42 protein-coding genes, 5 tRNA genes and 1 pseudogene (1 of these 48 running past the window's edge) are annotated in these 57,671 nt (G+C 49.8%); 18 read left to right on the top strand and 30 right to left on the bottom strand.

Annotation, left to right across the window (positions count from 1 at the left end; genetic code table 11):
* From hisS to NG346_RS05090, 4 genes are all read left to right on the top strand, one after another.
* Positions 1 to 1,276, top strand: the 3' portion of a protein-coding gene (gene hisS, locus NG346_RS05105) for a histidine--tRNA ligase (protein WP_262288411.1). 92 nt of this gene lie to the left of the window's left edge; the window shows 1,276 of its 1,368 coding nt (coding positions 93–1,368); the start codon falls outside the window, past its left edge; the stop codon is at positions 1,274 to 1,276.
* Positions 1,277 to 1,450: 174 nt separating this feature from the next.
* Positions 1,451 to 3,208: an aspartate--tRNA ligase gene (gene aspS, locus NG346_RS05100; protein WP_262279623.1), complete on the top strand. Its 1,758-nt coding sequence runs from the start codon at positions 1,451 to 1,453 to the stop codon at positions 3,206 to 3,208.
* Positions 3,209 to 3,395: 187 nt separating this feature from the next.
* The gene (locus NG346_RS05095) at positions 3,396 to 3,680 is read left to right on the top strand and encodes a winged helix-turn-helix domain-containing protein (RefSeq protein WP_262279624.1); all 285 of its coding nucleotides are present in this window, start codon (positions 3,396 to 3,398) and stop codon (positions 3,678 to 3,680) included.
* A gap of 64 nt (positions 3,681 to 3,744) precedes the next feature.
* Positions 3,745 to 4,077, top strand: coding sequence for a hypothetical protein (locus NG346_RS05090; RefSeq protein WP_262279625.1), 333 nt, complete (start codon positions 3,745 to 3,747; stop codon positions 4,075 to 4,077).
* 454 nt (positions 4,078 to 4,531) lie between these two features.
* Here NG346_RS05090 and NG346_RS05085 read toward each other — a convergent pair whose 3' ends face one another.
* From NG346_RS05085 to NG346_RS05065, 5 genes are all read right to left on the bottom strand, one after another.
* Complete coding sequence (locus NG346_RS05085; protein WP_262279626.1) at positions 4,532 to 5,311, bottom strand: prephenate dehydrogenase; 780 nt, start codon at positions 5,309 to 5,311, stop codon at positions 4,532 to 4,534.
* Positions 5,312 to 5,388: 77 nt separating this feature from the next.
* Positions 5,389 to 6,453 (bottom strand): bifunctional 3-deoxy-7-phosphoheptulonate synthase/chorismate mutase type II, encoded by a 1,065-nt coding sequence (locus NG346_RS05080; protein ID WP_262279627.1) that lies wholly within the window; start codon positions 6,451 to 6,453, stop codon positions 5,389 to 5,391.
* Between the two features lie 88 nt (positions 6,454 to 6,541).
* Positions 6,542 to 7,711: a pyridoxal phosphate-dependent aminotransferase gene (locus NG346_RS05075; RefSeq protein ID WP_262279628.1), complete on the bottom strand. Its 1,170-nt coding sequence runs from the start codon at positions 7,709 to 7,711 to the stop codon at positions 6,542 to 6,544.
* A gap of 20 nt (positions 7,712 to 7,731) precedes the next feature.
* On the bottom strand, positions 7,732 to 8,562 hold the full coding sequence (locus tag NG346_RS05070; protein WP_262279629.1) for a prephenate dehydratase: 831 nt from the start codon (positions 8,560 to 8,562) through the stop codon (positions 7,732 to 7,734).
* Between the two features lie 300 nt (positions 8,563 to 8,862).
* A complete protein-coding gene (locus NG346_RS05065) occupies positions 8,863 to 9,132 on the bottom strand; it encodes a hypothetical protein (protein WP_262279630.1) in 270 nt (89 codons plus the stop codon).
* A 273-nt stretch (positions 9,133 to 9,405) separates the two neighbouring features.
* On the opposite strand from NG346_RS05065, the gene NG346_RS05060 reads away from it, so the two are divergent.
* The gene (locus NG346_RS05060; protein WP_262288410.1) at positions 9,406 to 10,170 is read left to right on the top strand and encodes a hypothetical protein; all 765 of its coding nucleotides are present in this window, start codon (positions 9,406 to 9,408) and stop codon (positions 10,168 to 10,170) included.
* A gap of 118 nt (positions 10,171 to 10,288) precedes the next feature.
* Here NG346_RS05060 and NG346_RS05055 read toward each other — a convergent pair whose 3' ends face one another.
* From NG346_RS05055 to NG346_RS05040, 4 genes are all read right to left on the bottom strand, one after another.
* Positions 10,289 to 12,436, bottom strand: coding sequence for a peptidylprolyl isomerase (locus NG346_RS05055; RefSeq protein ID WP_262279632.1), 2,148 nt, complete (start codon positions 12,434 to 12,436; stop codon positions 10,289 to 10,291).
* Positions 12,437 to 12,567: 131 nt separating this feature from the next.
* On the bottom strand, positions 12,568 to 13,794 hold the full coding sequence (locus tag NG346_RS05050; RefSeq protein ID WP_262279667.1) for a hemolysin family protein: 1,227 nt from the start codon (positions 13,792 to 13,794) through the stop codon (positions 12,568 to 12,570).
* 86 nt (positions 13,795 to 13,880) lie between these two features.
* On the bottom strand, positions 13,881 to 14,534 hold the full coding sequence (gene lptC, locus NG346_RS05045; RefSeq protein ID WP_262279633.1) for an LPS export ABC transporter periplasmic protein LptC: 654 nt from the start codon (positions 14,532 to 14,534) through the stop codon (positions 13,881 to 13,883).
* A gap of 21 nt (positions 14,535 to 14,555) precedes the next feature.
* Positions 14,556 to 15,863, bottom strand: coding sequence for an autotransporter outer membrane beta-barrel domain-containing protein (locus tag NG346_RS05040; protein ID WP_262279634.1), 1,308 nt, complete (start codon positions 15,861 to 15,863; stop codon positions 14,556 to 14,558).
* Positions 15,864 to 16,060: 197 nt separating this feature from the next.
* On the opposite strand from NG346_RS05040, the gene NG346_RS05035 reads away from it, so the two are divergent.
* From NG346_RS05035 to NG346_RS05020, 5 genes and pseudogenes are all read left to right on the top strand, one after another.
* The gene (locus tag NG346_RS05035; protein WP_262279635.1) at positions 16,061 to 17,257 is read left to right on the top strand and encodes an Lnb N-terminal periplasmic domain-containing protein; all 1,197 of its coding nucleotides are present in this window, start codon (positions 16,061 to 16,063) and stop codon (positions 17,255 to 17,257) included.
* Positions 17,258 to 17,264: 7 nt separating this feature from the next.
* Positions 17,265 to 18,668, top strand: coding sequence for an alkaline phosphatase family protein (locus NG346_RS05030; RefSeq protein ID WP_262279636.1), 1,404 nt, complete (start codon positions 17,265 to 17,267; stop codon positions 18,666 to 18,668).
* A 148-nt stretch (positions 18,669 to 18,816) separates the two neighbouring features.
* Positions 18,817 to 20,886: pseudogene (locus NG346_RS14690) on the top strand (preprotein translocase subunit SecA); the annotation flags it as partial.
* The gene (locus tag NG346_RS14685) at positions 20,884 to 22,317 is read left to right on the top strand and encodes a preprotein translocase subunit SecA (RefSeq protein WP_449727796.1); all 1,434 of its coding nucleotides are present in this window, start codon (positions 20,884 to 20,886) and stop codon (positions 22,315 to 22,317) included. The pseudogene NG346_RS14690 and the gene NG346_RS14685, both read left to right, overlap by 3 nt.
* A 320-nt stretch (positions 22,318 to 22,637) precedes the next feature.
* On the top strand, positions 22,638 to 23,489 hold the full coding sequence (locus NG346_RS05020) for an ATP-binding cassette domain-containing protein (protein WP_262279638.1): 852 nt from the start codon (positions 22,638 to 22,640) through the stop codon (positions 23,487 to 23,489).
* A gap of 929 nt (positions 23,490 to 24,418) precedes the next feature.
* On the opposite strand, the gene NG346_RS05015 is transcribed toward NG346_RS05020, so the two are convergent.
* The 7 genes from NG346_RS05015 to NG346_RS04985 all read right to left on the bottom strand — a co-directional run bounded on the left by NG346_RS05015 (position 24,419) and on the right by NG346_RS04985 (position 31,915).
* Positions 24,419 to 26,548 carry a fimbrillin family protein gene (locus tag NG346_RS05015; RefSeq protein ID WP_262279639.1) on the bottom strand — a complete coding sequence of 710 codons (2,130 nt, stop codon included), beginning with the start codon at positions 26,546 to 26,548 and terminating at the stop codon, positions 24,419 to 24,421.
* A gap of 65 nt (positions 26,549 to 26,613) precedes the next feature.
* Positions 26,614 to 28,329, bottom strand: a complete 1,716-nt coding sequence (locus NG346_RS05010) for a DUF4906 domain-containing protein (protein WP_262279640.1) — start codon at positions 28,327 to 28,329, stop codon at positions 26,614 to 26,616.
* A gap of 5 nt (positions 28,330 to 28,334) precedes the next feature.
* Positions 28,335 to 29,222, bottom strand: a complete 888-nt coding sequence (locus tag NG346_RS05005; protein ID WP_262288409.1) for a FimB/Mfa2 family fimbrial subunit — start codon at positions 29,220 to 29,222, stop codon at positions 28,335 to 28,337.
* Positions 29,223 to 29,233: 11 nt separating this feature from the next.
* Positions 29,234 to 30,511, bottom strand: a complete 1,278-nt coding sequence (locus tag NG346_RS05000; protein ID WP_262279643.1) for a hypothetical protein — start codon at positions 30,509 to 30,511, stop codon at positions 29,234 to 29,236.
* Positions 30,512 to 31,128: 617 nt separating this feature from the next.
* Positions 31,129 to 31,199 (bottom strand) — tRNA-Gly (locus tag NG346_RS04995).
* An 18-nt stretch (positions 31,200 to 31,217) separates the two neighbouring features.
* A tRNA-Thr gene (locus tag NG346_RS04990) sits at positions 31,218 to 31,290 on the bottom strand.
* A 169-nt stretch (positions 31,291 to 31,459) separates the two neighbouring features.
* Entirely contained in the window at positions 31,460 to 31,915 is a 456-nt protein-coding gene (locus tag NG346_RS04985; RefSeq protein ID WP_262279644.1) for a hypothetical protein, read from the bottom strand.
* Between the two features lie 161 nt (positions 31,916 to 32,076).
* Here NG346_RS04985 and NG346_RS04980 point away from each other — a divergent pair, with 161 nt between their 5' ends.
* Genes NG346_RS04980 through NG346_RS04955 form a run of 6 tightly spaced genes read left to right on the top strand, consistent with a single transcriptional unit; the run spans position 32,077 to position 38,436 of the window.
* Complete coding sequence (locus tag NG346_RS04980; RefSeq protein WP_262279645.1) at positions 32,077 to 32,583, top strand: DMP19 family protein; 507 nt, start codon at positions 32,077 to 32,079, stop codon at positions 32,581 to 32,583.
* Between the two features lie 25 nt (positions 32,584 to 32,608).
* Positions 32,609 to 33,088 (top strand): SsrA-binding protein SmpB, encoded by a 480-nt coding sequence (smpB, locus tag NG346_RS04975; RefSeq protein ID WP_262279646.1) that lies wholly within the window; start codon positions 32,609 to 32,611, stop codon positions 33,086 to 33,088.
* An 18-nt stretch (positions 33,089 to 33,106) separates the two neighbouring features.
* Positions 33,107 to 35,866: a methionine synthase gene (gene metH / locus NG346_RS04970; RefSeq protein WP_262279647.1), complete on the top strand. Its 2,760-nt coding sequence runs from the start codon at positions 33,107 to 33,109 to the stop codon at positions 35,864 to 35,866.
* A 42-nt stretch (positions 35,867 to 35,908) separates the two neighbouring features.
* Positions 35,909 to 36,772: a type I methionyl aminopeptidase gene (map, locus tag NG346_RS04965; protein WP_154533190.1), complete on the top strand. Its 864-nt coding sequence runs from the start codon at positions 35,909 to 35,911 to the stop codon at positions 36,770 to 36,772.
* Between the two features lie 50 nt (positions 36,773 to 36,822).
* Positions 36,823 to 37,860: a tRNA (adenosine(37)-N6)-threonylcarbamoyltransferase complex transferase subunit TsaD gene (gene tsaD / locus NG346_RS04960; protein ID WP_262279648.1), complete on the top strand. Its 1,038-nt coding sequence runs from the start codon at positions 36,823 to 36,825 to the stop codon at positions 37,858 to 37,860.
* A 54-nt stretch (positions 37,861 to 37,914) separates the two neighbouring features.
* Positions 37,915 to 38,436, top strand: a complete 522-nt coding sequence (locus NG346_RS04955) for a CinA family protein (RefSeq protein WP_262279649.1) — start codon at positions 37,915 to 37,917, stop codon at positions 38,434 to 38,436.
* A gap of 203 nt (positions 38,437 to 38,639) precedes the next feature.
* On the opposite strand, the gene NG346_RS04950 is transcribed toward NG346_RS04955, so the two are convergent.
* The 5 genes from NG346_RS04950 to dnaN all read right to left on the bottom strand — a co-directional run bounded on the left by NG346_RS04950 (position 38,640) and on the right by dnaN (position 45,084).
* Entirely contained in the window at positions 38,640 to 40,313 is a 1,674-nt protein-coding gene (locus NG346_RS04950) for a tetratricopeptide repeat protein (RefSeq protein ID WP_262279650.1), read from the bottom strand.
* 69 nt (positions 40,314 to 40,382) lie between these two features.
* Positions 40,383 to 42,047, bottom strand: a complete 1,665-nt coding sequence (recN, locus tag NG346_RS04945; RefSeq protein ID WP_262279651.1) for a DNA repair protein RecN — start codon at positions 42,045 to 42,047, stop codon at positions 40,383 to 40,385.
* Between the two features lie 4 nt (positions 42,048 to 42,051).
* Entirely contained in the window at positions 42,052 to 42,930 is an 879-nt protein-coding gene (gene porD / locus NG346_RS04940) for a type IX secretion system protein PorD (protein ID WP_396266729.1), read from the bottom strand.
* A gap of 41 nt (positions 42,931 to 42,971) precedes the next feature.
* Entirely contained in the window at positions 42,972 to 43,850 is an 879-nt protein-coding gene (locus tag NG346_RS04935; RefSeq protein ID WP_262279652.1) for an exonuclease domain-containing protein, read from the bottom strand.
* Between the two features lie 109 nt (positions 43,851 to 43,959).
* A complete protein-coding gene (gene dnaN, locus NG346_RS04930; protein WP_262279653.1) occupies positions 43,960 to 45,084 on the bottom strand; it encodes a DNA polymerase III subunit beta in 1,125 nt (374 codons plus the stop codon).
* A gap of 181 nt (positions 45,085 to 45,265) precedes the next feature.
* Here dnaN and NG346_RS04925 point away from each other — a divergent pair, with 181 nt between their 5' ends.
* Positions 45,266 to 45,706 (top strand): DUF3127 domain-containing protein, encoded by a 441-nt coding sequence (locus NG346_RS04925; RefSeq protein ID WP_262279654.1) that lies wholly within the window; start codon positions 45,266 to 45,268, stop codon positions 45,704 to 45,706.
* Positions 45,707 to 45,833: 127 nt separating this feature from the next.
* Here the strand turns inward: NG346_RS04925 and NG346_RS04920 are convergent, their stop codons facing one another.
* From NG346_RS04920 to rpsA, 9 genes are all read right to left on the bottom strand, one after another.
* Positions 45,834 to 47,495, bottom strand: coding sequence for an HU family DNA-binding protein (locus NG346_RS04920; RefSeq protein WP_262279655.1), 1,662 nt, complete (start codon positions 47,493 to 47,495; stop codon positions 45,834 to 45,836).
* A complete protein-coding gene (locus NG346_RS04915; protein ID WP_262279656.1) occupies positions 47,492 to 47,773 on the bottom strand; it encodes an HU family DNA-binding protein in 282 nt (93 codons plus the stop codon). Before NG346_RS04915 ends, NG346_RS04920 begins: the two co-directional genes overlap by 4 nt.
* Complete coding sequence (gene rimO / locus NG346_RS04910) at positions 47,770 to 49,137, bottom strand: 30S ribosomal protein S12 methylthiotransferase RimO (RefSeq protein ID WP_262279657.1); 1,368 nt, start codon at positions 49,135 to 49,137, stop codon at positions 47,770 to 47,772. Before rimO ends, NG346_RS04915 begins: the two co-directional genes overlap by 4 nt.
* A gap of 50 nt (positions 49,138 to 49,187) precedes the next feature.
* Positions 49,188 to 50,135 carry a signal recognition particle-docking protein FtsY gene (ftsY, locus tag NG346_RS04905; protein WP_262279658.1) on the bottom strand — a complete coding sequence of 316 codons (948 nt, stop codon included), beginning with the start codon at positions 50,133 to 50,135 and terminating at the stop codon, positions 49,188 to 49,190.
* A 131-nt stretch (positions 50,136 to 50,266) separates the two neighbouring features.
* Positions 50,267 to 50,339 (bottom strand) — tRNA-Lys (locus NG346_RS04900).
* Positions 50,340 to 50,357: 18 nt separating this feature from the next.
* A tRNA-Lys gene (locus tag NG346_RS04895) sits at positions 50,358 to 50,430 on the bottom strand.
* A gap of 18 nt (positions 50,431 to 50,448) precedes the next feature.
* Positions 50,449 to 50,521 (bottom strand) — tRNA-Lys (locus tag NG346_RS04890).
* Positions 50,522 to 50,632: 111 nt separating this feature from the next.
* Positions 50,633 to 52,696 carry a transcription termination factor Rho gene (gene rho, locus NG346_RS04885; RefSeq protein ID WP_262279659.1) on the bottom strand — a complete coding sequence of 688 codons (2,064 nt, stop codon included), beginning with the start codon at positions 52,694 to 52,696 and terminating at the stop codon, positions 50,633 to 50,635.
* Between the two features lie 544 nt (positions 52,697 to 53,240).
* Entirely contained in the window at positions 53,241 to 55,028 is a 1,788-nt protein-coding gene (gene rpsA / locus NG346_RS04880) for a 30S ribosomal protein S1 (protein ID WP_262279660.1), read from the bottom strand.
* A 1,112-nt stretch (positions 55,029 to 56,140) separates the two neighbouring features.
* On the opposite strand from rpsA, the gene NG346_RS04875 reads away from it, so the two are divergent.
* Positions 56,141 to 57,532: a fimbrillin family protein gene (locus NG346_RS04875; RefSeq protein WP_262279661.1), complete on the top strand. Its 1,392-nt coding sequence runs from the start codon at positions 56,141 to 56,143 to the stop codon at positions 57,530 to 57,532.
* The last annotated feature ends 139 nt before the right edge of the window (positions 57,533 to 57,671 follow it).

The following is a 57,671-nucleotide window of genomic DNA, read 5'->3' as shown; positions in this document are numbered from 1 at the left end:
GGAAGTTTACGCATTGTATGGCTTCCAACAGATAGAGACCCCAGCTATGGAGACCCTCCACACGCTGATGGGCAAATACGGTGACGAAGGTGACAAGCTCTTGTTCAAGGTCTTGAACTCAGGCGATTATCTCAAGGACGTCTCTGATGAGGAACTGCGTGAGCGCAATGTCCTTCATTTGCAGTCAAAACTGTGTGAGAAGGGCTTGCGCTATGACCTTACCGTGCCTTTCGCGCGCTATGTGGTGATGCATCGCAACGAGTTGCAGTTGCCATTTAAGCGTTATCAGATTCAGCCGGTGTGGCGTGCTGACCGTCCTCAGAAGGGCAGATACCGCGAGTTCTATCAGTGTGATGCTGATGTCGTCGGCTCCGACTCTTTGCTCAACGAGGTGGAGCTCATGCAGATCGTCGACACGGTGTTCCAGCGCTTCGGCATCAGAGTGCAGATCAAAATCAACAACCGTAAAATCCTCTCTGGTTTGGCAGAGGTCATCGGCGAGGCTGACAAGATTGTGGACATCACAGTGGCCATTGATAAGTTGGATAAGATTGGACTTGAAAAGGTCAACGACGAGCTGCGCGAGAATGGTATCTCGGAAGAGGCTATTCAGAAGTTGCAGCCGGTGATCGCTTTGACAGGCTCCAATGAGGATAAGTTGAAAGTGATCGCTGACGTCTTGAAGGATTCAGAGACAGGATTGAAAGGTGTGGAAGAGACATCGTTCATCCTTAACGCCCTCAAGAATGTAGGACTGAAGAATGAGGTACAACTTGATCTGACACTTGCCCGTGGCCTCAACTACTATACCGGTGCTATCTTTGAGGTGAAAGCTCTGGACACGCCGATGGGCTCGATCACCGGTGGCGGCCGTTATGACAACCTTACGGGAATCTTCGGTATGCCCGGTCTCTCCGGCGTAGGCATCTCGTTCGGTGCTGACCGTATCTATGATGTCCTGAATGCACTCGATCTGTATCCCAAGGATGCTGTCCGTTCCACTCAGTTGCTCTTCATCAACTTTGGAGAGAAAGAAACCGAGTATTGCCTGCCGATCATTTCCAAGGCTCGCGCTGCCGGCATCCGTACAGAGATCTATCCTGATGTTGTCAAGATGAAGAAGCAGATGTCCTATGCCAATGCAAAGCATATCGACTTCGTGGCTTTGGCCGGTGACAACGAGATTGAAGCAGGCAAGGTGACACTGAAGAATATGGTTACAGGCGAGCAGAATCTGGTTGATGTCGATGAGATGATCAAACAGGTGCAGGGATAATAGAATCATTTCGCAACTCTTTATAATGAAGGTAGCCTCAACCGGCTACCTTTTTTCTTCTTATTTTTAGAAAGTTATGGGTAAAAGTCCCATGAAAAAAGAGGGGGATGCGTTTTGTAGTTATAGAATAAATTACTAACTTTGCATTCATATAATATTCAATCTATAATAGCAATGTATAGAACAAATACATGTGGTGAGTTGCGCATCTCTGATGTCGGCAAGAAGGTTACGCTTGCCGGATGGGTGCAACGCACTCGTAAGATGGGAGGTATGACTTTTGTCGACTTGCGTGACCGTTACGGCATCACACAGTTGGTGTTCAACGAGGCCGCAGATAAAGAGCTGTGCGAGCAGGCAAACAAGCTCGGACGTGAGTATTGCATCCAGGCTAAGGGCTTGGTACAGGAGCGCCAGAGCAAGAACGACAAGATGGAAACGGGTGATATAGAGATCATTGTCGATGAGCTCAATATTCTCAGTCCTTCTCTCACTCCGCCTTTCACTATTGAGGACAATACGGATGGTGGCGATGAGCTGAGAATGAAGTATCGCTATTTGGATCTTCGCCGCTCCGTGGTCAGACGCAATCTGGAGTTGCGTCACCGTATGACTATTCTTATCCGTAATTTCCTCGACAATCAGAAGTTTATCGAGGTGGAGACACCAGTGCTGATCGGTTCTACTCCTGAGGGAGCGCGCGACTTCGTTGTTCCTTCCCGTATGAATCCCGGTCAGTTCTACGCATTGCCTCAGAGTCCTCAGACCTTGAAACAGTTGCTTATGGTGGCAGGCTTTGACAGATATTTCCAGATTGCCAAGTGTTTCCGTGACGAGGATCTTCGTGCTGACCGCCAGCCGGAGTTCACTCAGGTAGACTGCGAGATGAGCTTTGTCGACCAGGACGATGTCATCAACTTGTTTGAGGAGATGTGTCGTATGCTCTTCAAGGAGATTCGTGGTGTGGATCTTCCCAAGCCTTTGCAGCAAATGACATGGCATGAGGCTATGCGCCGTTTCGGTTCTGATAAGCCGGATCTGCGCTTCGGTATGGAGTTCGTTGAGCTGATGGATGAGTTCAAAGGAAAGGGTGAATTCTCAGTTTTCAATGAGGCTAACTATATCGGTGGTATCTGTGTGCCCGGCTGCGCAGACTATAGCAGAAAGCAACTCAATGAGTTGACCGACTTTGTCAAGCGTCCTCAGGTAGGTGCTCAGGGTCTGGTGTATATCAAATATAATGCCGACGGAACCATCAAGAGTTCTGTCGATAAGTTCTACTCTCAGGAAGTGCTTCAGGGCGTCTTGAATAAGATGGAAGCAAAGCCAGGTGACCTGGCACTGATTCTTTCCGGCAGCAATGCCAACAAGACACGTGTCCAACTCTGCAGCCTGCGTCTGTTGATGGGCGACCGTCTTGGCCTTCGTGACAAGAACGTGTTCAAATGTCTTTGGATAATTGACTTCCCACTCTTTGAGTGGAGCGATGAGGAGCAGCGCCTGATGGCAACCCACCATCCTTTCACTATGCCAAATCCCGATGACATCCCATTGCTCGACGCTCATCCTGAGCAGGTGCGTGCCAAGGCATATGACTTTGTCTGCAACGGCATCGAAGTGGGCGGTGGTAGTCTGCGTATCCATGATACGAAGCTCCAGGAGAAGATGTTCGAGGTGTTGGGCTTCACTCCCGAGCGTGCTGAAGCTCAGTTCGGCTTCTTGATGAATGCCTTCAAGTATGGTGCGCCACCTCACGCAGGTCTTGCTTTTGGCTTGGATCGTTTTGTCAGTATTCTTGCGGGCTTGGACAGCATCCGTGACTGTATCGCATTCCCGAAGAATAACAGTGGACGCGACGTGATGTTGGATGCTCCTTCAGCTCTTGAGCCTAAGCAACTTGAAGAGTTGAAGATCAAGATTGACAAAGAATAATCGCTATTATAATTTGATATGCATCAAGCGGGCGTGAAGTCTGCTTGATGTATGTCAATAAATAATATAGCGGTCGTCACTTTTGTAAGTAATGGGACAACGTGTTACTAAAAAATATCTTATATTTGCAATAAGAAAGTAATAAATTAGTTGTATATTAACTATAAAATTTATTTTTTACTAAATTATGGCAGAAAAGAAAGCAACAACAAAAAGAGCAGTTTGCAAGACTGCTACAGCAAAGAAAGCTGCAGCCCCAAAGAAAGCAACAGAGATTTTAGTAGACGCTGAGAATGCTGGATTCCGTGCAGGTGATGTGTATCAGGCATTGTTTGCAGCGGGTACTGCTCTGTCTGTCTCAGAGCTTTGTAAGGCAACCAATAAGACGGAGACTGAGATTCTCCTCGGTATTGGTTGGTTGCTGAAGGAAGGTAAGGTCAAGGGAGAACAAGGTAAAGTTGTGCTCGCTTAATACTGGAATACATATACCGCAGCTTAGTAGTAACCGATGCTATTGAGGTGCGGTTTTTTTATCTATGAAAGAGACCGTTATTCGCATTATGTTGGAAGCTGGTAACAAGGGTATCAGCTTAAGATATTTAGTGCTCCATGTTTATAATGCCTATAACAGCTTGTTCCACCCTGTCAGCAAGGAAGAGGTTCGGGCGTATGTTTATAACTTAGTGAGAAATCACAGCTCGTTGCCGACAGATCCTTTTGAAAGAGTTGGTTGGGGAAAATACAGATTCAATCTCCGGTCGCAAAAGGTTGTTCAAACTTATATTGATTTTAGTGACGAACAGAAAGGATGCAAGGTAGGGGAAGAAAGTCCTAAACAAACGGATGTCGATAGTCCTACTCTTTTCTAAAAGCTGTTGAATTTTGAGAGAATACACAAAACTGAAACTGTACGAATGTTAGTGTGTAAGTCTTGAAATTCAATGTTTTAAGTTGAACAATGATGGTCAAACGATCGTCGGACAATTGTCAAACGGACGTCGCACAATTGTCAAACGGACGTCGCACAATTGTCAAACGAACGTCGGACAATTGTCAAACGAACGTCGGACAATTGTCAAACGAACGTCAGATGATTGACTGACATTCGTTTGACCAATAAGTGAGAAGGCTTTTTATTATTACGTAACGATTGCAATCCATATTGATAATTGTTAATTTTTTGTTCTGTATAGTCTGTCAGTTAACAAAGAAGCAGTTGTGGAGCGATGAGAACATATTAAAATTGGCTGTTTTTCTTTCGTTTTGGCTCTAAAAAACTCCGCAACACTGTTAAGCGTTGCGGAGTTTTTCACTTTCGGAACTTTATTTCTCAAAAACGTTACGTCGGATCTTTGTGAGGTAAGCTTTCATGCCCTTGGTGTCTTTCTCGTCAATGATATGAAGCAGTTCCTTCATCTCTTTACAGATGTTTTCTACTTGATCATGGGTATAGGGGTTGAAGAGTATTTCCTGCAGCAGGTAGTCATCTTCTGACAGGACTCCTCTCGCTATATTCATGTGCCGCTTGAATGTTGTTCCTGGTGCATCTTGATGCTTCATGACAGCTGCGAACACGAAGGTTGACACAAAGGGAATGCTGAGTGAATAAGCGACCGTCTTGTCATGCTCCTCAAAGGTGTACTCATAGATGTGCAAGCCCAGTCCCCGATAGAGATCTTTGAAGAAGATGCGTCCCATGTAATCGCCCTCGGAGATGATGATAGCGTTTTCCTCAGACAGCTGATTGAGATTGGCAAACGTTGGGCCAAACATTGGGTGTGTAGAGACATAAGGGTGGCCGGCTTGCTCATAGAACTCTTTAAGGTGAGTCTTGACGGAAGCGATGTCAGAGATGATACAATCGGCGGGCAGATAGGGGAGGATCTCCTCAAAGGCAGGGATTGTGTATTTAACGGTCACTGCATTGATGACCAGTTGAGGTGCAAAGTCCTTCACCTCGTCCAGTGTGGTAAAGCGCTGGCAATTATATGTGAAGCGCAGTCTTCTCGGGTCTTTCTCGAAGACACCCACTTCATGGTCGAAGCTGAGCAGATCGATGAAGAAAGATCCCATCTTTCCTGCACCCATGATAAGAATCTTCATTTTTTGTCTGTGTAAGAATATCTATTGATTGATGACAGGCAATGACTCCAAGGTTCATTGCCCGTCATATAAAGAGTTTACTGGTTGATAATCTCCATTTGCTGGCGGACACTCTCTTGGTGGATGAGTTCAAAGACATGTGCAGCGCACTCTGGATCTATGCCGCACAAGCTGGCCTGTGCACCACGCTTCTCAAGGATCTCGTTGTAGCGGTTGGCCTGGAACACGGTCATATTATGCTCCTTCTTGTACTGACCGATTTCACGGCACACGCGCATACGCTTTGAGATGAGTTCCATGAGTTGGTTGTCAAGATCATCAATCTGACGACGGAGCTGGCTGATGCCTTCTGTGGTCACTGTCTCATCACGTACAACCAAAAGGCTGAGGATGTAGTCCAAGACATCTGGAGTCACCTGCTGACGGGCATCACTCCATGCGTCATCCGGACTGCAATGGCTTTCAACGATGAGGCCGTCGAAGCCTAAGTCCATGGCTTGCTGACACAGAGGAGCGATCAGTTCGCGTCGTCCACCAATGTGACTGGGGTCGCAGATGATCGGCAAGTTGGGGATGCGTCGATGTAGCTCCATAGGAATCTGCCACATGGGGAGGTTGCGATAGATCTTTTTGTCGTAGCTTGAGAAACCACGATGGATAGCCGCCATACGCTTTACGCCAGCCTGATTGATACGCTCCATGGCTCCAATCCACAGTTCAAGGTCGGGGTTGACAGGATTCTTAACGAAGACAGGGATGTCTACACCTTTGAGAGAATCTGCCAAGTCCTGCATGGCAAAGGGATTGGCGGTGGTACGGGCACCGACCCAAAGGATGTCAATGCCATATTTCAGACAGAGCTCCACGTGCTCGGGCTTGGCTACCTCGGTAGCAACCAGCATACCTGTCTCGTCTTTGACTTGCTTGAGCCAGGGTAGAGCCTTCTCTCCACAACCTTCAAAACCTCCTGGCTTGGTGCGTGGCTTCCATACGCCAGCACGAAACATGTGACAGCCCTTGCTTCTCAGTTGACGGGCTGTGTTCATCACCTGCTCCTCGGTTTCAGCACTGCAGGGACCTGCAATCACTATCGGTCGCTCGTTGTCACTCGGTAAGTTCAGAGCTTCAAGTTCAAGTTCCATATCCTTAAGTTTTAAATTATTAATTTCTATTTAAGTCTCAATATTGTTTGTGTATCAAATCCGGCATGAACAACTGTTCAGACGAGTGCTACTTGCCGGCTTTCCATTGCTTGATGCGTTTCAGCGCCTCTTCGATCTTCTCGTCTTTGGCGCAGAGCGAGATGCGGATGTAGCGCTTGCCGTTAGAGCCAAAGATAAAGCCTGGGGTGATAAAGACTTTCGCCTCATGGAGCACTTGTTCTGTCAGGTCTTCGACGTCGGCATAGCAGTCGGGGATTCTTCCCCAAACAAACATTCCTACCTGGCTCTTGTCGTAGGTACATCCCAGTGTGTCAAGGATTTGCTCGGCAATGACGCGGCGGCGGCGATAGTTCTCTATGTTGTTCTCGCGGTGCCAATCTTCAGAATTGGTGTTGTAAGCCTCGGCAGCAGCAAGCTGGATGCCGCGGAAAGTACCATTCTCGATATTACTCTGAATCTTGAAGATCCATGAGATATAGTCTTTGTTGCTCAGCATCATGGCCACGCGCCATCCCGGCATGTTGTGGCTCTTCGACATAGAGTTGAGTTCGATGCAATAGTCTTTGGCACCCGTCACCTGCATGATGCTCATCGGATGCTCGTTGAGGATGAGAGAGTAGGGATTGTCGTTGACTACAACAATGTCATGGCGACGGGCAAAGTCCACCAGCTTCTCATAAGTTTCCATCCGCGCATTGCCACCCGTCGGCATGTTGGGGTAGTTGGTCCACATCAGCTTCACACCCTCAAGATCCATCTTCTCAAGCGCGTCAAAGTCAGGTTGCCACCCGTTGTTCTCTTGCAGGTCGTAGTATATGATCTGGGTGCCGAAGATCTTGTTCACTGCTGTGTAGGTCGGGTATCCGGGATTAGGTATCAGCACCTTGTCGCCAGGATTGCAGAAGGCGAGTGTAGCGTACATGATACCTTCCTTTGAGCCAATGATGGGCTGGACTTCCGTAGCCCAGTCAACATCTACTCCATAGGTCCGCTTATAGAATCCAGCCATAGCCTTGCGCAGCTCCGGCAGTCCACAAGTGGGCTGATAGCCGTGTGCCGTCGGATCGTGAGCAACTTCACAAAGTTTCTCAATGGTCTGTGGCGATGGCGGCATATCCGGTGAACCTATAGCAAGCGAGATGATATCTTGCCCTTCTGCATTGAGTTTTGCCACTTCTTTCAGTTTGCGGCTGAAATAGTATTCTTGAATTGTGTTAACTCTTTGAGCTGGTTTCATATTGATGATTATTGCAGTTGTTATTTTTCTATATATTCTCCGATTATCTTGATATTGCGTGTCAGCGGCGTGATCGCATCCACTGCTTGTCGGTAGCGTACGAGATCATCATAGGTGACATCTACGTAGAAAAGATATTCCCACTCTTTGCCAATGATCGGAAGTGACTGGATCTTGGTCAGGTTGATGTCATAGAAGCTCAGGATAGTCAGCACTTTAGAGAGAGAGCCTTCTGAGTGGGGAAGAGAAAAGACGAGACTGGCTTTGTTGACAGCGTTGACGGGTCTCAGGAAGTCGGCTTTCTGTGGTGCGCAGACGACGAGGAAGCGTGTGAAATTGTGCTTGTTGTCCTCGATATGGTCTTCCAACACCTTCAAACCATATAGTTTGGCGGCATGGGCGTGGCAGATAGCGGCCCATCCGAGACAGTTGTGGTTCTTGATGTATTCAGCACTACCGGCAGTGTCATCCGCTTCAACCGCTTTGAGGTCGGGATGATTTGATAGCCATTGCCGGCACTGCATCAGAGCCACAGGATGAGAGTGCACCTCCGAGACGGTCGTCCAGTCGTCTTCCGGCAGGCAGCAGATGCTATGCGTGATATGCAACCGGTGCTCTCCAACGATGGTAGCTCCGCTGTCGCGTAGCAGTTCATAGTTGTGGAGCAAGGATCCGGCGATCGTGTTTTCGATAGCCACCAATCCGATGACGGTAGGGTCACGCTTGATATTCTCGAACACTTGCTCGAAAGTATCGCAGCAGATGAGCTGAATCTGTTCCCCCTCGAAATATTCATGGGCAGCGATATCATGGAAAGATCCTACGCGTCCTTGTATTGCTATTCTCTTCATCGATCTGTTCTTTGTCTGTTCTTATAATTGTTTTCAAGGTCATGTTACAAAAAATCCCACCTCATAGGATATGAAGCGGGACCTTGTATGCAAAACCTGTTTGGTTATTGTCAGTCTTAAGTTGAAATCTACACGCAACTTCCCGCTTCGCATTTCCATGCAAAGTAAAAATAATAATAACGGAAAGATGCAAATGACTTCATATTGTTATTGTTTTATTTTTGTGCAAAAGTATAACATTTATCTGATATACGCAAACATTTCCTTAGAAAAATTGCGAAAGAGATAAAAAATTAATATTTAATCGAGTTGGAAGTGCCCGTTTGCGAGTTTAGGATTGATGCGCAGCACAGCTTGAGCGTCTTCTTCCGCCCCTCGCTTGTCGCCCATTTGCAGGAGCAGGGCACCGCGCAGACGGTGGGCTTCCTCTGTTTCTGCTTCCGGGGCTTGGGCTATATATTGGCTGAGCAATGCCACGGCAACGACTTTATTGCCTTGAGCAGCCATTGCTTTTGCTTGGTCTAACAATGTCGTAGACTTTTCAGATGTTGAAGATGGATTCTTTTCCATATCGTTATCACTTTATAATAGTCGTTATTTCTTTATATTAATGATATGCAAAGATAATAAGAATCAACTTGTTTGCCTCATGATCTCATTAAAAATGGAATAACGATAGAGGCATTTATGTATTTTTAATCAAAACAACCCTAAAAATGATGAAGCAACAGAGCGGGAATTCGATCTTTTCTTATCTTTGCAATGAAATACAGCCAGGATGAATCATCTTTGCAGGATAAGCATGAGGGTGACGAGAAGTCTTTGCTGGAAATAATTAAAGTGATGATGAACAAAGGAAACTATATATTGACGGGCTTGATGCTGTTGAGTACTGGCATCAGTGCCCAGTCACATAATGACTCCATCCCGAAGTCCGCTCAAAGTATTAAGAGCAATGCTTCGCTTTACACAAAAGCGGTGCCCCGTGAGGGGTGGAGTGACGGCAACAGTCTCCATGCGGGGCTCAACGCCAGCATGGATCTGAGTGCTTACACCACTTTTGGTGGTCGACGCCACCGCAGTGGTTTTGCCCAGACTGCTAACGTGGCCTACGCGACGCCCATTGGCAAAAAGGGTAGTCTTGTTGTTGGCGGTAATCTCAGCCATGTCAGTGAGGGATCAAACAACTATGTGACAGGTTCGCTTTATGCCGAATTGGGCTATCGGTTCAATGATCAATGGTCTGCCACCATCTATGGTCAGAAGTCGATAGGCTCGAATGGCTTCTATCCTTACTCTTATTATGGGTATCCTTCATTAGCTTATTCGGGGTTGATGAGTCCATACGGCTTGGGGTATTATGGTTATGGCGTAGGTGCCTATGGTTATGGCGTAGGTGCCTATGGTTATGGCCTTGGTCCTTATGGCAATGGCTTCGGTTCTGGTTACTATGGAAATGTTGACAGGATAGGGGCTTCTGTGCTGTGGAAACCGTCACCGGCGTTCTCCTTACAACTGTCAGTAGAGAAAGACTGGTACCACGATCCTTATAAAGACGGAGCCTTCGGGCCTCACAAATACGACTATCCTTTGCCAAAAGTGCAGTGAGTTCTTATAGTGTTTGAGAGACTCATCAATTATAGCAGTTGTCAATTGAAAATAAGAAAACAGGGAAAAGACCAATATCTTTTCCCTGTTTTCTTTATATATGCTCTACAACTCTTGTTTAGAAGAAGAGATAGCGGTTGTCGACAACCTTAGCCTTGACATAGAGCTCGTTCATGAAGTTGCCGGCGTACTGCATAGAGCGCTGACGGAGCTTCATCTCTTCCTGAGCCTCATTGAACTTCAGTGCATTCTTCTTGCGGCTGACGACCTGGAACTGATAGACACCGGCCAGGCCCTTAACAGGATGGCTGCTGAATGCTCCGGGCTTTGTAGCGTAGACGGCACCACTCAGAGCAGGCTCGCTACTACCGGTAGACTGAACGAAGACAGGAGCGGCGAAAGTCACCTGGTTGACAGCAGAGATGATAGCACCCTTAGCCTTGGCAGCGTTGATGCTGTTGGCACCTTTAGCCTTGGCGATGAGCATCTCGGCTTTCTTGTCACGCATCACCTCCTGCTTGACCATCTCCTTCACCTGAGGATCGCTGAGGTCGCGGTAGCCAATCGGATGGATCTTTTCGCAGACGACGAGCAGCAGGTTGTTGCCATTGTCGCCACACTCATACATCGGAGAAACCTCACCCTCTTTGGCTGCGAAGAGCCACTTCATAGCGTCGCGGGTAGATTTGATACCTGCAAGGTTGTGCTGGCTGGTGGTCACGTCCTTAGCCTCCTGAACAGAATAGCCGTTGCGGGCAGCGTTCTTCACGATGTCGGCTGGAGTCTGGTTAGCGCTGACAAAGGTGCTGAACTTGTTGTAGACGTTGCTACGTGTAGTGTTGGAGTAGTCGATCGGCTTCTTGATGACAGCTGCCGTGTACTTCTCGACCATATTCTTGCGGTCAAGCACCTGGATAATCAAGTTGCCCTGAGTCAGCTGAACGTTCTTCAGCTCTTTAACGTTAGAGGTGAGCAGAGCGTTGAGATAGTTCTTTGAGTCGTTGTCCATCGATGTTGAGTACTCATACATCTTGGTGGTGAGCCACTGCTCTTTGCCTTCCTGGTTGTATTTCTTGGCAATAGCGGCAAAGTCTGCACCTGCCTTCAGAGCGTTGTAGACAGAGTCTGCAGTCTTATGCGCCTCGTCGGGAGTAGTACCTGCAATCTGGATAGCGCGGAACTGCACAGAGTCAGGGAGCTCCTGCTTAGCAACGAGCTTGACGATATTGAAAGTGTTGTCCTGCTTGTTCTCCACAGGGCCTAAAGTCTGACCGACAGACATAGAGTCGAGTTTGTCTGCGATATCTGTTGGGAAAGCTTCTTTGCCAACGGGGATACCCATGTAGGGAACGGAAGAAGTGCTCTTGCGAACGATTTCAGAAGGATCAGCGGCAGTCTGCATTTGACCGGCCCAACCCTTGAATTGCTTCAGCAGTGCTGCGCGGTCAGCGGGAGAGGCTGAGATCTGAACATCAACATACTTGATGTCGCGGCTCTCGACATACTGACGGAAACGCGCCTTCAGCTCATCGTATTTAGCCTGCAGGTCAGCGTCAGAGATGTTGACTTTAGAGTCCTGGATGCTGGAGTAGGGGTAGGAAGCCAACTGGATTTGGCTCTCCTGGCTCTCCTCGTTGAAGGCCATCTTAGCCTCAATAGGATTAGACAGCAAGCAGTGAGCGAGCAGTCCGTTGTACTTCTGAATGAGCAGTTGCTGACGGAGGCTCTTCTCGATGTAAGTCCAGTATTTGTAGATGGCGTCCATCTGCTCAGCCATCTGCGGATTCTGCTGCTGAGCCTGAGCCTGCTTATACTGAGCGAGGAACTGCTTGAGCTGGTTGGCATCGAAGCGTCCGGTCTGCTGATTGACGAAAGGTGTAGAGAGAAGCATCTGGTTGGTACCCTCGTTGAGCACATTCTGCATCTCCTGGTCTGTCACGGTCATGCCCAGTTTGTCGCACTCGTTCTCAATGAGACGATACTGTACGAAGTTGTTCCAGACTTGGTCACGAAGTTGGTTGAGTTGGTCATCGTTGAGATTTTCCTGGCCCATGAACTTCATAGCCTGCTGTGCTTCGTCGACTTGCTTGGCAAAGTCCTCGTAATTGATTTTGTCTCCTAACACCTCACCGATTTGCTGGCGCTCATTGTTGCGAGATGACTCGCAAGAACGGAAGGCCTCTTCGGCGATGAAAGCGAAAAGGCCGAAACCGATGATGGCGATCAGCGCGACACTTTTGCTTCTGATTTTTCCTAATGCTGCCATTTTGTTTTGATAATTGTATTTTTTGTTTATTGATTTTCTGCGTTAAAGCTAACTCTTTTAAGCGTACAAATTTACTAAATAAATAGCAAACGAGGGAATGATTTATAGAAAAAAACGTCAGAGATGCTTATTTATTCGTTGATATGCAGTCTGACGAGCTCTATTTTCGTCATTGTGCTTTTAATGATTTTAAATTCGAACTTGTCGATCTTGATGATTTCGTTGAGTTTGGGGAAGCTTTGGTATTCATGGAGGATAAGTCCGCCAATTGTCATATATTCGTCACTCTCGGGCAATTCCAATCCAAATTCCTCGTTGACCTTGTCGATTTCGAGTCGTGCTGAGAGCAGATAGTCGTGCTCATCAATCTTCTTGGCGATGTAGTGGTCTGTGTCGTGTTCATCCTCAATATCGCCGAAGATTTCCTCCACGATATCCTCCAACGACACCAGTCCACTGGTGCCGCCAAATTCGTCGATGACCACGCCGAGGCTCTTCTTCTGTTGCAGGAAGATGCGCATCAGTTTTTGCGCCAGCATCGTCTCCGGGACAAAGGGCAGGGTGCGGATATGATCCTGCCAGCGTTTGGGATCACGAAACATCTCGTGGCTATGGATATATCCCACGATATGGTCGATGTCCTCGCGATAGACGATGATCTTGGAGTTTCCGCTCTCCACAAATTTCTGTTTCAGTTCCTCCAGGCTACACGTCTCCATGTTGACGGCATTGATCTCGGTACGTGGAATCATGCAGTCGCGCACTTTCAGGTCGGGGAAGTCGAGTGCGTTTTGGAAAATCTTCACCTCGTCGTCGACGGCGGCTTCGTTGGGTGCGTTGTCAATAGATGTGTGGATGAGGTAGTCGAGATCCACCTTGGTGAAGCCTTCGTCGCCCTCTTCCTTCGGCATGTGCACGCCAAAGAGTCGTAAGAGACCCTTTGAGAGAAAGGTAGCAAACTTGCTGATGGGCCAAAGGACGATGTAGAAAATGTATGCGATGGGTGAGAACACCGTCAACATGGTGTTGGGGATGCTCTTGAAAAGTGACTTGGGAAGGAACTCTCCCGTGAAGAGCATGATCAGCGTTGATAGAATGGTATCGGCGGGTACCGTGAACCCGGCGCTGCACCCTCGAAAGATGGTGTTGTCGAAGAGTTGGGCAATCAAGATGCCGTAGATGACCAGAACCACGTTGTTGCCCACAAGCATAGTAGAGACGAAACCGTTGGGATGGCGATAAAAGAAGGAGATGATATGTTGGGATAATCCATTCTTGTTCTTATCCATCTCAGCCAGCATGCGGTTGCTTGAGACAAACGCGATCTCCATTCCGGAAAAGAATGCACTGAGCACCATCGTGCACAATATCTCTAAGATAAGTGGTATATCTACTTGCTGCACAGTTATATGATTACAATTATGATGTTTTCTGTTTTTCGATGTTATTGTTTTCCGCCGCGTTCTGGCACAGCCTGACTTCTTTGACTCTTTTGGATGCTGTCCTGCTCTGCGGCTGACGTGCCGGAGTCGGAGTTTCCACCCTCAAGATCGCTTTGAGAGAAGGAGCCCTTGGTGTTGGTGACCATATAGCGAGTCATCTTCTCGTCGGAACGGAAATAAGATCCTTGCAGCGTGCGGTCGGGCGTGATGAGACGGGAGAAGACGTTGGAATACAGTTCATGTGTGTTTTGATCCCAGAACAGTTCCTGGCTGGTAAAGCGCAGTCCGTCCTTGGTTCTCACACGCACTCTTGATCTGAGTTCCCACAACTTCTTTTGACTATAGTAATAGGCAGTATCGCACTGGATATATGCCTGCACATGAAACTTCTCGTCAAACTGCTCCAAGAAGAGTCCTTTCTCAAAGATCCATCTTGGTGGCCGCTTGTTCTCGTTGACTTCCCATTTCTCGGTTACGATGCGGTATTTGATCACACCGGAGTCGGAGATGAGCGTGTTGACGCCCCATGATGTCATCACGGCGACTGAGTCGCGTGCGCGCACAGCAGGGGCTGTATGCTCTACGGGCTCGGTACAGGAGGCGATGAAGCACACAAAGAGAAAGGTGAGAAGACTATGATGCAGAGATAATTTCATGAGAAAATGCCTATACATCTATTATTGTACTTTCCACTTAGCAAACCACTGCTCATTGAAGGTGATGCCAACGTTGATGCGGAAGGTGTTTTCCGTGATGAGGTTCTTGGCGCTTCGCTTGACCCATTGAGCACTGATGTTGAGCAGCGAGCGGTTGTTATATCCGTTGACGATAGGGATTCCGAAGCCCAGTGAGGCACTGAGCTCTTTAGGACCTTCCAGACTTCCTATATAATAATAAGGTGTAGTATAGCTCACACCGGCGCGATAGCGAATGCGCTTCAAGAAAGAGCGGCCATACTCGTCGGGGCAGATTTGTGTGCCGAGTGTAAACTGATGGCGGTCCTTATAGTATCCTTTTACCAACTGGTAGTTGATGTTGCCACTGTTGTCGGTGACGAGTTCGGGTGCGCTGATTTTCGACCACTGCTGGAGAGAGTAGTCGGCTCCGATCTTAACTTTGTTATTGTGGTTGAAAGTGAGTCCTGCTCCAAAGGTATTTGGAATCTTCAATTTCAAATCCACCTGTCCTGCACCGGGATAGGTAATTGTGTCAGCCACAGCCGTGACAGAGTTGTTGGAGACGATGGTCACCTGCGGCTTGCCATTGATTTCATGCCCCATGCCATAGGTCAAGCCCAGTGTGAGCTGATCCTTCTTGTTCAGCGGCAATGTATATTGCAGTCCGGCATCCAGCTTGTAGCTTCTTACGTCGGCCGAATAAGTCTTAATGAGCGCGTTGGCGGACGAGTTGCTGTAACTGTTCGTCACCGTACGAGTGTAGTCACCATAGAGATACGATCCGTTGACACCGATGGAAAGGTTGCGGATAGGCTCCCAGCCAAAGCCGAGATACACCTGATGCAAGCCACCGTCACCATTATAGGCATTGTAGGAATATGTCTTGTTGACGTCGCCCACTGATGTTGTAGTGGAGTAGGAGTATCCGATGTTGGAATAGGGAAGCAGACCGAAGCTCACGCCGAAATGGCGGAAGAGGCGGAGGCCGGCTACCACATACTCAAAGTCAGCATTGTTGGCGTTGAGTTTTCTTCCACCTTCCTTAAAGTTGGTTTGCTGCAACGAGATGCCGGCATCGAAAATAAACGAGAGGCTGTCGATGGCCGAGTAAGACGCCGGGTTGGCAGGGTTCACCTGATTGTGCTCCCGGAAGCCCAAGGCCAATCCGTTCATACCGCGATTGAAGCCTGTAGACTGGTCAGAAAGTATTCCCAGCCCATATTGGCTATATGGAGAGTTGGTGCCGCTCTGAGCCCAGCCCGTAGTGGCGAGCATAGCCAGTGCGATGACGGTGAGTTGTTTTTTCATTGGTTTACTAACGAATACGTTTATCTTCTTGGAGCTTCCATCCTTGCTACAGTGTTCATCAACACCGGGCTTCGGCAGAAGTCAACTGCAAAAGTATTGAAAAAAATCGAAATTAACGCACGAAAGTGAAAATAATAAGGTATTTTTGCATCGTGAAACGTTTAAAACGACATTTACGAGTTGTTTTTCTCGCTGTTTTGGTTTTCTTAACGACAACCATTTGGGCGCAAGAAGCGACACCGAGACAGTTGCAGGAGATGGACAGCGTGGAGATAGGACTACTCACCTGTTCACCGGGGAAAGAGATTTACAGCTTATACGGACATACAGCTATCCGCGTTCATGACGCGGCAACAGGGCAAGACGTAGCGGTCAACTATGGCTTGTTCAATTATCATACACCCTATTTCATACCTCGCTTCGTCTTCGGGCTCTGCGACTACGAGATGGGGATCTATCCTTTTGACCTGTTCATGGAGGAATATACGGAAGAGGGCAGGGGTGTGATCGAGCAGCGCATCAATCTCACGCGGCAGGAAAAACTCGACATCATCAATGCACTGGCTCTTAACGCTCGTCCCGAGAACAAAGTCTACCGCTACAATTTCTTTTACGACAATTGTTCGTCGAGAGCGCGTGACATGATCGTCGACCATATCCGTGGTCATGTGGGTTATCGGGTCAATGCGTCCGTGACGAGTTCCTACCGCACGATGGTGCATCAGTGGGATGAGCAGCATCCTTGGGATTGCTTCGGCTGCGATCTGCTGTTGGGAGTAAATGCCGACCGGCAGACAACCTTGCGTCAGCAGCAGTTCCTTCCCGACTCTCTGCGTGCTTCCTTTGCTACGGCTAAGGTTTTCCGTGAGCATCAGTCACCTGCCAACCTTGTGGACAGCACTTGGACGGTACTTGAGGCTCAGACTCCCGAGACGGATCTATCCTTCTTCGATATTTTCACGCCGCGTGTGGCTATTACTATATTGACGTTGCTCGTAGTTCTGGCCAGTGTGAGGGAGTATCGCAAGAAAAGAATCTATTGGGGCATCGACCTCGCTCTGTTGTTAGTTGACGGACTGGCAGGTCTCGTGCTGTTCCTCATGATCTTCTCCAAACATCCGACAGTCAGTATCAACTTACAGATACTGTTGCTTAACCCTCTGTCGCTCGTCGCCCTTTATTCTGTGGTCAGAAAGAGTAGGAGAGGGCAGTACAGCAAGTGGTGGACGGTGTTTGCCGTTTGCCTTTTACTGTTTTTCATTGGCAACATCCTGCAAGACTATGCGTCGGGAATGAACATATTGGCATTATGCTTGTTGGATAGGTGTATCGTCAATTATGCAGTTTGCTTTAAGGGCAACAATGTATTAACAAAGATAGTAACAAGACAATAACAGAAGAATGAGATATTTAGCTTTCATCATCGCTGCGCTGACATCCGCTGAGATGCAGGCCTTCGGGCTTGCACCGCGACTGGTGGTCAATGTGACCATCGACCAGTTGCGCACCGACTATATGGAGGCTTTCTATCCCCTCTACGGTCAGGGCGGCTTCCGACGTCTCATGCAGCAGGGCCTGGTGTATGAGGGCGGTCGTTATCCATTCACCCCCGTCGACCGTTCGTCGGCCACAGCCACGCTGTCGTCCGGCGCCACACCTTATCTTCATGGTATCGTGGGCACGCAATGGCTCGACCGCGCTACGCTGCGTCCTGTCAACTGCGTGGCTGACGAGAAGTACAGCAGTTCACCGCAACGCCTGCTGACATCCACCTTGGGCGATGAGCTTAAGATGAGCAGCAACGGCACGGCTATTGTCTACAGCTTTTCTCAAGATAAGGAGTCTGCCATCTTGTCGGCTGGACATGCTGCCGACGGTGCTTTTTGGATGGGTGACAACGGCACGTGGACTGGCACTAAGTATTATAGCACTTCTTTGCCCGCATGGCTCAAAGCCTACAATACGCTCCATCCTCAGCAGGGAAGGACTGCGGCACTGGCCAACGACAATGTCGTGTCGGTGTCGCTGCAAGCCGTGACTTCCGCGGCAATGGGTCGCGACGAGATGCCCGACCTGCTCTATGTCACCTTGTCGGCAGCACGTGCCAAGGGTAAGGAGAACGAAAGTTGGCAAACGTGCATGGAGAGCGTCTACATGCAGCTTGACCATACCTTGGCCACGCTCATCTCGGGCGTGGAGCAGCGCGTGGGCAAAGACAAAGTGCTGTTTGTGGTCACCTCCACCGGCTACTCCGACGAGGCCCGCAAGGACTTGGATAAATATCGTGTACCCTCGGGTACTTTCTATATCAATCGTACGGCCAATTTGCTCAACATGTATCTCAGCGCCATCTATGGTCAGGGCAGATATGTGGAGCAGTGCTATGGCAATGAGATGTATCTCAACCATAAGCTCATTGAGCAGAAGAGGCTTTCGATGAATGAGATTCTTGGCCGCAGCCAGAATTTCCTCATTCAGAATGCCGGCGTCGCTGATGTTTATACCAGCGAGCGTCTTATGGCCGGCAACAACGACATCCTTAAGATCCACAACGGATACAATCCCACCAACTGCGGTGACATCATCATCGACGTGGCACCGGGATGGAAGCTGCTCAACGAAGAGACCCAGCAGGTCATCTACAGCAGTGCCGGCTTCATGCCTTTCCCCATCATCTTCTTAGGAAGCAATATACCCCACGAGGTCGTCAAGACTCCCGTGAGCGTTGATTGTGTGGCTTCCACCGTGGCAAAGGCCATCCGCATCAGGGCACCCAACGCTTGCACCACCGCTCCCTTGTTCTAAGCTCCCATTGGACGCTCCAAGGGAAATTATCTCCACCTAAAGAGTAAATATATGGTAAATGGTGGTAATAATTCAGAAAATCTTATTAATTTTGCAAGGGCGACCCGTTCGCTCTCTATCCTTTTGTAATAAATAACAGACAAGATAAATGAATTTCAACAAAATCTTAAAGTCGCTCTTTGGCGATAAGTCAAGCCGTGATATGAAGCTCATCCAGCCTCTGGTGGAGAAAGTGAAGCAGGCATATCCCGATATCGCCAAGTTGAGCAATGATGAGCTTCGTGCCAAGTCAAAGGAAATCCGCGACTATGTGCAGGGAGCTGCCAAGCCTTATCAGGAGAAAATCGCCGAGCTCAAGGCAAAGATCGAGGAGACTCCTATCGACGAGCGTGAACCGATCTTCAACGAGATCGATAAGCAGGACAAGGAGATGCTTGATGCCTTGGAGAAAGCTCTCAACGAGGTGATGCCCGTCGCCTTCAGTATTGTCAAGGACACGGCACGCCGCTTCTCCGAGAACGAGGAAACTGTGGTCACCGCTACGGATTTCGACCGTGAGCTCGCTGCTAATCCTGCCAACGACTTCATCACCATCGATGGCGACAAGGCCATCTATCACAATGAGTGGACAGCCGGTGGCAACAAGATCAAGTGGAACATGGTTCACTACGACGTACAGCTCTTCGGCGGTATCGCCCTTCACCAGGGCAAAATCGCAGAGATGGCTACCGGTGAGGGTAAGACCCTTGTGGGTACCCTCCCCGTGTTCCTCAATGCCTTGACCGGCAACGGTGTGCACATGGTCACCGTCAACGACTATCTGGCTAAGCGTGACTCTGAGTGGATGGGACCGCTCTATGAGTTCCACGGACTCTCTGTCGACTGTATTGACAAGCATCAGCCCAACTCCTCCGCACGCCGCAAGGCTTATCAGGCCGACATCACCTTCGGTACCAACAACGAGTTTGGTTTCGACTATCTGCGTGACAATATGGCTTTGTCACCAAGCGACCTGGTGCAGCGCCGCCACAACTTCGCCATCGTCGATGAGGTCGACTCCGTGCTTATCGATGATGCCCGTACCCCGCTGATCATCTCCGGTCCTATCCCCAAGGGCGACGACCAGATGTATGAGGAGTATCAGCCGCTGGTGGAGCGCCTCTACGAGGTGCAGCGTAAGCAGGCCACTGAGCTCCTGGCTGAGGCACGACAGAAGATCACTGAGGGTCGTGAGAAAAACGATCAGAAGGAGATTGAGGACGGATTCCTCTGCCTCTTCCGCTCTTACAAGGCATTGCCTAAGAACAAGGCACTTATCAAATATCTCTCTGAGGAAGGCATCAAGGCTGGTCTGCAGAAGACCGAGGAGATCTATATGGAGAACAACAACCGACTGATGCCCCAAGCTGTCGAGCCGCTCTATTTCGTTGTCGACGAGAAACTCAACAGTGCAGACCTCACCGACAAGGGCACGGACTGGCTCTCCAAGCAGGTCAATGATAAGAACCTCTTTGTGCTCCCCGATATTGCTGCTGAGCTTTCTGCCCTTGAGGGCGACAAGACCCTGAGTGACCAGGATCGTCTCGACAAGAAGGACGACCTGCTCAACCACTATGCTGTTCAGAGCGATAGAGTACATACGTTGCAGCAACTGTTGAAAGCATACACCATGTTCAACAAGGATGACGAATATGTCGTCATGGACGGTGAGGTGAAGATTGTCGACGAGCAGACCGGACGTATCATGGAGGGACGCCGCTGGAGCGACGGACTCCATCAGGCTATCGAGGCCAAGGAGCATGTCAAGGTGGAGGCTGCCACACAGACCTTTGCCACCATCACGCTGCAGAACTACTTCCGTATGTATCATAAGCTTGCCGGTATGACCGGTACCGCCAGCACTGAGGCAGGTGAGTTCTGGGATATCTACAAGCTCGATGTGGTCGAGATTCCTACCAACAAGCCTGTCATCCGCAACGATATGGATGACCGCGTCTATAAGACCAATCGCGAGAAATACCGCGCTGTCATCGAGGAGATCGAGAACATGCGTGTCCAGGGTCGTCCGAGTCTGGTGGGCACCACTTCTGTCGAGATCAGTGAGTTGCTCTCCAAGATGCTGACCATGCGCAAGATTCCTCATCAGGTCCTCAACGCCAAACTCCATCAGAAGGAGGCTATGATCGTTGCTGAGGCCGGTAAGAGCACCAAGGGTATGGTGTGGGTGGCCAGCGACGGACGTGCCTTCACCGACAAGCCGACCACATTGCGCTATGAGCAGCAACTTATCGACGCTGCTGACAAAGGTGTCAAGGGCGCAGACACAAGCCTCAAGGGACAGCGAGCTGAGGACAATATCCACAACGAGGAGCGGATGCTTGGTGCCGTCACCATTGCCACCAACATGGCAGGTCGTGGTACCGATATCAAGCTTACACCTGAAGTTAAGGCCGCTGGCGGTCTCGCCATCATTGGCACCACACGTCACGAGAGCCGTCGTGTCGACCGCCAGTTGCGTGGTCGTGCCGGACGTCAGGGTGATCCGGGATCTTCTGTCTTCTATGTCTCTTTGGAGGACGACCTGATGCGTAAGTTCGGTTCTGAGCGCATCGCCAAGGTCATGGATCGACTCGGTTTCGAGGACGGCGAGCGTATCGAGAGTCCGATGATCTCACGCAGCATTGAGCGTGCACAGAAGAAGGTCGAGGAGAACAACTTCGGTATCCGTAAGCATCTGCTCGAATACGACGACGTGATGAACAAGCAGCGTAGTGTCATCTACGAGAAGCGCCGCCACGCCCTTATGGGTGAGCGTATCGGCATGGACATCGCCAACGTGCTTTGGGACCGTGTGGTCAACATCATTGAGAACAACGACTACGAGGGCGCCAAGGAGAGCTTCTTCGAGGTGCTGTCCATGGAGATTCCCTTCGATGAGAACGAATATGAGGGCACCAGCAAGGCTGATCTTGAGGAGCGCGCCTTTCAGGATGCCATGGCTGCCTTCAAGCGCAAGACCGACCGTATACAGAGCGATGCTTATCCTGTCATCAAGCAGGTCTACGAGACACAGGGCGATGTTTATCAGTATATCCTCGTGCCCATCACCGACGGCCGTCATGTGGTCAACCTGCGTGTCAACCTCAAGGAGGCTTATGACACCGAGGCTAAGAATGTGGTCAAGGAGTTTGAGAAGTTTGTCATGCTCCACATCATCGATGATGACTGGAAGGAAAACCTCCGTCAGCTCGACGAGTTGCGCCACAGCGTGCAGAACGCGTCCTACGAGCAGAAGGATCCACTGTTGGTCTTCAAACTCGAGAGTGCCAAGCTCTGGGATTCGATGATCGACGATATGAACACCCGCGTGGCCAGCTTCCTCATGCGTGGTCAGATTCCTGTGCAGGTGCAGAACCAGCAGGTGCAGGAGGCTGCGCCCGAGGAGCACGCTCAGCGCTATCAGGAGCAGAAAGACGACATCGACGAGATCGAGCGCGCACAGCAGCAGGCTGCACAGCAGGACACTCGCGAGGGCGCTGAGCAGCATCGCCAGCCCATCATCCGTGAGAAGATGCCGCGCCCTAACGATCCCTGTCCCTGCGGTAGCGGCAAAAAATTCAAGAACTGTCATGGTAAAGGATTGCGTTAATCCTTGACCTCTCATCAATAAGGGTCGGCCTGTGGCCGACCCCTTTTTCAATGTTTCACTGATATTCTGAGCTGAGTAACTATTCAGCGAAAGATTTCTGTGCTATTTTATCTCAAGAATTCGAGAATGAGAGAATTCTTCTATCTACATGAATTAAAAAGAATTATGAGAAAGAAAGCAGCGAAGCCGCTTATATTCTCCTATTCTTATCAATTCACAATAATGCGTGGGATATTCTATAATTCTAAAATTCTTGATAAAAAGAAAATAGTGAGTGGTAAAGTTTCAACTTCATTGGCTGAATAGTAACTGCGCTGATTATGAAAATCCAACTCCAACAACTGTCTAAATCCTTCGGCGAAAAGGTTGCTGTCGACATTCCACAACTTGAAATCGGCGATGGCGAGATCATTGGACTCGTGGGTAACAATGGAGCAGGAAAGACGACGCTCTTCCGCCTGCTGCTTGACCTTTTGCGGGCCGATTCCGGCTCAGTGCTGCTCACGCCGCAAAATAGAGCTCAGTCCTCAGAGTCAGCCCGGTCTTTTCTGACTTCTCAGCCACTTCAGACTTCTCTGTCTGATCACGCATCTCGACCACTTGAGACTCCTCAGTCTGCTTCGCCTTCTGATGTATCCCGGGTGAGTATCGATCCGGCAAAGAGCGAGGAATGGAAGAAGATGACCGGAGCCTTTATCGACGACACCTTCCTCATCGACTTCCTCTCTGTCGAGGAGTATCTCGATTTCATCATCAAGGTGCAAGGGCTCACGCCTATGGACTGGAATGGCAGTGACGATCCCCTTGTGCAGGGATTCAAGGAGTTTGCCGAGGGACAAATCTTCGATCAGAAAAAACTCATCCGCGAATACAGCGCCGGCAACAAGCAGAAGATTGGAATCATGGCGGCTATGATCTCGCGACCTGAGCTCCTGATTCTCGACGAACCGTTCAACTTCCTGGACCCTACCGGACAGAACTTCCTCAAAAAGCTCTTGCTCGACTATCATTGCCGCACGGGTGCCACCATCCTCATCAGCAGTCACAATCTCCAGCATCTTGTCGATGTCTCCACCCGTGTCGTACTGTTGGAGGACGGAAAGGTCATCGAGGATCTCGCTAACGACAACCGGCAGGCACTGACAGCGCTCAACGACTATTTCAAAGTCTGACAGGAATAACACATTCGCCCTTGTTGTTCACGGACATTATTATATGTTGAATAAACTGACATTTTTCCGCCCTCGTGGCTGCGATTTTCTGAGCCGCGCCCTATGTTGCCCTCAATTTTGCGAATTTTGAGGGCTTTTTTATAATCGGTTGACACAGAAACGATTACGAGTCCAGTATGATTTCATCTCCGGTAACAACGGCTTTTTGCGATGAAATCTTGCTGATTTTGCTGATCAAAGCGTCCTTTTGATGCTGTCATCTCGGTTGTTTGTTCCGGTCATCTCGGTTGTTTGTCCTGATCATCTCGGTTGTTTGACAACATCAAACCAGTGTTTTGACTTCAAGGAATGGCAAGAGTGAACGTATTCTCTCTGCTTTTTCTCATTTCCGAGTCCCCTTGCTCTCTATATTGTGGCTCCGCGGTGATGCACTTTTGTAAAGATAACTGCCCCCCCAAAAAACCAGCCTCACCCAGCCTCACCCCCAACCCCTCTCCGAAGGAGAGGGGAGTAGAATGTTTTGCGGGTGTTTGACACTGCGGAGACGGATCTTGCGAATTCTTCTATATGCTCAAAGGATTGTTTAACCAGCATTTCACTCCCCTCTCCCTCGGAGAGGGGTTGGGGGTGAGGCTGTGTAAATAGATTGTTTAACCATCATTTCACTCCCCTCTCCTTCGGAGAGGGGCTTAGGGGGTGAGGCTGAAAAACATGGCGGCCGCCATTCTCGCGAATAGCGGCCGCCCTCATTAATCTGTAAAATTAAACATACGGGGAGGCGCCGGAATCACTTCCATCCTTTCCCCTGATTTGCGATTATAATAAAAGTTGAATGTATAATACTCTTATTTTATTTTCCCGCCATCACAGCGGATAGACATCATTTCTTTTCTTTATTATTGCTTTTGTTCTTGCCTGTGAAAGTGAATTCAAGGGCAGACCGGCCTGACCGAGAACCCGCTGCAACGGCCGCTGTAGCCGTCGGGATTGTGGTTGCCGGAACCGAAGCCCACGTGCCACGCGTAGTCGACGCTGCTCGAGAGGACCAGACTCGACCAGCAGTAGCCGTCGGAACCAACGCCGTAGGAACTCGTCCCGAGCCTATAGCCAGCCGCCGGCAGGAAAATGTAATTTCCATTCGACGCGGAGACCTTGTATCCGTTCACGCCATTTTGTGAAGTCGAAGTCCATGTACACTTAGACGACAACTCCTGCCACTCGTCATGGGTCGGCATGCGCCAAGTGCCTCCAAGATTGACCGTGGCAGCATCATCGGTGGACTCAAGCTTTGCATCACCGGAATTATATTTGCTCCAGGATGAGCTCGAACTTACATTTGAAGTATTTGTGCAATACGGTGTATTTGCCCACGAGAAATCATGCGACTCAGAACTTGTATATCCCTTTGTATCTGCCCACGCATAGTACTTACCATATTCTTCGGGTTTCGAAGCACCAAGATTAAAACTGGCCCACTTAACGCTCAAGCCGAGGTCAACTGCTTCTGGCATAGGCTCCCTAGGACCATATACGGGCCTGACGGAGAACCCGTAGTAACGGTAGTCGTCTTCGGGATAGCGGTAGCCCGAACCGAACCACATGTCCCACGCGTAGAGGACGCGGCTCGAGCCGACCTGGCTCGACCAGTAGCGGCCGTAGGAGCCAACGCCGTCGAAAGTCATATCGTACCTGCAGCCGGCCGCCGGCAGGAAAATCCAATTGCCGTTCGAGGCGGAAACCTTATAACCGTTTATTCCATTCTGCGAGATCCATGTCCAAGTACATTTATTATACAAATCCTTCCACTCATCATGAGTCGGCATGCGCCAAGAACCGCCAAGGTTGACTGTGGCAGCATCATCGGCGGACTCAAGCTTTACATCACCAGAGTTATATTTGCTCCAACTATTACCATTACTATCATTGCAATACGGCGTATTCTCCCACGAGAAGACATGCGACTCAGAACTCGCATATCCTGTCGTGCCCGCCCACGCATAGTACTTGCCATATTCTTCCGGCTCCGATGCTCCGAGGTTGCTGCTTGCCCACTTCACACTAAGGCCTAAATCCACGGCAGTGGGAATAGGATAGTTCTTAGTGTTAATGGCAAGCTGGTATCCATATTTGTCATAGCCAAACGTGCGTGCGCCATCCTCATGCTTCATGCCAAACACGAGTGAGATGGCGTCTTTCTTGCCGGCGCCAAAGGATGCGGCAAGGGGGACGTACCATGTGCCATCAGCAGTGGCACTGCCGACAAGATAGACCGAGTTGACCTTCACCGTTCCGGTCAAGGCTACGTATGAATTGGACAGGGCTGAGGTGGCAGTCCATGCCGTGGTGGTCTGCGGAGCAAGAAGGAGATAGCCGTTGTCGGCCGTCAAGAGCGTAGCAGATGAACTGCTCAATGTCACGGAAGGGGATGCCATGCCAATCTGATAGCTGACCGCTGTGCCGGAAGATGTGGCGGAACCGCTGAAAGGAAGCGTGGCATTCGGTGAGACGTTGCAGATCTGCACCTTGGTGATCTTCACCGTGGTGTTCGTAGCGTCGCTGGCCAACTTGGCGGAGACGGAGCAAGCTGATAGCGGGTGGGAGAAGGTCAAGGGAACAGGTCCACTGTTGGCCGGACGTGACAGCGTGTTCGTGGCAAAGATGACATCCGTCTGCTTGTCACCGCTCGCCGGCTGATACGCCAACTGCTTGTTGGTCGTATTGAAACTCACCGTGGTAGCGTCCTCGTAAGGATAGTAGGCATAGAAGGTCAGATTGCCTGTCTTCGGCCACAGATGCTCCGTCGAAGAAGTCCATATCGTTCCCGACTTGGTGAACACCTCCCCGCTGATCACTGCATTACCGCTTTCGTCGTAGGCATACACCTTAAAGTTGTCCGGCACCGCGGTCAGAAGAGAGGCACGCGTACCGGCAATGCCCGCGTCGAAGGATATCACGCCGTCGCTCCGCCCCATCAACTCCTGCTCAAGAGAACAAGAAGCCAGGCACATCAGCGTCTGTATGCAGACTAAGAGATTTAAATATTTTAGAAACTTCTTCATTGAGTTCTTATTAAAAGATTATATTGCTATAGCTTGTGAGTCAAAGCGTTAAAACTAAAGAGAATTTAGGGGCAGACTGGGCGGATGGGCAACCCACTGCAACGGTAGTTACCGTAGCTATTGGGATCGTGGCTGTCCGAATCGAAATACATATTCCACGCGTGACCAACGCTGCTCGAACTGACCTGACTTGACCAAAAGTAGCCGCGGGAACTAACGTAGTTGGGACTTGAGCCGTCCCTGAAGCCGGCCGCCGGCAGGAAAATAGACTTGCCGTTCGAGGCGGAAACTTCATAACCGTTTATTCCATTCTTCGAGGTCCATGTCCAAGTACATTTTTTATACAACTCCTGCCACTCGTCATGATTCGGCATGCGCCAAGAACCGCCAAGGTTGACTGTGGCTGCATCATCGGAAGACTCCAATGTAGCGTTACCAGATGTATATTTGCTCCAAGAAGAGCTACTGGTAGGACTTGACGTATCTTTACAATATCGTACATTCGCCCACGAGAAGTCATGCGACTCGTCACTTGCATATCCCTTCGTATCCGCCCACGCATAGTACTTGCCATACTCTTCCGGTTTCGTGGCTCCGAGATTACATGTTGCCCATTTAACACTTAGCCCCAAGTCAACGAACTCCATACCAGAAGCTATCGTCGTGGTTTCGTCTTGCCAAGCATTGAGTTTCGTATCGCCGCCAACATATTCCTTGGCAGCATAGTTCACGCGCAAACCTTCCTCTGCCGAACCGCTGCCGCTGAGCGTCACCGTGACCTTGTAGTCGGTGTTGCGGTAGATGGTGTAGTCGGTGTAGTCGTAGGACGTGTTTGTGGCGGACGAGAGCGTCTTGCCGCCGAGATAGACATAATAGGTGGACTTCCACGATGCGGTATGCGCCTTGATGACAAGATAGGTGGCGTTGGCAGGGGCATTGGCCTTATAGCGGCCTTTCCAACCGTCACTATTGGTGTTTGAGCCTTTTCCCACAAGCGACTCATAGAGATAGTACGTAGCATTCACGGTAGTTGCCGTCGCAGAGGAAGACACCACAGGAAAAACGCCATAGTCTTTTGGCGAGGCAGTGCCGGTGGTCTTGTTGTCGACATAGTATGCCGAGAGCGGGGCGTGGCAGAGCTGATAGCTGTCGAGGGTGATGCCGGAGCCGACCACGATGCTGAGCTCGGTCTTGGCGGACAGGCGGTTGAGGGTCACAGTGCCCGACTTCGACGTGTCGTAACCGCTCCGCGAGCCAAACATCAGCAGGGAGCTGCCATTGCCCAAGTCGGCAGGCGACGAGAGCTGGGCATAGAGGTCGTCGAAGTCTGACTTGGTGCGCACGGACGCAAAATTGCCCATGCCCGACGTGGTTCCGGCATTGGCCACCACATAGACCGTGCACCCCGTGGCCTTGCGTGTGTTCACATTCACCGACACCTTGCCGTCACTGCCCAGCGAGTAGCTGCCGTAGGTGTATCCGATGATCTCGTCCTTGTCGTTGAAGATAAGGACCAGCAAGTCCTGTATCTTACCCTCGTCGGCGGCAGTGATGGCGCGCGTGAGTGCTCCTGACTTAGCCGCCGAGACGGTAGGAGAGGCGGCGGAGGGAGGCGCGGCCACGGTGATCGTCACCATGGTGTCGCCGCCGGCCTCATCGGCCGAGCACGACGACAGCGCGACGACAGCCGCCATCACGAGCAGGCCGCTCACGGCGGTCTTGCGGATGTCACGGACGGCGCACCGAAAAGCGTGGAATATATAGTGAATGTGTTGTGTCATGATTCTTATTGGAAAGAAGAGTTTTGGAATACTTCGTCATAGGGCAGCACCTTTACGGTGAACGTGCCGGTCATGCTGGCAATGATGACAAAGACATCGTTGCCGCCCTCGCGCGCCACCAGGGGATTGCCGTCCTCGTCGGTGTCGCTGCGGAAGAGCTGTGTGCCGTCCTGCTTGTAGACGCGCACGCTGACCCCGCTGCCCACGGTAGGCAGGACGGTTATGGACTCGGTGAGCCAGTCGCCGGTTCCGGACATGAAGGCTCCGGGCAGCTCAAAACTTGTGGTGGCAGACGTGGCGGAACCGCCGTCAAAGTCGAGCTGGCTGTGCAGGCCCTCGACGACGACACGATAGCTGCCGTCGCCGAAACGGTCGAGCAAGCCCTTGACAAGGACGCGCACATGGCCCCGCACATCGTGCAGTGTGATGGGCACCTCGGAGCCGGCTTTGGCAAAGTCGGCTCCCGTGCCCTTCCACGAGCCGTAGTACACGGCGGAGGGCTGCGGCGACATGTTGCCCGATCCCGTGCCGTTGAGGCTGAGCCACACATTGTGGATGGACTCGCCCTCGCGGGGCTCGGCAAGGCTGTACTCCGAGGGCGCGCTGCCGGCCAGCGAGACCAGGCATACGCTGTCCTCGCTGTTGAAGACATAGCGGTAGGTGCCGTCGGCCTCGGGCGTGAGCATGCGGCTGTAGAGCCCGTTGACGAAACAATAGAGCGGCGCCAGCGTCACCTCGGACGAGGGCACCCCCGCCCCCGTGCTGTCCACGACGTTGAGCCGGAAAGTGGCCTGCGTGCGCCCCTCGTAGCCGTCGTAGACCGAACAGCCGACGAGCGACAGCAGCGCCCATGTCACGAAGACAACGAAGATACCTCGTCTTTGATTAAACATGATAGAGAATATTACTCGAAGGTTATGTCCTGTTTGACAGGAGTCCAGTCGTTCACGCCAACGGTGATGGTGGCCTGCTGCGGCTTCAACTCATCATTGCCATTAGTGCCGTCGGGCTGAGTCGAATGATCATCACCGATACCGGGCAGACCCTTGGTCTTGATGATGATCGAGCAGGTGTAGTTCTTGTTAGGATAGACCTTGTACTTCTCTGTGTTATCTTCGGCAGGAGCCGCAACACCAGCAGCATTGTACTTCACATTCAGCAGGACAGGGTAGAACACTGTCGTGGCTTCAGTTTTGCCATTTGGTCCATCGGGATCAAACAGTCCCTTGATCCAGACACGGACAGCATTGGCGTCTGTGCCGCTCGGAGTGATGTAGTTGCTCGGAGTGACATAAAAGTAATATTTATTAGGCATCACCTTCACGGTGCCGGCTGCTGACGCGCTGGAAAGCGTAACATCGCGGATGGCGCCGGTCGTGAGATAGGTCCTGGCACCCGTCACACCGGCAACACCAGTAAGCAGAGGTGTCTTGGAAAGATCAGCAGGGGTAAACCAATTGCCTGGCTCGGGGTTGAAGTTCAAGCCATCGACGACATGCTCGACGTAGATCTCGGTAGGAGAGAACGTAGCGTTCTGGTAAGAACCATTCGGGTCGAAAGCCACCTCAATGTCTTTAAGAGAAATCTTGGCGGTTAGGTGAGAAACTTTCACCTCTGCGGTGTAGGCAGTAGTACCACTTGCAGGTTCTTTCAACTTATCAGAGCCGAACATAGGAGCATTGTTTGCCACCTCCTTGTCATTATGAACCGTTTTCTCGTCGGAGGCAGTGGCCAGCGCACGATCGGCATCCACGCTCTTGCTTTGAAAATCACTCACTTTCTGCACACCCTGGAACAATCCGGAAGGAGCGTTGACGGCCACAAGCACCTGATCGTCCTTCTCAAGCTTGTTGGTGACAATGTTCATCTTGGTTGAACCATTATCGGTCTTAAAGGTGTTGCTTCCGACAGTGCCATCACCATTCTTAAATTCCTGGATGGTGCGCACGTTGCCGGACGCATCAAAGATACCCACCGTAATACGGTTGATGGTCTTCTCGTCGGTCGGATCTGGTGTCATAGCGGCACGTGTGCCCATTGTGTTGATGGTCAGCGTGAGCTGGCTCTTACCATTGACCGTAGGCGTGTCGGGATCGCCGTCGTTGTCAGTTGAGCTACAAGCGGTGAAGCCTGCGAGGGTCATGACCGTCAGCAGGCAAGCATAGAAACGATGTCTTTTCATCTTCATGCAATTTAAAATGTTGGTGTTATGATTTTGATTGTAAATGTTGCAAATGTTACAAGGGATAGCAAACCTGCAAGCAGGGGGCGGCCTCCCGCAAGACAATGGCCCGCAGGATGCTTATATGGAAGCACTAAAGAAAAACAAGGGAAGGTGCCCGACAAAATTTGGGGCACGAGTAATTGGCTCTGGGCGCAAGCGGCACAGAGAGACAGAAAAATTTTATTTACAACAGCTCTTACTCTCTTGCTTAAATAAGCGTCAGTAGAGAGAGAGAGAGTGTGTGTGTGTGTGTGTGTGTGTGTGTGTGTGTTACACAAATATTTGGCTTCGCCAAATATTTGGTGTTAAACTTCGCATCACAAACCGTTAAAATTGTGTTATACATTCGTTTGAGCGCTATGCGCCGTTTTATGTTCAAAAACCCTTTACGGCTGCAAAGTTATGTGTTTTCACTGAAACCTCCAAATATCCAGGCTGAAAAAATGAAGCGGCAAGCAAAAAAATCCATCAAGTCCACGCTGCATGGATAGCTGTTGACGAAAAAGCATCAAAGCATCAAGGATAAGTTGTATATATGAAACTGGGATATTATATAAATAGGTGTGGGAAAGAAGAGCGGAATACGGGAATCGAACCCGCCTTTCAGGCTTGGGAAGCCCGCGCACTACCGATATGCTAATTCCGCAAAAATAAATGATTGATGAGCCGATAGGGGGACTCGAACCCCCGACCCACGCATTACGAATGCGTTGCTCTACCAACTGAGCCATATCGGCAAGAATCAGCAGGAAGTGTTTTCCATTGCCTGATTTGCGGGTGCAAAGATATAGTTTTTTTCTTAAACCACCAAATAAAATTGACCTTTATTGCTTTTTTTGAATAAAAAACGCTTAAAGCACGCTACTGCCTGTAGACTGAAACTGTATGTCAGACATGCTGTTGCCGTCAGTCGGGAAGCCCGTCGAGATGAATCTTCCATACGCCCTGCCGCTCGATGGCGCGGAGACGAAAGGCCTTCGCCGGGACTACTTGGGGAGTGAGTCCGATGGTGTCCATGGCGAGAAAGTTGTGCACCACCACATTAACCACAGCCGTGGAGTCGTCAGTGAAGTCGATGTCGTCGATCTGGCAACTGGCACCTTCTTGCTTATTGCGCAATGCCTCGACATCGCTCTCGTTGACCTGACTGGCCGCATAGACCAGCCATTGCCGCGACTGTGGCGTGCAATATTTCAGCGCGGCAGGAAAGCGCCAATTGAAATAGGCCACGGAGAAAGAGTCCACGGTGCTTTCCAGCTGGTCCTTGTTATCGCCGCTGCAGGCAGAGTTGAACAACAACATCGCAAGAGCGGTGCAGCAGCCGAGGAGGGGACAAAACAGTTGTTTACGAATCTTCTTCATATAGAACTTGAAGCCTTGACAAAACTTTATTTCGTGCAAAGATAGTGGTTTTGTTTCAGATAAACCGATATTTTTCATGATTAAAGTGTATTTTTTAGCGTTTTCTCTCTTACTCCACTTATTTTTCGTATCTTTGCATGTTAAAAGTAAGATATAGAACAATGGTACAAGTGCACATAGACGATGCCGTGTTGCGCCAGGCTGCAACAGCGGGCATGGACAACTTTCTGGAGGCTTTCGCCGGAGCAATTCGGGATGCCATAGGCGGAGAGCTGAATGCCGACAACATGGGAGAGCTGAATTCCGATCAAATCACATTGCTGGGCTATCTGATGCTTCGCGACAGTGTGATGGATGGTGGCTTCATTGAGCTGATCCATAACGGGCTGGGAGAGTTCATATTCTTCAACCCCTTCGGCAAGGCAGTCAGAGAGTGGGGCCTGCGCGACTTGTATAAGTTATTGGATAAATGTAGCCGCTATTTCAAGAAATATCGTCTCGAGATTGAGCGTGACTGCACCCAAGAGGAGTTCGACGCTCTTTATGAGCAGTATCCTGAGTTTGACGATTTCGATGACTACTTCGTCGAGCATGAGGAGGAGTTTACCGAAGCTGTGGCGCAGTATGTCGACGACCATATCAGCGATTTTGCAATCATCGACGAGTAGCGGTTGAGAAAAGAAAGATGGAAAGATGAACAAGGAACAACAAGAACTTCGCAAGAAAAGTCCTGTACAAATAAAGAACAAGAAGGCGTCGTTTGAATATATTTTCGTAGACACCTACACTGCCGGCATCGTGCTCACCGGCACGGAGATCAAATCCGTGAGGCTGGGCAAAGCCTCGCTGGTAGATGCTTTCTGCTACATCAACAATGGTGAAGTATGGGTGAAGGGAATGAACATATCTCCTTATTTCTATGGATCTTATTCCAATCACGAGGCTAAGCGCGATCGCAAGCTGCTGCTTACCAAACGCGAGATACGCCGACTGGCTGAGGACAGCAAGACACCGGGCTACACCATCGTGCCTACGCTCATGTTTATCGACGGACATGGCAGGGCAAAGGTGGATATAGCACTGGCAAGAGGTAAGAAAGAGTATGACAAGCGACAGACGCTCAAGGAGAAAGAGGACCGGCGGGAGATGGATCGTGCCATCAAGCATTTCTGATAATCGAAATACGCATATATGTTAGAAGAGATTGTAAAAGAGAGACTTGTGGTGCTGGACGGTGCCATGGGAACCATGATTCAGAAGTATGGACTCAGTGAGTCCGATTTCCGTGGTAGCCGCTATGCCGGCGTTGACGTGCAGATGAAGGGCAACAACGACATGCTGAACATCACCAAGCCTGAGGTGATCATGGATATCCATCGGAAATATTTGGCCGCAGGAGCAGACATCATTACCACTAATACTTTCTCTTCGCAACGTATATCCCAAGCCGACTATCATCTTGAGGCAGATTGTGCAGAGATGGCTTATGAAGGTGCGCGCATTGCCAAAGAGTGCGCTGAGGAATATTCCACTCCGGAACAGCCCCGTTTTGTGTGCGGCTCTATAGGACCTACCAACAAGACCTGCTCCATGAGCCCGGATGTCAGCGACCCGTCGGCGCGTGATCTTAGCTATGACGAGCTCTTCGATGCCTATTGTGAGGAAGTGGAGGCTCTGATCCGAGGAGGTGTTGACGCCATTATCATCGAGACGGTCTTTGACACGCTCAACTGCAAGGCTGCAATCGACGCTTCGGTGCAGACGATGGAGAAAGCCGGACGAAAACTTCCCATTATGGTCAGCGTGACAATCAGCGACCTTGCAGGACGCACGTTGAGTGGACAGACCCTTGAGGCTTTCCTGGCCAGTATCGCCGATTACCCCATCTTCTCGGTGGGACTTAACTGCTCGTTTGGTGCACCGCAGATGCTGCCTTATCTCAGGACTTTGGCTGCACGTACTCCTTTTTATATTAGTGTCTATCCCAATGCCGGCCTGCCCAATGCCATGGGGCAATACGACGAGACGGCCGAGCAGATGGCCGGAGAGATGGAAGTGTTTATGAAGGAGGGACTCGTCAATATCGTCGGAGGTTGTTGCGGCACCACGCCTGAGTTTATCCAGGCCTTTGCAGAGAAAGCCAAAAACTATCAGCCCCATCGTGTCGTGCCCCGCTCAGAAACTCTTTGGCTGTCGGGACTGGAACTGCTCGACGTCTCACCAGAAGTGCGCTTCGTCAACGTTGGCGAGCGCTGCAATGTGGCGGGTAGCCGCAAATTTCTGAGACTCATCGAGCAAAAACAATATACAGAGGCTTTGGAGATCGCCCGTAAGCAGGTTGAGGATGGAGCCCTCGTGATTGACATCAACATGGACGATGGTCTGCTCGATGCCAAGGCCGAGATGGTGAAGTTTCTCAATCTCATCGCCAGTGACCCGGACATCGCCCGTGTGCCCGTGATGATCGACTCTTCCGACTGGGAGGTGATCATGGCGGGACTGAAATGTATGCAGGGCAAGTGCATCGTCAACTCTATCTCTCTGAAAGAGGGCGAGAGCACTTTCATCAGCCATGCCAAGGATGTGAAGCGGTTCGGTGCTGCCGTTGTGGTGATGTGCTTCGATGAGCAGGGACAGGCTACATCCTATGAGCGGAAGATAGAAATAGCAGAGCGTGCTTATCATATATTGGTGGAGCAGGTGGGGATGGATCCTCTGGACATCATCTTCGATCCTAACATCTTGTCTGTGGCAACTGGTATTGCCGAGCACGACAGTTATGCTCTGGACTTCATCCGTGCCACAGGGTGGATCCGCAAGCATCTCAAAGGCGTGCACGTGAGTGGAGGCGTGAGCAACCTCAGCTTCTCATTCCGTGGTATCAACTACATCCGTGAAGCCATGCACGCCGTGTTCCTCTATCATGCCATTGAGCAGGGTATGGACTTCGGCATTGTCAATCCGGCTACCAAGGTGACCTACGCTGATATACCCGCCGATGAGTTGTCCATTATCGAAGATGTCATTCTCAACCGTCGGCAGAATGCTTCGGAGGACTTGGTGGAGCTGGCCGAAAAGAAACGTGCCGAGCAGGAAGCTGCCAAACTTGCTGCTTCGCAGGGTGGCAAGACTGTGGCTGTCTCTGACGAGGTCTGGCGCAAGGAGAGTGTGGAGAGCCGCCTGGGCTATGCCCTGAGAAAAGGTATTGGAAAATATATGGATGCCGATCTCCACGAGGCGCTTGAGAAGTATCCTCATGCTGTCGACATCATCGAAGGACCGCTGATGGACGGTATGAACGAGGTAGGGTCGCTGTTCGGAGCCGGTAAGATGTTTCTTCCCCAAGTGGTGAAGACCGCACGCACTATGAAGCAGGCCGTTGCTATCCTTCAGCCTTATATCGAGGCAGAGAAAAAGGAGGGAGCTGCTACTGCTGGTCGTGTGTTGTTGGCTACTGTTAAGGGTGATGTCCACGACATCGGAAAGAATATCGTCGGTGTGGTTTTCTCCTGCAACAACTATGAGGTCATCGACCTCGGCGTGATGGTGCCCGCTGAGCAGATTGTGGCCAAAGCCCGTCAGCTCAATGTCGACTTCATCGGACTGAGCGGCCTGATCACTCCTTCGCTTGGCGAGATGGTGCATGTGGCAGAAGAACTGCAAAAGGCGGGAATGCACATCCCTTTGCTTATCGGCGGTGCCACGACGAGCGAGTTGCATGTGGCTTTGAAGATAGCACCTGTCTATGACGCCCCTGTGATATGGACCAAAGATGCCAGTCAGCCGCCGATCATCGCCGCCCGCCTCATGGATCGCAAGCAGAGAAAAAGCTACGAGGATGAGCTTGCCTCACGCTATGAGCAGCTCAGACAACAATATCAGGAAAAGCAGGCTAAACTTATGTCGCTGGATCAAGCCCGCGATAACAAGCTCAACTTGTTTGGTGACTAAAGAATAGAGTATTAGAATCTTATAAAATTATAATATAAAGATATGTTTAAAAAGAAAAGACGTTGGCATTGCCTTCCCGGTCAAGAGCCCACAGAGTTGGACAAGAAGGTGATGTACTGGGAGAACAAAGGCAAGGAAGTGCCTACACGTGATATGGTGCGTACACCCGAACAGATAGAGGGTATTCGCATTGCGGGGAAGCTCAATTCACAGTGCCTTGATGCTGTGGCTGAGGCTATCCACCCGGGAATGAATACGCAGGAGATCGATGACATCTGCATGAAGTTCTGCGAGGATCATGGCTGTCATCCCTCCTGCCTCAACTATGAAGGCTATCCCAAGAGTGTGTGTACGAGCATCAATGAGGTAGTCTGCCACGGCATCCCCAAGGAGGAAGATGTGCTACAGGAGGGCGACATCGTGAATGTGGACATGACGCTCGACTATAACGGCTACTACGGTGACGCTTCCCGTATGTTCATCATTGGCGGAAAGACCACACCAGAGAAGGAGCAGCTTGTCAGAGTGACCAAGGAGTGTCTTGAGATTGGCGCTGAGGCCGCTAAGCCTTATTGTTTCGTGGGTGACATCGGTCATGCCATACAAAAACATGCGGAGAAATATCATTATGGTGTTGTCCGTGATCTTTGTGGTCATGGAGTTGGACTTCAGATGCATGAGGAGCCCGACATCCTGCATTATGGTCACAGAGGCACTGGCATGTTGCTTGTGCCCGGTATGACATTTACCATTGAGCCGATGATCAACATGGGCACATGGAAAGTGTTTATCGACGAGGACGATCCCTATGGATGGGAAGTGATCTCTGGTGACGAACTGCCTTCGGCGCAATGGGAGCACACCTTCCTCATGACAGAGCACGGCGTGGAGGTGCTTTCCGAGTAACAGAGACCCCGCAGAGTGGTATTCTGCTTTTACAAGAAAAAATGAATAATATGGAAACAACAAATAACGATGTCTATATCTTAGGCATAGAATCATCGTGTGACGACACCTCGGCAGCAGTGCTTCGCAATGGTGTGCTGCTGAGCAACGTGACGGCCTCGCAGGAGGTTCACCGCGCCTATGGCGGTGTGGTCCCTGAGCTGGCCAGCCGGGCACATCAGCAAAATGTGGTACCTGTAGTGGACCAGGCCATTAAGCGTGCGGGTATTACGAAAGAACAATTGTCGGCCATCGCTTTCACCCGTGGCCCGGGGCTCATGGGCTCGCTGCTTGTGGGCGTGAGCTTTGCTAAGGGGTTGGCGCGCAGCCTGGAAATCCCTCTCATTGATGTCAATCATCTGCAGGGACATGTCATGGCTCATTTCATCAAAGAGAGCGATGACGACAACCACATGCCTCCTTATCCTTTTATCTGTCTGCTGGTATCAGGCGGCAACTCTCAGATCGTGAAGGTCAACGCTTACAACGACATGGAGGTGCTGGGACAGACCATCGACGATGCGGCCGGAGAGGCTATCGACAAATGTTCCAAGGTGATGGGACTCGGCTATCCCGGTGGTCCGATCATCGACCGGCTCGCACGTCAGGGTAATCCACTGGCTTATAAATTCTCAGAACCACATATTCCGGGAATGGACTACTCTTTCTCGGGCTTGAAGACTTCTTTCCTCTATAATCTCCGGAAATGGGTTGAGGAAGACCCGGATTTCGTGGAGCATCATAAGCAGGACTTGGCTGCAAGCCTTGAGCACACCATTGTGGACATACTGATGAAGAAACTGAGAATGGCCGTGAAGACTACGGGCATCAAACACGTGGCTGTCGCTGGTGGCGTTTCAGCCAACAACGGGCTGAGAGCAGCCTTCCGCGACCACGCTCAGCGCTATGGCTGGACCATCTACATTCCTAAGTTCAGCTACACTACGGACAATGCGGCGATGATCGGTATCGTGGGATATTACAAGTACCTCGACAAGGATTTCTGCTCTATCGATGCGCCTGCTTTCTCTAAGGTTACGTTCAAGTAAGCGTGTAATAATAGTTGTATAACCCAATAGAAATCAAATCATTGAACGACAATTATGGAATTTGAAACCAAAGTGTTGAGCCGCCAGATTCAAGAGGCTCTCTACAATCATAATGAGACCTTGGGAACGGCAGAGAGCTGCACAGGCGGACGCATTGCCGAGGCGATTATCTCGGTGCCTGGTGCTTCTCAGTATTTCAAGGGTGGGGTAGTGTCCTACACCAATGAGGTGAAGGAGAATCTGCTTCATGTCTCTGCCCAGGTGCTGGCTGAGCAGACTGCTGTCTGTGAGGAGGTGGCCCGTGAGATGGTCATCGGTGCCTGCGATGTGCTGAACTGTGACTACGCCATATCGGCTACGGGAGTTGCCGGTCCCGGTGGCGGTACGGCCGAGATCCCTGTGGGTACAATATGGCTCGGTTATGGTGCTAAGGATGATGTGCGGACGTTTAAACTTACGGAGAATTTTGGCCGCGACATCAACTTGGAGATTGCAACCAATAAGGCACTGCGCCTCTTCCTGGAGTATGTCAACGCTAAGCACGCTGAAAACAGCAGTCAGGAAGAAGAGAAATAAAGTGATCTCGTAGAATACAGGTATCTCATGGTGCTGTGACGAATATTGCGACATCAAATTAGCTTATATCTATTCTTCTGATAGATTATTAATGTTCATTTAATGTTTATTTAGCCTGCATCAACCTGCTGATAACAAACAAAGACGGCGGCTTCCAAGCATTTTCTTGGAAGCCGCCGTTGGCGTTTTCTTTCGTCAGATGATTATTTCTGATATTTCTTGATGAGGCCTTCAGCTCTGCTGTCGCCCAGTTTCTGTGCACTCTGTAAAGCCGTAATACCTTCTTCTTTCTTTTTCAACTCACAAAGAGCGATGCCCTTGATGATATAGAGGTCGCTATACTGTTGTGTCAATTGCAGGGCTAAGTCACAGGTCTTTACAGCATCGTCGTATTTCCCGACTTTCAGCTGGAGACTGGCCATCTCGGCATAGTAGGTGGGTGCTGTGCGATTCAATACAATGGCGTGTGCGATGTCGTTGAGAGCCAACTGATATTGGCGGAGCTTCATCTCACATTTGAATTTGGCATAGTAGAAGTCGTCGGAGCCCTGATAGTTGACGAGTGAGTCATAAGTAAGATAGTCGTTGAAGGCTTTGCGATAGTCGCCAGTGACATCGTAGACTCTTGCACGGGCCAGGACGTAGGGAGCAGAGGGCGTGCCGGACTGTACGCTGACGGCTTTGTCGAGCAATGCAAGTACCTCGGATGTAGGTGCCTTGAGCTGTGTCTTGCATTGTGCAGCCTCGAAGAATACCTCTCCGTTCTTGCCTAAGTCAGTGCTTTGCAATGCAGTGAAGGTCTCAAACGCTTTGTCGTAATGGCCTGTAGCGTAGAGGATTTGTGCTTGCAAATGCTTATAGATCGGCAGAGGATTGATCTTTTCGGCTTGCTGAGCCAGTTCCGTAGCGCGCTGAAAAGTCCAAGTGGGGTAGAGGGTATCGACACGGGCTACGGCAGCTTGATATACAGTTTTGGCATAATCGTAGTAAGCCTCATCCTTCTTAGCGGCCTTCTGAGTCTCAGTCTTCAATGTGGCATCGGCAAGGCCGAATTTGTTGTAGCGCTCATACCAGTTAGCCAGTGTCAGATAACCGGTAGTTGCTGTGGGAAAACGAGATATATATTCGTGGATATAGGTCTCGTAGTTGGTGCTGTCGGTTTGCTCAGCGGCAAGAACCAGCATCAGTGTAGCCTGCTGCTCCTCGGTTGGGAGAGCCGGACGGATGGCGGTAGCCTTGAGCGTAGGGTCAGAGAGTGAAAGACCGTTGGTCGTGAAAGTTGTGGTCAGTCGGGCATCAGCGGAGAAAGCCTGGCCACCATCCTGTGGACGCTGCATGAGTCCAAGCAGTTGACCGGTAGCGTTGACAATGGGGCAGCCGAGATCAGTGGAGGACACATCGACATCGTTGAACACATAATAGTTATAGTTGGTCATGAACTTCTCGGTGCGCAGTGGCTTTACCTTGTGGCTGTCAACCTTCTTTGTCGAGAAACTCACGAGGGTGACGGGAGAGGCAGGTGCATCCGCTGTGTTGATGCTCAAGCCGGACGGCAAATGGTTGCCTTTCACACGGAAGCGGCAGAGATCATACATCTCAGAAGCACCGATGATCGCGTCGACATCGTGCTGCAGCCCTTTGTTGTCGATAACTGTGGCACGGGTTGCTCCTGCAAAGACATGCCATGGAGCTAAGGCTTCACCTTGAGCCCCAGCAAAGACTCCATGGGTGGAACCGTGGATAGAGCCGTCGGCGTTGAAGGTCGTCAATGTGAAGATATTGGATGCTACCTTAGCCAAGTTGGCACCTTGGGCCAATACCTTCATAGGCAGTAGCAAGGCAAAGAGGAGGAGGAAGCTTGATATTGTTTTTCTCATATTCTTATATTATATATTTTCGATATTGGGATGATTTCTTGAAATGTGAGTCTTCGGTTTTGCATAGAGCTATTTCTGGGCATTCAGCAGTGCCTGGGCATTGTCGATGGCAGCCTGCGAGATGTCGCTGCCGCTAAGCATCTGTGCTATTTCGCGTACGCGCTCGTTATCAGAGAGTTCGCGCATCGTGCTGACAGTGCCCTCGGAGGTCTCCTCTTTGCTCACTTTGTAGTGGGATGTGCCACCGGCTGCAATCTGCGGTAGGTGGGTGATGGCGATAACCTGACGATGCTGTTGTGCCATCTCGCGCATGGTCTCTGCCATCTTTTCTGCTACACGTCCGCTGACTCCCGTGTCGATCTCGTCGAAGATGATGGTAGGGAGCTTCACGGCACCGCTGATCATAGCTTTCAGCGAGAGCATCACACGGGCAATCTCACCACCGGAAGCCACTTGAGCCACGGGTTGGAGTGGGGTGCTGCTGTTGGCACTGAAGAGGAAAGAAATCTTGTCGAGGCCCATCGGCTGACAGTCGGTGTGCTGGATGTCGATAGAGAAGCGAACTTTGGGGATGCCCAGGGGCACCAAACGCTGATGCATTTCTGTCTCGATCTTTTTGGCGGCTTGCTGTCGGGCTTCGCTCAGTTGCAGTCCCACTTTGACGCAATCTTCGTGGGCGACGCTCATCGCTTTCTCCAAGTCGGCAAGGATGTCGTCGCTGCAATCGATGTTGGCGATCTCTTGCTTGAGTTGGTCGCGTTGGGCAATGAGCTCGTTGACGTCACTGACATGAAATTTCTTCTCCAAAGAGTAGAGTTCGTCCAACCGGTCGTTCATCTGTTGAAGCTGCTGAGGATCGAAATCTATGTTTTCAAGTTTGTGGTCAACTTCGTCGGCAATGTCCTTCAGCTCGATGCCTGCCGATTCGAGTCGCTGAGCAGCGTCTTGTATCTCAGGATAGACATCGATAAGACCTTGCAGCGCATCAGCAGCATTCTTCACGAGGTTGACGGCTCCATTATCGTCGTTGCTGAGCAGGGAAGTCGTTTGGAACAGAGCACTCTTGATGTCTTCGATATGACTTAGTGTCTGCACTTGGCTCTCCAAACTCTCCTGTTCATCGGCTTGAAGATTGGCTTTGTCAAGTTCATTGTATTGAAAGCGGAGAAACTCCTCGTTGTCACGATTCTGTGCGATGATTTTTTTCTGCTCTTCGTATTTGCGCACAGCTTGGAGATAGTCGGCATAGTGGTGCTTGTAGTCGCTAAGGAGTGGTTTGTCGTCGGCGATGATGTCCACGACACTCATTTGAAAGTCCTCTTTCTGCAATAGCAGGTTTTGGTGTTGGCTGTGGATGTCCACCAAGAGTTCACCACACTCGCGCATCAGAGTCAGGGACACGGGTGTATCGTTGATAAACGCGCGGCTCTTGCCACTGCTGCTCACTTCGCGCCGGAGGATACAGTCAGAGGCATCGTAATCGATATTGTTTTTTTGAAAGAAGTCTTCGAGATGGTAATTACTCAAATCGAAATGCGCCTCGACGATGCATTTGTTTCTTCCTTCCTTGATCTGTCGGGTGTCAGCGCGCTGTCCTAAGAGCAGATGGATGGCTCCGAGGATGATGCTTTTACCGGCTCCCGTCTCACCGGTGATGACAGAGAATCCCGGATGGAAATCAATGTTGAGCTCATCGATGAGCGTGAAGTTCTTGATGTATAACTGTTTGAGCATGATGTCATTGTTTTATTTTGTCCCAAGCATTGTTCTGAGAGGCGTTGATCGAAAAGAGTATGTCGTAGATGGCCTCTTTCTCTTTTGGAGTGCCTTTACCCTGATAGATATTTGCCAACTCATCACGTTTGTAGTCGGTCCAAATCTGCGGGAGCATACTTGTTGGCCTGTTCTCGTGGGCAGTCTTCAAGTCGTTTTCGATGGCGTTGGTGATCTGCGCTCTTCCACGCTCGCTGTTTTCGGCCATTTGGTCGAGTCCAAGCCGATAATAGTCGTATTGCAGTTGTCGGAAAGGCTTCATGCTGCCATCAAGATAGTCGTTGATGATGGCGAAGCGGTTTCTGTCATTGTCGAAAGCTTTCCATCCCGTCACTTCCAAGTTCTGGGCATTGTTGGCCAGGTTCATGCAAAGTTGCAACACATCCTCACCGCCCATAGGGGAGAAGCTGTCCAGGTCCAAGCCAATGATGAGATAAGCATAGTAAGCCAATACCGCCGTGAGCGCATTGTCAACCATCTCGTCTTTAAACTCCAGTTGGTCGAATTGGGCATATTTGAAGTTAAAGTCCTTGTCGTTGTTGTTGTAGAGCGTGGTTGTGTACGATGCGTTGAACACTGGACGGTTGGCTTGGATCAGTGCTTTGCAGGTGAACATATTTGTCGCGGGATCATATTTGCTCACTGTGATGGCCAAGCTGCAATTGATTTTCTCATTTTTTCGAAACTGCATGTGGGTCCATTGCCTGTCGTTGACGAAAGTGGTGATCGCCTGTTGCAGATTGTCGAAGACAGAGGCGTCAGTGCCCTGAATCTGGCTGTGGTTGACAGTCACCTTCATGTTCAACTCCTGCGATGCTCCTTTTGCGGGGGAGAGAAGCATCATGAGCAGAGAGAGGCAAAGGAGAAATGCTGGTTTCATCATGATCATTTAGTATGTGCAGCCGCTTGCATATTGAGTTTAGCCTCGCGCAGGCGGATGCGTGTGAGCACTTGCTTGGTGTTGAGCGTGAAGTCGGCACCAAGCATCCAGCTGAAGAAGCCGGGGTCGCGGTGGAGCACGTCGGTGACAGCCCAACCACGGTATTTGCCAAAGTTGAAGACCTCTTGTCGGCGTGGCTTCCCTTTTTCGTCGAGGATGGGATGACCTTGTGCGTCTTTCATCTCTTTCCATACGATGCGGCCAGCAAAGTCGACATTGTCGTTCATGGCAGAGAACTCAGCCAGAGCGTCCATGTCGTTGGGTAATGCGCGCTTCGGATCTTCCGCTTTCTCAGGATTATACATGTCCAGTTCACCTTGCAGCACTCTGTAGGTGGCTTCCGCGTCTTGGTCAGCGCGGTGAGCCTTCAAGTCGTCTTCCATGTTGTGGCCCGTGTAGAACTTATAGGCAGCGGACAGGTTGCGGGGCTCCATCTTGAAGAAGATGCTTTGGGCATCGATGAGATGGCAGCGCGAGAAGTCGAAGTCTATGCCGGCACGGAGAAACTCCTCGGCCAGCAGAGGAATGTCGAAGCGATTGGAATTGTATCCGGCAAAGTCACAACCGGAGAAACTGTCTGCCAGTTGCTTGGCCAACTGCTTGAAAGTGGGTGCGTCTTTGACATTGTCGTCGGTGATGCCGGTGAGCTCCTGCACTTCGTGGGGGATGGGCTTTCCGGGGTTGACAAAAATGTTTTTCCGCTCCTCATCACCGTTGGGTGATACTTTCACGTAAGAAATTTGTATGATTCGGTCATTGACGAGGTCTAAGCCTGTTGATTCCAAGTCAAAGATGACCAGAGGCTTTTTAAGATTCAGTTTCATGAAAAATATATTCCACCAAATATGCCACTACGAGTCTTGAAGAGAATATCGGACGATTCGGCTTTCAAGACTCGTAGCTGCGAAGATATTATCTTATGATAGTTGACAATTACTCATTCAGAATTAACGGCATGATCAGCATCAGCACATCCTCATGCTCATCCTGCACACTTGGCAATACAATGCCCGGACGGCTGGGATCGCCCAGCATCACTTTCACGTCGTCGCTGTCGAGCGAGGAGAGGACTTCGCAGAAATAGTCACCGCGGAAGCCGATCTGCAAAGGCTGTCCGTTGTACTCACACACCAAAGTCTCTTTAGCGCTTGTCGCAAAGTCGATGTCCTCAGCAGAGAGCTGTAAAGAGCCCATCGACAGTCTGAAGCGGATCAGCTGACTGCTGATGCTGGCGAAAGGCAGTACGCGGCGGATGCTGTCCATGAGAGCCTTACGGTCAACGAGGAGCTCATTGGGGTTGTCAGCAGGAATCGCAGCGTTGTAGTTGGGGAAGGTGCCCTCGATCAGCTGGCAACGCAGTGTGCCTTCGGCAAATGTCAGTTCAGCTGCATTGTTGTTGAACTTGATGACCACATCGCCGCTGGTTGGGTCGAGTCCGTTTTTCAAGAGGTTTGCCGGCTTCTTAGGAAGGATGAAAGAGGCCGGAGTCTCGGACTTGATGTCGTAGTTGCGGCAGCGCACCAACTTGTGTCCGTCGCTGGCGACGATAGCCAGATGCTCTGGCGTCAAGTCGAAGTAAACACCATTCATCACAGGGCGGATCTCGTTGTTGTCCGTAGCAAAGAGCGTGCGTGAGAGATTGCTTACCAAAACGCCGGCGTCAATTGTCAGCGTATGGATGTCGCCCTCCATAGGCTGCACCTGAGGATACTCCTCAGCGTTTTGTGCCACGAGCTGATACTGACCATTTTGATATTCAACAGTCACCTGAAAAGATTCCAAGTTGACATCGAAGGCGAGGGGCTGCTCAGGAAGCAGCTTCACTGCATCGAGGATCAGACGGCTGGAAATGGCAAAAGATCCTTCGCTGTCGCATTCGCTCAAGCTGACCAAAGAAGTCATGCGGTTCTCGCCATCGCTGGCCGTGATGTGAAGTTGTCCTTGGCTGACATCAAACACGAAGCATTCCAAGATGGGCATGGAGTTTTTGGAGTTGATGACCTTCGCCAATGTTTGCAGTCGAGTGCTCAACGCGGAGCTTGAAAGACTAAATCTCATATAATAATGTTTTTATTTGTTTTCGTCTATACAAAGATAATAAGAAAATAACAAAACTGGGAAGCAATGACATATTATTTTTTATTTTTTGTTTTTTTTCAATCGAATTGCTTGATATTTCCGTCTTTATCATTATCTTTGCAGTATAACAAAAAATAGTTCAACTAAAAAACTCTCATAAATGGCATTACAAGGAATAGAAGTAGAAGGGGTGATCATCAAAGAGTACCCTGCTAAGGAGGGCGTTTCTCAGCGCACTGGTAACGCTTGGAAATCCCAGGAATTTGTGATTCAGACGAAAGACCAATATCCTCGTGCTTGCTTGTTCCGTGTCTTCGGCGCAGACAAGCTCGAGCAATTCAATATTCATCAGGGCGACACGGTACACGTGTGGTTGGATATCAATGCTCATCCATGGCAAGACCGCTATTTCAATGATATCAGTGCTTTCCGTGTTGACCATGTAGATCCTAACGCTGTTGGCGGTACTGCTATGGCAGCTCCTACAAGTCAGTTGGGTGGCCAAGCCCCTGTTGCTCCAGCAGCTGCTCCAACCAGTACAGCAGCTCCGACAGCACCAGCGCAAGACAATGGCGATGCCGCTGATGATCTTCCCTTCTAAATAATGCTTTTGCGGGGGAGCCCCGGCTAAAGAATTTATCCTTTAGCATTTGAGGCTACCCCGCAAAATCGTTATTAGCTTATATTTCTAAGGAGTTGGATCATCCAACATTCTTTTCTCTTTCTTTTTATTTCCTCTTTTTGATTTGAAGTTTGGGGATCTTGACGCTTTCTCCTGCTTTAAAGTCCGTTTTACCACCGTTGACAGCTTGTACATAGCATTCCATTCCCGGTCCAAGATTGGCGCGGCTGATGGAAGTGAGTGTCTGTCCGCTTCGTACTTTCACCGTATGGCTGACGCCAACGATGCGGTAGGCTCCCGTGCGGATTCTTACGTCTTGGTTATAAGCAGTCTGATCTTTGTCAGTCTCTTGCTTTGACGCTGCGCTCTCAGATGGTTTCTGCTTAGTATTATTTGTATTTGCCGCAGCCTTCATGGCATTGCGTTGACCATCTTTTTGCAGATTGCTATTGGTTGTCGTTGAGGGCTGTGAAGCATCTTTGTTGCTTGCTTCCTGGCTCTCCATCTTTTCTTTTACCTTAGCATTTTCCTTAGCCTGGGCTTCGTTTGAAGTCTGCTTTTGGCTGGGTTGGTTTGCTGTTGATGATGTTGTGTTGAGTGCAGAGTCATTGCAGGGTTGCGTATTGATACCATTCTTATTACGGTAGGCCAATATTTCCAGCATCTCAATGCGGTGATCACGCTTCTTCAGTTGGTTGAGCAGAAAATAGCCACCACCCAAACATAGCAAAACGATGATCACGAAAACAGAAAGGACACCCTTCATCATCCGATATTGATGACGGAAATTATTTCGCAGCTCTTCATTCGCAGCCTGCAAGATGTGGTTCTCATCCTCGAATTGCCGGCTGATGCTGGCGGTTGCCGTTTGCACTTTCTGCTCAAGATCAATGGCTTGTATCTCCGGCTTTGAATCTTTGATCTCTTGCTTTATGTCTTCGGCTTTCGGCGCATTTTCTTGCGATTCCTGTTCAGGTTCATTCGGCTCTTGCGTCAGCGCTTCCTGTTTAGTGTCTTCCTCATTGCTTGGATCTTCACTCTCTTGACTATTAGCAGCTTCAATTATAGAAGGAGTTTCTTGAGTAGAGCTGTCCTCTTCCGCTGCTGGTTCATCTTGTGCAGGGTCTTCCTCCTCCTTAGAAGATGGAGCTTCTGAAAGAATATTCTCCTGGAGAAAAGTATCATTCACTTCGCTCGGTGCTTCTGTCGCTAAGGATTGAACATTGCTGTTCTGAACTTCTTCTGGTTGATTCTCGGGAGTTTCTTCTTGCTTATCTTCAACAGAATCTTTCTGTTGTTGATTCTCAATCGAACCTTCTTGTTGATTTGCAATAGAATCCTCTTGCTGATTTGCAATGGAATCCTCTTGTTTATCTTCAACAGAATTCTCCGATGTTTCATCCTTTTCCTCTTCTTCAAATTTCTTGTCGATGAGGCTAAAGTCAGTGCCGTCGTTGACAGCTACTGTCTCAAATTGAGAGAAGGGGCGGTTGACAAAATCACGCATATCGCTGTCCGGCGTGAAGCTGATCTTATCTCTGCCGTCGATAAGAATCGGCTCACCCGTGTTGACATCGATGCTCTTTCTCGACTGCACACTGATGACTTTGAAAGTACCCAATCCTTTGATCTTCACAATCTTCTCGTCTTGAAGACCATCCTGCAAGACACTGAACATCTTCTCGACAAAGCTGTTGGCCTGCTTCTTGTCAAGTTCAAATTTGTCGACGAGTTCTTGTGATAAGTCTTTGATGAGTTGTTTGTTCATGATTTTCCTTTCAAAGTTTCTTTGATTGCGGATGTGGGCTTGAAGCTGAGCACAAGTTTTGGTGGTACCAGCATCCGCTGTCCGTTGCCCGGGTTGACGACAATGCGTTCGAGTCTTTTCTTCACCTCGAAAGAGCCGAAGTTGGTGATCTGCACACTGTCGCCGTCCTCAAAGGCTTTTTTCATCGCCTCGATGACCGTGTTGACCATTTTCTGTGTGTCGGCCTGCGTATAGCCGGTGTCAGAGGCTAAAGTGCTGATGAATTCCTTGTTGTTCATACTTGTCCATATAAATCAAACTCGTCACTGCCTGTCATCTTCACTTGATAGAAGTTGCCGACGCGCAAGCGCTTGTTTTTCACGGGGATGAGCACTTCGGGATCTACTTCGGGAGAGCAGTATTCGGTGCGACCCACATAATAGTCGCCCTCTTTGCGATCGATGATCACGGGGAAAGTCTTACCCACTTTCTCGGATTCTATCTCCTCGCTGATCTGCTGTTGCAGCGCCATGAGCTTGTCGAGGCGCTGCTGCTTCACCTCTTCCGGCACGTCATCGTCGTAGTGAAGGGCGGAATAGGTGCCCTCCTCCTCGGAGTAGGCAAAGGCTCCCATACGCTCAAAGCGCTGCTCACGCACGAAGTCGAGCAACTCGTTAAAGTCTTCCTCTGTCTCACCGGGGAATCCCACCATCAGCGTGGTCCTGATGTGAATGCCGGGAACGCGCTCGCGAATCGTACGGAGGAGATTGATGGTATCTTCCTTGGTGACGTGGCGGTGCATTCTTTCGAGCATGTGGTCGGAGATGTGTTGCAGAGCAATGTCGAGATAACGGCAGACATTTGGCTTCTCGCGCATCACATCCAGCAACTCCAGGGGGAATTGGTTGGGATAGGCATAGTGCAACCTTATCCACTTCACTCCGGGGATGTCCGCCATGCGGCTGATGAGCTCCGCGATCATCGGCTTGTGGTAGAGGTCGATGCCGTAATAGGTCAGTTCCTGTTCAATAATCTGAAACTCTTTCACGCCTTCTTTGACCAGTTCCTGCACCTCGTTGAGGATGTCGTCTATCGGCCGGGAGACATGCTTGCCGGTGATCAATGGTATGGCGCAGTAGGCGCAGTGACGGTCGCATCCCTCTGCTATCTTGATGTAAGCATAGTGATGAGGCGTCGTCAGCTTACGGCGACTGTTGGCGTCAACGCGCGATTGGCTGAAGCTCTTGTTTGCCTGCGCCGCTTGCTGCTGGTCAGCAGTTGCGTCAGTGTCTGCGGCTTCGACTTTTGCCGGTCCAAGATCCTGCAACAGCTGTCGGTAGTCAAACTTACCATAGAATTTATCGACTTCGGGTATCGATTCCTCCAACTCCTTGCGATAGCGCTGTGAGAGGCAGCCCATGACAAAGAGTTTCTTGAGTTTGCCATGCTGCTTGGCATCGACAAACTCCAGGATCGTGTTGATGCTTTCCTCTTTGGCCGCTTCTATAAATCCGCACGTATTGATGACGGCGATGTCTCCGGCAGGGCGCTTTGGATCGTGTACACAATGATAGCCCTCCTGCTCGAAGCGCCGCATGAGTTGTTCAGAGTCTACGAGGTTTTTTGAGCACCCCATAGTGATAAAGTCTATTCTATTCTTCATTTTATATTTTGCAGCTGTCGTTTGTCGAACGGTGTCAGCTGATTGAGCGATTAAAAGAGTGAGTCAACAAATTCTTTCCGGTTAAAGAGCTGGAGGTCCTCCATTTTCTCTCCGAGGCCGATGTATTTCACGGGCACTTTCAGCTGGTCGGAAATGCCGATGACAACGCCGCCCTTGGCGGTACCGTCGAGTTTGGTGATAGCCAGAGAAGTGATGGAGGTGACAGCAGAGAACTGCTTGGCCTGCTCAAAGGCGTTCTGTCCTGTACTGCCATCGAGCACCAGCAATACCTCGTCGGGAGCGGTGGGCACCACTTTCTTCATGACATCCTTGATCTTCTTCAGCTCATTCATCAGACCAACCTTGTTGTGCAGACGTCCGGCGGTATCGATGAGCACGACATCAGCGCCGTTGGCTTTTGCGCTTTGCAGTGTGTCGAAGGCGACGCTGGCAGGGTCTGCGCCCATTTGCTGCTTGATGACGGGCACTCCTACGCGATCACCCCAGATCTGTATCTGCTCTACGGCAGCAGCGCGGAAAGTGTCGGCGGCACCGAGATATACTTTCTTTCCTGCTTGCTTGAACTGGTAAGCCAGTTTGCCTATGGTTGTGGTCTTGCCGACGCCGTTGACACCGACCACCAGTATCACGTAAGGCTTGTGGTCGCTGGGTAGATCCCAGTTACTGCTGTCTTTCGTGTTGTTTTCGGTGAGCAGTGAGGCTATTTCTTCTTTCAGGATGGTGTTGAGCTCAGAAGTGGACACATATTTGTCTCTTGCCACTCTCTCCTCGATGCGGTGGATGATCTTCAAGGTGGTATCCACACCTACATCTGAGGTGATCAGTGCTTCCTCAAGATTGTCGAGCACATCATCGTCAACCTTGGACTTACCCGCGATGGCACGCGTGATCTTACTGAAGACACTCTGCTTGGTCTTTTCCAGTCCTGCATCAAGCGTCTCTTTTTTCTTCTTATTAAAAAGTCCGAATATTCCCATCGTTTCTATTACTTATTTCTATTGCAAAGATAGTGTTTTATTTGCAAACTACAAAATATGGCACATTCAAAATAGGGAAGTGGGAGAGTTATGGAAACAAAAAAGCTGAATCTCGAAAGATTCAGCCTTTGTGCGCCCTTAGGGACTCGAACCCTAGACCCACTGATTAAGAGTCAGTTGCTCTACCAGCTGAGCTAAGGGCGCATTCTCAAGTAAAAGAAGTGCGCCCTTAGGGATTCGAACCCTAGACCCACTGATTAAGAGTCAGTTGCTCTACCAACTGAGCTAAGGGCGCATTCTCAAGTAAAAGAAGTGCGCCCTTAGGGATTCGAACCCTAGACCCACTGATTAAGAGTCAGTTGCTCTACCAGCTGAGCTAAGGGCGCATTCTTTAGTTGTTTGGCAATCCTCAACCGTCTGTTTTGGAATTGCGAGTGCAAAGGTACACTTTTTTTAGGTACCCACCAAACTTTTCGTTATTTTTTTTCCAAATTTCTTCAATCGTTCATGGATGCAAGAAACTCGGCGTTGTCTTTTGTGCGCTCCATTTTGTCATGAATTGTGTTCATGGCTTCCATCGGATTCATGTCGGAAATGAACTTGCGCAAGATCCACATACGCGACAGCGTGGTCTTGTCTTGCAGCAGGTCGTCACGACGCGTGCTGGACGCTACGAGGTTGACAGCCGGGAAGATACGCTTGTTGGACAATGAGCGGTCGAGCTGCAGCTCCATGTTGCCGGTACCCTTGAATTCCTCAAAGATCACCTCATCCATCTTGCTGCCGGTATCGATAAGTGCTGTGGCGATGATGGTCAGTGAGCCGCCGCCTTCGATGTTACGTGCGGCACCGAAGAATCGCTTCGGCTTTTGCAGTGCGTTGGCATCGACACCACCGGTGAGCACCTTGCCGCTGGCAGGAGATACTGTGTTGTAGGCACGGGCCAGTCGGGTGATGGAGTCGAGGAAGATGACCACATCGTGGCCGCATTCTACCATGCGTTTGGCTTTTTCGAGCACGATACCTGCAATCTTGACGTGGCGCTCAGCAGGCTCGTCGAAGGTAGAGGCGATGACCTCGGCGTTGACAGTGCGGGCCATATCGGTGACCTCCTCAGGGCGCTCGTCGATGAGCAGCATCATCAGATAAGCCTCGGGATGATTGGCTGCGATGGCATTGGCGATATTCTTCATCAAGATGGTCTTACCGGTCTTTGGCTGTGCCACGATGAGCGCACGCTGGCCTTTGCCGATCGGAGAGAAGAGGTCGACGATACGGGTGGAGAGGTTGGTGGTCTTCGGATCACCGCAGAGTGTGAACTTCTCGTCGGGGAAGAGCGGAGTAAGATGCTCAAAAGGAATTCTGTCTCTTACTTCCGATGGATTGCGTCCGTTGATGGAGTCGATGGAAGTCAGAGGGAAATATTTCTCACCTTCCTTGGGTGGTCTCACATGGCACTGAACGACGTCGCCCGTCTTCAGTCCATAGTGTTTCACCTGGTTGACGGCAACATAGATGTCGTCGGGGGAGGAGAGATAGTTATAATCGCTTGACCGGAGGAAACCATAGCCGTCGGGCATAATTTCCAGCACGCCATTGGCGGAGATGATGTCGTCGAAATCGTAATTGCCGTTCGGTTCCTGCTGTTCCTCTTCCTCCTGATAGTCGGAAGCGGGATACTCATTATTATTGTATGGAGTCGTGGGATTGTCAAACATGTCATAGTTTGGCGTCATTCCCTGGTCTTCAATCGGAAGGTCCACAACAGGAATGAAATCGGTGCCGTCGCCGGGATCGCCTTCCCACACACCGTCTTCAGTGTTAGCCGAAGCCTCCTGCTGCTTGTTATGTTCGTTGTGCTCGTTGACTTTTTCCTGCAACTTTGTCAGAATGTTATGTTCCTGGCCATCGTTCTCACCTTGATTTTTGCCAGTGGCAAAAGCCTCTTCGGGAACCAATTCTGTGTTGGTATCAGGTGCATTGTCTTCGGTAGTACTATCGGCGCTGCTTTCGTCGGCCTGAGTTTCTTCTGCCATATTCTGTGCAGCAACTTCTATTTGCTTTTGGAGTTGGTTGATTCTTTCGATCAATTCCTTTTCCTGCTTGGTCTTGGGGCCACGATGCTTAGGCAGGTTGTCAAGTTCCTTCTTGAGGGCCTCTACTTGCTGGAACAGAGAGCCCTGTTCGCCGTTTTGTGCCGTCTGATGATCGTTAGCTTTATTTTCTTCTTTAGCTTCGGCAGGTGCCTGAGTATTAGTGTTGTCAGAAAACAAAGTATTCTCGACTACTTTCTTATTTCTTTTCATATCGAGGTTTTCTCCATTCTTTCCATTTACAGAATACACGTAATCGGTTTCAGGAGCAGTTATCCTTATGCGTTTTCTTTTGCCGGTAGTTGTTGCTGAAGCTGTAGCATGGCTGCTGTCGTCGGCCTGCTTGTCAAGGATGTCATAGACGACTTTCTCCTTGGAGGCGTCTGGATCCAGCTCCATGCCTAATTGCTGAGCAATATCTTCCAGTTCAGAAGTATTCTTAGCTAATAATTCTTCTTTGCTATACATAGAATATAAAAAATATGCTTGTTGATTTGACAAGATGTTGCAAGAATAGCAACGTCGATGTGTTTTAAATCGTTGCAAAGGTAATGAAAAATCGACAATTTTTATTATGAACAGAAATGAAATATCTGTGTATTAACACTTATTAATTAATATACGGTAAATCGTAAATGTTCAGCGAATGAAGTTGAAGACTTATTAGTGGTTTTTTGTTATCAAGAATTTGAGAATTATAGAATTTGCTGCGCATCATAGAGTATCGATGAGAATTGGAGAGTATAAGCTGCAATACGGGCTTTCCTTCTGATAATTCTTTTGAATTCCAGTCGATAGAAGAATTCTCAAATTCTTGAGATAAACAAAGTAAGCCACAGAGGTCTTCTGCTGTATAGTTACTGAAAATCCTTGTTTCTATGGTACGGAAGCTATAGCGGATGAGCATAAAAAGGTATAAAAAAAACTGCAAAACCGAAGTCTTGCAGTCTTTATAAGTGGAAGCTCTCTTCACTAAATGGTCGGAGAGAGCTGTGTCTTCGCAGTCTATTGATTACTTGCCGTTCTCGAGGTCTGCCTTCAGCTTAGCCAGCACGTCGAGATCGCCCAGACTTGTACCGGCAGCAACATTGTTGATCACCGGAGTATCCTGAGCCTTGCGGGCGCCGGAGTTGTGGCGGCGAGTTGCCTTAGGCTCGTCCTTGCCCTCCTCGAATGTACGAGAGTGGGAGAGGATGATGCGGCGAGAATCTTTGTTGAACTCGATCACCTTGAACGGAAGAACCTCACCGAGCTTAGCCTGAGAGCCGTCTTCCTTGGTCAGGTGCTTAGGAGTAGCGAAGCCTTCGCCACCCTCTGTCAGGGTGATGACAGCGCCCTTGTCCATCATCTCTGTGATCTTGCCCTCGTGGACAGAACCCGGAGTGTAGATCTCCTCGTACTTGTCCCAAGGATTCTCCTCGAGCTGCTTGTGGCCGAGGCTCAGACGACGGTTCTCCTTGTCGATGTCGAGAACGACAACGTCGATGTCTGCACCAACAGAAGTGAACTCAGAAGGATGCTTCACCTTCTTGGTCCAGCTCAGGTCAGAGATGTGGATCAGTCCGTCAACACCTTCCTCGAGCTCTACGAAGATACCGAAGTTGGTGAAGTTGCGAACCTTAGCAGTGTGGCGGCTGCCGACAGGATACTTCTGTTCGATGGTCTCCCAAGGATCCTCTTTGAGCTGCTTGATACCCAGGCTCATCTTGCGCTCCTGGCGGTCGAGAGAGAGGATCACGGCCTCTACCTCGTCACCTACGTGCAGGAACTCCTGAGCAGAGCGGAGGTGCTGGCTCCAAGACATCTCGCTGACGTGGATCAGGCCCTCAACACCGGGCTGGATCTCAACGAATGCACCGTAGTCGGCGATGACGACAACCTTACCCTTGACGTGGTCACCCACCTTGAGGTTAGGATCGAGAGAATCCCAAGGATGCGGAGTGAGCTGCTTCAGGCCGAGAGCAATGCGCTTCTTCTCCTCATCGAAGTCGAGGATAACGACATTGATCTTCTGGTCGAGCTGTACAACCTCATGCGGATCGCTGACGCGGCCCCAAGAGAGGTCGGTGATATGCACCAGTCCGTCCACACCGCCGAGGTCGACGAATACACCGTAAGAGGTGATGTTTTTGACAGTACCCTCGAGCACCTGGCCCTTCTCCAAGTGAGAGATGATCTCTCGCTTCTGAGCCTCGAGCTCGGCCTCGATGAGTGCCTTGTGCGATACGACCACGTTGCGGAACTCCTGGTTGATCTTCACCACCTTGAATTCCATGGTCTTGCCCACGAACATGTCGTAGTCGCGTATAGGATGAACGTCAATCTGGCTGCCGGGGAGGAAGGCCTCGATGCCGAAGACATCAACGATCATACCGCCCTTAGTACGGCACTTGATGTAGCCCTGGATGACCTCGTTGTTCTCCATAGCCTTGTTGATGAGCTCCCAGCTCTTGCTCAGGCGAGCCTTCTTGTGAGAGAGTACCAGCTGACCCTTCTTGTCCTCCTGGTCTTCCACATAGACTTCCACCTTGTCGCCAACCTTCAGGTCGGGGTTGTAACGGAACTCGGAGGCGGGGATGATACCATCGCTCTTGTAGCCGATGTTGACGACTACTTCCTTCTTGTCGATGGAGATGACGGTACCTTCTACTACCTCGTGCTCCTGAATCTTGTTGAGGGTCTCATCGTAGGCCTTCTCAAGATCCTGCTTGCTCACGTTGGAGCTGCTGCCGTTCTCAAACTCGTCCCAGTTGAAGTCGGCCAATGGCTGCACGTTCTTGACGTTGTTAAAATCTGACATAAAAAATTTTGTTGTTAATGAATTAATAAAGTTAGACTTTATGTGAAATATATCGGGCACTTTTACCGTGTCCTCTAAAATCGGGTGCAAAGTTAGCACTTTTCTCTTTCATATCATTCATATAGTCAGTATTTTATCTATGAATTATGTAATATTAACAAATCTGTGAAATAGTTCCGACAAAAATACTTCCGCGGCAACATGCATTCCAGAGATAATGGAATCAAGAAAATAAGGGCTTGAACATCAGAAAGGGACTTGAAAAGTGAAAAATCAGTGATTTCATCGCACCATCTCACTGATTTCTCCTCTTCAAATCACTGCTTTGATGAGGTAAATCCACTGAGATGATCGAATTTTTGCTGTTCAATTTCGTAAGCAAAAGGCAATTTTACAAATGCAAGGAGTATAGCGTTTGCGCAAGTTGTTGATAGTTAGGTAAATACTAAATGTTGGCGAAAATTAAAAAATCACGGCAAATACCATGGCCGCTTGCAAGAATCGCCTTCTCGCGCCTCGTTTTTTGTCAGTTTATCTAACAATTACTATTTTCCTTTGCACTTTTCCTTTCTGTATGACAGACTTGTTAGCAGGATCCTCTTATAGGCTTTATAGTGCGTACATCTTTCTTTCCCACCACAAAAAATAGGATAGAATGAAAAAAAAATTCGAAGAACAGTCAGATTCTCACAAAAATGCCGTAACTTTGCAACGGAGAAGATTTGTGGCTTGCTGCATGTCTTCCTCGGACATAATCGTGTCGTAGCCGTCGGCTAAGCGTAGCCGGCATACCAAAGGCCTCGGCACATGGAAGACGTTTACAAACATTATCTTCAGTTTTCAAACGTAGGAAATTTGAATCAGATGGAGGTATTGCGAAGTGAATGTCTGCGCTTTGGTGTATTTATTCCACACCCGGATGGGAGTGGTGTATAATAACCTCAGGCGTGGACGTTCTGTGCAATTGTTCCATCTGGGGTTTCCTACGACCTGAAAACTGGACAATCTGTACAGATGCCCACGTTTTTTTATGTCCTTTAGGTAACAATGTATGATTTAACAAGGCCGAATCCGGGGTTTCTATAGGTGCGATGATAATAAAAGGGTATATTATGTGTCTTAGAAACTTCTTTATGTTGCTTGCTGTTTCAGCTTTGCTTGTTGCTTGCTCAACCGAAGAGACGGGCACGACAAACGAAAAGGGTAGGAGCCAGATATGTTTCTCTGCTGCAGAACCACTCACTAAAGCCTCGGTCAGTAATACGATTACGGGATTTTATGTCGGTGCCAAACATGCCGACGGCTCTGTGTTTTTCAACAACGAGCAGGCTGTGGCGTCCGGCGGTTACTGGGAGACCTCTGCCAAGCACTATTGGCCTGTCGGCAAACTTTCTTTCTATGCCTATGCGCCGACTAACACCAACGATATGGTAAGCGCATCGGCTGTCGGCACGCTCACTTATACTGCTTCCTCCACTGACATTGCGAACCAGCCCGACCTGCTTGTGGCAAAGAACATGGGCGTAGCGCGGGCGGCCAATGATGCGCCCTCGCCTGTGCTGTTGACATTCGATCATGCGCTGAGCAAGGTGGCGTTTACACTTCAGAAAGGTACGCCGGCTTGTACCGTGAAATCTATTTCCCTCAATAACGTATATAGTAGCGGCACTTACGACCTCGCAAATAATAGTTGGACGGTATCAACAGCATCGACTGCCAACTATACGTTGGCGGTCAACAAGGCCGTTACAGGCAGTGAGGGATCCGACATATCTCTTACTTCGAGTGCCGATAACAATCTGTTGATGCTCGTTCCGCAAACGTTTCCTGCGGGGGCCGTGCTGTCAGTGTCATTTACAGTCAATGGAGAAATTTGCACCTTGCAGAAGGACTTGTCTGGACAGACGCTTGATAAGGGAAAGGGCATTAACTTCATGGTCAGTCCGAGCTCGTTGTATGTCACGACTTTGTCGAAGGTTACAACAGCTGATGTGGGTAAGGTTGTCTGTACGGACGGCACGGTTTATAACACTGTGAGCATAGCAAAATACTCAGGGAAGACACCTTGTGGGATGATCGGGTATGTGGGGAGCGATCAATCGCATTCTATACCGCACGGGATAGTTTTCGCATTAGAAGATGCTTCAAAGGATTACTATTATTATAATGATGGTGTAGTAGTGGCGAAGACTTATAACTCGTCGTTGCCCAGTAATACAAGTGGATGGCATTTGCCATCTGTTGTGGAATGGAATCATATAATTGATGCATGTGGAGGAACCAAATACGCTGCTGAAGTAAGTAGCGGAGAGAGATGGGAGTCAGGTCTCTTACTACAGAAAATGTCGGATTGTGGAGGTACACCTTTCAACCTTTGGTATTGGGCAAGTGATGGTAATGCTTCTTTAGGTACGAACGGTATTGGTTGGAATATTAATTTCAATAACATCGCATGGTGGTTTTCTTCCGAATATGGTTATGTCCGTGATTGCTTTACTTTCTGACCGTATATATTAGTTCTACGTATCCATCCATTTTAGGCCGCCTTTTCTATAAGCTGTAAATTTTCGACCTTTGCCGAAAATTTACAGCTTTATGTTTAATCTCAACGAGAATAACCAGTTTTTCCTCTCCAATTCCCCA

Source organism: Hallella absiana, from assembly GCF_025457485.1.
Lineage (GTDB): Bacteria > Bacteroidota > Bacteroidia > Bacteroidales > Bacteroidaceae > Prevotella > Prevotella absiana.
Note: the sequence above shows the minus strand (reverse complement) of the source record. Positions and strands in the feature narration are given on the sequence as shown.

What these genes read in the sequence shown, in the direction of transcription:
- aspS (WP_262279623.1), top strand. Translation starts at nt 1,451, where the DNA reads ATGTATAGAACAAATACATGTGGTGAGTTGCGCATCTCTGATGTCGGC.
- NG346_RS05095 (WP_262279624.1), top strand. Translation starts at nt 3,396, where the DNA reads ATGGCAGAAAAGAAAGCAACAACAAAAAGAGCAGTTTGCAAGACTGCT.
- NG346_RS05090 (WP_262279625.1), top strand. Translation starts at nt 3,745, where the DNA reads ATGAAAGAGACCGTTATTCGCATTATGTTGGAAGCTGGTAACAAGGGT.
- NG346_RS05085 (WP_262279626.1), bottom strand. Translation starts at nt 5,311, where the DNA reads ATGAAGATTCTTATCATGGGTGCAGGAAAGATGGGATCTTTCTTCATC.
- NG346_RS05080 (WP_262279627.1), bottom strand. Translation starts at nt 6,453, where the DNA reads ATGGAACTTGAACTTGAAGCTCTGAACTTACCGAGTGACAACGAGCGA.
- NG346_RS05075 (WP_262279628.1), bottom strand. Translation starts at nt 7,711, where the DNA reads ATGAAACCAGCTCAAAGAGTTAACACAATTCAAGAATACTATTTCAGC.
- NG346_RS05070 (WP_262279629.1), bottom strand. Translation starts at nt 8,562, where the DNA reads ATGAAGAGAATAGCAATACAAGGACGCGTAGGATCTTTCCATGATATC.
- NG346_RS05065 (WP_262279630.1), bottom strand. Translation starts at nt 9,132, where the DNA reads ATGGAAAAGAATCCATCTTCAACATCTGAAAAGTCTACGACATTGTTA.
- NG346_RS05060 (WP_262288410.1), top strand. Translation starts at nt 9,406, where the DNA reads ATGATGAACAAAGGAAACTATATATTGACGGGCTTGATGCTGTTGAGT.
- NG346_RS05055 (WP_262279632.1), bottom strand. Translation starts at nt 12,436, where the DNA reads ATGGCAGCATTAGGAAAAATCAGAAGCAAAAGTGTCGCGCTGATCGCC.
- NG346_RS05050 (WP_262279667.1), bottom strand. Translation starts at nt 13,794, where the DNA reads ATGGTGCTCAGTGCATTCTTTTCCGGAATGGAGATCGCGTTTGTCTCA.
- lptC (WP_262279633.1), bottom strand. Translation starts at nt 14,534, where the DNA reads ATGAAATTATCTCTGCATCATAGTCTTCTCACCTTTCTCTTTGTGTGC.
- NG346_RS05040 (WP_262279634.1), bottom strand. Translation starts at nt 15,863, where the DNA reads ATGAAAAAACAACTCACCGTCATCGCACTGGCTATGCTCGCCACTACG.
- NG346_RS05030 (WP_262279636.1), top strand. Translation starts at nt 17,265, where the DNA reads ATGAGATATTTAGCTTTCATCATCGCTGCGCTGACATCCGCTGAGATG.
- NG346_RS14685 (WP_449727796.1), top strand. Translation starts at nt 20,884, where the DNA reads ATGGTGTGGGTGGCCAGCGACGGACGTGCCTTCACCGACAAGCCGACC.
- NG346_RS05020 (WP_262279638.1), top strand. Translation starts at nt 22,638, where the DNA reads ATGAAAATCCAACTCCAACAACTGTCTAAATCCTTCGGCGAAAAGGTT.
- NG346_RS05015 (WP_262279639.1), bottom strand. Translation starts at nt 26,548, where the DNA reads ATGAAGAAGTTTCTAAAATATTTAAATCTCTTAGTCTGCATACAGACG.
- NG346_RS05010 (WP_262279640.1), bottom strand. Translation starts at nt 28,329, where the DNA reads ATGACACAACACATTCACTATATATTCCACGCTTTTCGGTGCGCCGTC.
- NG346_RS05005 (WP_262288409.1), bottom strand. Translation starts at nt 29,222, where the DNA reads ATGTTTAATCAAAGACGAGGTATCTTCGTTGTCTTCGTGACATGGGCG.
- NG346_RS05000 (WP_262279643.1), bottom strand. Translation starts at nt 30,511, where the DNA reads ATGAAAAGACATCGTTTCTATGCTTGCCTGCTGACGGTCATGACCCTC.
- NG346_RS04985 (WP_262279644.1), bottom strand. Translation starts at nt 31,915, where the DNA reads ATGAAGAAGATTCGTAAACAACTGTTTTGTCCCCTCCTCGGCTGCTGC.
- NG346_RS04980 (WP_262279645.1), top strand. Translation starts at nt 32,077, where the DNA reads ATGGTACAAGTGCACATAGACGATGCCGTGTTGCGCCAGGCTGCAACA.
- smpB (WP_262279646.1), top strand. Translation starts at nt 32,609, where the DNA reads ATGAACAAGGAACAACAAGAACTTCGCAAGAAAAGTCCTGTACAAATA.
- metH (WP_262279647.1), top strand. Translation starts at nt 33,107, where the DNA reads ATGTTAGAAGAGATTGTAAAAGAGAGACTTGTGGTGCTGGACGGTGCC.
- map (WP_154533190.1), top strand. Translation starts at nt 35,909, where the DNA reads ATGTTTAAAAAGAAAAGACGTTGGCATTGCCTTCCCGGTCAAGAGCCC.
- tsaD (WP_262279648.1), top strand. Translation starts at nt 36,823, where the DNA reads ATGGAAACAACAAATAACGATGTCTATATCTTAGGCATAGAATCATCG.
- NG346_RS04955 (WP_262279649.1), top strand. Translation starts at nt 37,915, where the DNA reads ATGGAATTTGAAACCAAAGTGTTGAGCCGCCAGATTCAAGAGGCTCTC.
- NG346_RS04950 (WP_262279650.1), bottom strand. Translation starts at nt 40,313, where the DNA reads ATGAGAAAAACAATATCAAGCTTCCTCCTCCTCTTTGCCTTGCTACTG.
- recN (WP_262279651.1), bottom strand. Translation starts at nt 42,047, where the DNA reads ATGCTCAAACAGTTATACATCAAGAACTTCACGCTCATCGATGAGCTC.
- porD (WP_396266729.1), bottom strand. Translation starts at nt 42,930, where the DNA reads ATGATGCTTCTCTCCCCCGCAAAAGGAGCATCGCAGGAGTTGAACATG.
- NG346_RS04935 (WP_262279652.1), bottom strand. Translation starts at nt 43,850, where the DNA reads ATGAAACTGAATCTTAAAAAGCCTCTGGTCATCTTTGACTTGGAATCA.
- dnaN (WP_262279653.1), bottom strand. Translation starts at nt 45,084, where the DNA reads ATGAGATTTAGTCTTTCAAGCTCCGCGTTGAGCACTCGACTGCAAACA.
- NG346_RS04925 (WP_262279654.1), top strand. Translation starts at nt 45,266, where the DNA reads ATGGCATTACAAGGAATAGAAGTAGAAGGGGTGATCATCAAAGAGTAC.
- NG346_RS04920 (WP_262279655.1), bottom strand. Translation starts at nt 47,495, where the DNA reads ATGAACAAACAACTCATCAAAGACTTATCACAAGAACTCGTCGACAAA.
- NG346_RS04915 (WP_262279656.1), bottom strand. Translation starts at nt 47,773, where the DNA reads ATGAACAACAAGGAATTCATCAGCACTTTAGCCTCTGACACCGGCTAT.
- rimO (WP_262279657.1), bottom strand. Translation starts at nt 49,137, where the DNA reads ATGAAGAATAGAATAGACTTTATCACTATGGGGTGCTCAAAAAACCTC.
- ftsY (WP_262279658.1), bottom strand. Translation starts at nt 50,135, where the DNA reads ATGGGAATATTCGGACTTTTTAATAAGAAGAAAAAAGAGACGCTTGAT.
- rho (WP_262279659.1), bottom strand. Translation starts at nt 52,696, where the DNA reads ATGTATAGCAAAGAAGAATTATTAGCTAAGAATACTTCTGAACTGGAA.
- rpsA (WP_262279660.1), bottom strand. Translation starts at nt 55,028, where the DNA reads ATGTCAGATTTTAACAACGTCAAGAACGTGCAGCCATTGGCCGACTTC.
- NG346_RS04875 (WP_262279661.1), top strand. Translation starts at nt 56,141, where the DNA reads ATGTGTCTTAGAAACTTCTTTATGTTGCTTGCTGTTTCAGCTTTGCTT.